59 protein-coding genes, 1 tRNA gene and 1 other RNA gene (1 of these 61 only partly in view) are annotated in these 53,922 nt (G+C 69.4%); 25 read left to right on the top strand and 36 right to left on the bottom strand.

The window, feature by feature from the left end:
* On the bottom strand, positions 1–377 hold a 377-nt coding region (locus OXS27_RS17890), incomplete at its 3' end, for a PRC-barrel domain-containing protein (RefSeq protein WP_267358144.1).
* Positions 378–485: 108 nt separating this feature from the next.
* Between OXS27_RS17890 and mepA the strand changes: the two genes are divergently transcribed.
* Both mepA and OXS27_RS17900 read left to right on the top strand, forming a co-directional pair.
* Positions 486–1,418: a penicillin-insensitive murein endopeptidase gene (gene mepA, locus OXS27_RS17895; protein ID WP_243922098.1), complete on the top strand. Its 933-nt coding sequence runs from the start codon at positions 486–488 to the stop codon at positions 1,416–1,418.
* Positions 1,419–1,467: 49 nt separating this feature from the next.
* Positions 1,468–1,632, top strand: coding sequence for a hypothetical protein (locus tag OXS27_RS17900; protein WP_243922096.1), 165 nt, complete (start codon positions 1,468–1,470; stop codon positions 1,630–1,632).
* A 30-nt stretch (positions 1,633–1,662) separates the two neighbouring features.
* On the opposite strand, the gene msrA is transcribed toward OXS27_RS17900, so the two are convergent.
* Both msrA and OXS27_RS17910 read right to left on the bottom strand, forming a co-directional pair.
* Positions 1,663–2,319, bottom strand: coding sequence for a peptide-methionine (S)-S-oxide reductase MsrA (gene msrA, locus OXS27_RS17905; RefSeq protein ID WP_243922094.1), 657 nt, complete (start codon positions 2,317–2,319; stop codon positions 1,663–1,665).
* 263 nt (positions 2,320–2,582) lie between these two features.
* Positions 2,583–2,903, bottom strand: coding sequence for a PetM family of cytochrome b6f complex subunit 7 (locus OXS27_RS17910; protein ID WP_161392694.1), 321 nt, complete (start codon positions 2,901–2,903; stop codon positions 2,583–2,585).
* Positions 2,904–3,060: 157 nt separating this feature from the next.
* On the opposite strand from OXS27_RS17910, the gene OXS27_RS17915 reads away from it, so the two are divergent.
* Together OXS27_RS17915 and OXS27_RS17920 are read left to right on the top strand one after the other, a co-directional pair.
* On the top strand, positions 3,061–3,744 hold the full coding sequence (locus OXS27_RS17915; protein WP_267357985.1) for an HAD family hydrolase: 684 nt from the start codon (positions 3,061–3,063) through the stop codon (positions 3,742–3,744).
* A 395-nt stretch (positions 3,745–4,139) separates the two neighbouring features.
* A complete protein-coding gene (locus OXS27_RS17920) occupies positions 4,140–4,442 on the top strand; it encodes a hypothetical protein (RefSeq protein WP_267357987.1) in 303 nt (100 codons plus the stop codon).
* Positions 4,443–4,518: 76 nt separating this feature from the next.
* On the opposite strand, the gene OXS27_RS17925 is transcribed toward OXS27_RS17920, so the two are convergent.
* Together OXS27_RS17925 and OXS27_RS17930 are read right to left on the bottom strand one after the other, a co-directional pair.
* Positions 4,519–5,244, bottom strand: coding sequence for an invasion associated locus b family protein (locus OXS27_RS17925; protein ID WP_243922088.1), 726 nt, complete (start codon positions 5,242–5,244; stop codon positions 4,519–4,521).
* Between the two features lie 106 nt (positions 5,245–5,350).
* A complete protein-coding gene (locus OXS27_RS17930; protein WP_267357990.1) occupies positions 5,351–5,632 on the bottom strand; it encodes a hypothetical protein in 282 nt (93 codons plus the stop codon).
* A gap of 456 nt (positions 5,633–6,088) precedes the next feature.
* Between OXS27_RS17930 and OXS27_RS17935 the strand changes: the two genes are divergently transcribed.
* Complete coding sequence (locus OXS27_RS17935; RefSeq protein WP_267357992.1) at positions 6,089–6,913, top strand: hypothetical protein; 825 nt, start codon at positions 6,089–6,091, stop codon at positions 6,911–6,913.
* On the opposite strand, the gene OXS27_RS17940 is transcribed toward OXS27_RS17935, so the two are convergent.
* A complete protein-coding gene (locus tag OXS27_RS17940; RefSeq protein WP_267357994.1) occupies positions 6,901–7,392 on the bottom strand; it encodes an ATP-binding protein in 492 nt (163 codons plus the stop codon). The two genes, OXS27_RS17935 and OXS27_RS17940, sit on opposite strands and share 13 nt — an antisense overlap.
* 201 nt (positions 7,393–7,593) lie before the next feature.
* Positions 7,594–8,973 (bottom strand): argininosuccinate lyase, encoded by a 1,380-nt coding sequence (gene argH / locus OXS27_RS17945; protein WP_267357995.1) that lies wholly within the window; start codon positions 8,971–8,973, stop codon positions 7,594–7,596.
* 42 nt (positions 8,974–9,015) lie between these two features.
* Here argH and OXS27_RS17950 point away from each other — a divergent pair, with 42 nt between their 5' ends.
* Genes OXS27_RS17950 through OXS27_RS17960 form a run of 3 tightly spaced genes read left to right on the top strand, consistent with a single transcriptional unit; the run spans position 9,016 to position 12,734 of the window.
* Positions 9,016–9,657 (top strand): TlpA disulfide reductase family protein, encoded by a 642-nt coding sequence (locus tag OXS27_RS17950; RefSeq protein ID WP_267357997.1) that lies wholly within the window; start codon positions 9,016–9,018, stop codon positions 9,655–9,657.
* 57 nt (positions 9,658–9,714) lie between these two features.
* Positions 9,715–10,917 carry a Na+/H+ antiporter NhaA gene (gene nhaA / locus OXS27_RS17955; RefSeq protein ID WP_267357998.1) on the top strand — a complete coding sequence of 401 codons (1,203 nt, stop codon included), beginning with the start codon at positions 9,715–9,717 and terminating at the stop codon, positions 10,915–10,917.
* Positions 10,918–10,976: 59 nt separating this feature from the next.
* Complete coding sequence (locus OXS27_RS17960; protein ID WP_267358000.1) at positions 10,977–12,734, top strand: carbamoyltransferase C-terminal domain-containing protein; 1,758 nt, start codon at positions 10,977–10,979, stop codon at positions 12,732–12,734.
* Positions 12,735–13,233: 499 nt separating this feature from the next.
* Here OXS27_RS17960 and OXS27_RS17965 read toward each other — a convergent pair whose 3' ends face one another.
* On the bottom strand, positions 13,234–13,392 hold the full coding sequence (locus OXS27_RS17965; RefSeq protein WP_243922076.1) for a hypothetical protein: 159 nt from the start codon (positions 13,390–13,392) through the stop codon (positions 13,234–13,236).
* Positions 13,393–13,645: 253 nt separating this feature from the next.
* On the opposite strand from OXS27_RS17965, the gene OXS27_RS17970 reads away from it, so the two are divergent.
* Positions 13,646–13,897, top strand: a complete 252-nt coding sequence (locus tag OXS27_RS17970; protein WP_267358002.1) for a hypothetical protein — start codon at positions 13,646–13,648, stop codon at positions 13,895–13,897.
* Between the two features lie 117 nt (positions 13,898–14,014).
* Here the strand turns inward: OXS27_RS17970 and OXS27_RS17975 are convergent, their stop codons facing one another.
* Positions 14,015–14,176: a YqaE/Pmp3 family membrane protein gene (locus OXS27_RS17975; RefSeq protein WP_243922072.1), complete on the bottom strand. Its 162-nt coding sequence runs from the start codon at positions 14,174–14,176 to the stop codon at positions 14,015–14,017.
* A 253-nt stretch (positions 14,177–14,429) separates the two neighbouring features.
* Between OXS27_RS17975 and OXS27_RS17980 the strand changes: the two genes are divergently transcribed.
* Positions 14,430–14,906 (top strand): hypothetical protein, encoded by a 477-nt coding sequence (locus OXS27_RS17980; protein WP_267358006.1) that lies wholly within the window; start codon positions 14,430–14,432, stop codon positions 14,904–14,906.
* A 114-nt stretch (positions 14,907–15,020) separates the two neighbouring features.
* Positions 15,021–15,740, top strand: coding sequence for a hypothetical protein (locus OXS27_RS17985; RefSeq protein ID WP_267358008.1), 720 nt, complete (start codon positions 15,021–15,023; stop codon positions 15,738–15,740).
* A gap of 37 nt (positions 15,741–15,777) precedes the next feature.
* On the opposite strand, the gene OXS27_RS17990 is transcribed toward OXS27_RS17985, so the two are convergent.
* The 5 genes from OXS27_RS17990 to tsaE all read right to left on the bottom strand — a co-directional run bounded on the left by OXS27_RS17990 (position 15,778) and on the right by tsaE (position 19,762).
* Positions 15,778–16,332: a PAS domain-containing protein gene (locus OXS27_RS17990; RefSeq protein ID WP_267358010.1), complete on the bottom strand. Its 555-nt coding sequence runs from the start codon at positions 16,330–16,332 to the stop codon at positions 15,778–15,780.
* Positions 16,329–16,526, bottom strand: coding sequence for a hypothetical protein (locus OXS27_RS17995; protein ID WP_267358012.1), 198 nt, complete (start codon positions 16,524–16,526; stop codon positions 16,329–16,331). The genes OXS27_RS17990 and OXS27_RS17995 overlap by 4 nt, the downstream gene beginning before the upstream one ends.
* Before the next feature lie 658 nt (positions 16,527–17,184).
* A tRNA-Arg gene (locus OXS27_RS18000) sits at positions 17,185–17,261 on the bottom strand.
* 113 nt (positions 17,262–17,374) lie between these two features.
* A complete protein-coding gene (locus OXS27_RS18005) occupies positions 17,375–18,127 on the bottom strand; it encodes a nucleotidyltransferase family protein (RefSeq protein WP_267358014.1) in 753 nt (250 codons plus the stop codon).
* A gap of 18 nt (positions 18,128–18,145) precedes the next feature.
* Positions 18,146–19,762, bottom strand: coding sequence for a tRNA (adenosine(37)-N6)-threonylcarbamoyltransferase complex ATPase subunit type 1 TsaE (gene tsaE / locus OXS27_RS18010; RefSeq protein ID WP_267358016.1), 1,617 nt, complete (start codon positions 19,760–19,762; stop codon positions 18,146–18,148).
* 193 nt (positions 19,763–19,955) lie between these two features.
* Here tsaE and cynS point away from each other — a divergent pair, with 193 nt between their 5' ends.
* Positions 19,956–20,444, top strand: coding sequence for a cyanase (gene cynS / locus OXS27_RS18015; RefSeq protein ID WP_243922060.1), 489 nt, complete (start codon positions 19,956–19,958; stop codon positions 20,442–20,444).
* A 334-nt stretch (positions 20,445–20,778) separates the two neighbouring features.
* Here the strand turns inward: cynS and OXS27_RS18020 are convergent, their stop codons facing one another.
* The 5 genes from OXS27_RS18020 to OXS27_RS18040 all read right to left on the bottom strand — a co-directional run bounded on the left by OXS27_RS18020 (position 20,779) and on the right by OXS27_RS18040 (position 27,359).
* Positions 20,779–24,048, bottom strand: a complete 3,270-nt coding sequence (locus tag OXS27_RS18020; protein WP_267358019.1) for an efflux RND transporter permease subunit — start codon at positions 24,046–24,048, stop codon at positions 20,779–20,781.
* 233 nt (positions 24,049–24,281) lie between these two features.
* Positions 24,282–24,716 (bottom strand): tellurite resistance TerB family protein, encoded by a 435-nt coding sequence (locus OXS27_RS18025; RefSeq protein ID WP_267358021.1) that lies wholly within the window; start codon positions 24,714–24,716, stop codon positions 24,282–24,284.
* Between the two features lie 83 nt (positions 24,717–24,799).
* On the bottom strand, positions 24,800–25,000 hold the full coding sequence (locus OXS27_RS18030; RefSeq protein ID WP_267358023.1) for a DUF3606 domain-containing protein: 201 nt from the start codon (positions 24,998–25,000) through the stop codon (positions 24,800–24,802).
* 74 nt (positions 25,001–25,074) lie between these two features.
* Positions 25,075–25,293, bottom strand: coding sequence for a YbdD/YjiX family protein (locus OXS27_RS18035; RefSeq protein WP_267358025.1), 219 nt, complete (start codon positions 25,291–25,293; stop codon positions 25,075–25,077).
* Positions 25,294–25,298: 5 nt separating this feature from the next.
* Positions 25,299–27,359 (bottom strand): carbon starvation CstA family protein, encoded by a 2,061-nt coding sequence (locus tag OXS27_RS18040; protein WP_267358027.1) that lies wholly within the window; start codon positions 27,357–27,359, stop codon positions 25,299–25,301.
* A gap of 216 nt (positions 27,360–27,575) precedes the next feature.
* On the opposite strand from OXS27_RS18040, the gene OXS27_RS18045 reads away from it, so the two are divergent.
* From OXS27_RS18045 to OXS27_RS18055, 3 genes are read left to right on the top strand one after another with little or no spacing between them, the layout of a single operon-like run.
* Complete coding sequence (locus OXS27_RS18045) at positions 27,576–27,773, top strand: DUF3311 domain-containing protein (RefSeq protein ID WP_267358029.1); 198 nt, start codon at positions 27,576–27,578, stop codon at positions 27,771–27,773.
* Positions 27,763–29,253, top strand: coding sequence for a sodium:solute symporter (locus OXS27_RS18050; protein WP_243922023.1), 1,491 nt, complete (start codon positions 27,763–27,765; stop codon positions 29,251–29,253). The genes OXS27_RS18045 and OXS27_RS18050 overlap by 11 nt, the downstream gene beginning before the upstream one ends.
* Positions 29,254–29,266: 13 nt before the next feature.
* Positions 29,267–30,154: an NAD(P)-dependent oxidoreductase gene (locus tag OXS27_RS18055; protein WP_267358146.1), complete on the top strand. Its 888-nt coding sequence runs from the start codon at positions 29,267–29,269 to the stop codon at positions 30,152–30,154.
* Positions 30,155–30,562: 408 nt separating this feature from the next.
* Here the strand turns inward: OXS27_RS18055 and miaA are convergent, their stop codons facing one another.
* Positions 30,563–31,477: a tRNA (adenosine(37)-N6)-dimethylallyltransferase MiaA gene (gene miaA / locus OXS27_RS18060; protein WP_267358031.1), complete on the bottom strand. Its 915-nt coding sequence runs from the start codon at positions 31,475–31,477 to the stop codon at positions 30,563–30,565.
* 14 nt (positions 31,478–31,491) lie between these two features.
* Here miaA and serB point away from each other — a divergent pair, with 14 nt between their 5' ends.
* A complete protein-coding gene (serB, locus tag OXS27_RS18065) occupies positions 31,492–32,385 on the top strand; it encodes a phosphoserine phosphatase SerB (RefSeq protein ID WP_267358033.1) in 894 nt (297 codons plus the stop codon).
* A 4-nt stretch (positions 32,386–32,389) separates the two neighbouring features.
* Here the strand turns inward: serB and OXS27_RS18070 are convergent, their stop codons facing one another.
* From OXS27_RS18070 to OXS27_RS18100, 7 genes are all read right to left on the bottom strand, one after another.
* Positions 32,390–32,764: a hypothetical protein gene (locus tag OXS27_RS18070; protein ID WP_267358035.1), complete on the bottom strand. Its 375-nt coding sequence runs from the start codon at positions 32,762–32,764 to the stop codon at positions 32,390–32,392.
* A 139-nt stretch (positions 32,765–32,903) separates the two neighbouring features.
* Positions 32,904–34,466 carry a DegQ family serine endoprotease gene (locus tag OXS27_RS18075; RefSeq protein WP_267358037.1) on the bottom strand — a complete coding sequence of 521 codons (1,563 nt, stop codon included), beginning with the start codon at positions 34,464–34,466 and terminating at the stop codon, positions 32,904–32,906.
* A 108-nt stretch (positions 34,467–34,574) separates the two neighbouring features.
* Positions 34,575–35,531: a protease modulator HflC gene (gene hflC, locus OXS27_RS18080; RefSeq protein WP_243922011.1), complete on the bottom strand. Its 957-nt coding sequence runs from the start codon at positions 35,529–35,531 to the stop codon at positions 34,575–34,577.
* Positions 35,528–36,712 carry an FtsH protease activity modulator HflK gene (gene hflK, locus OXS27_RS18085; protein ID WP_243922009.1) on the bottom strand — a complete coding sequence of 395 codons (1,185 nt, stop codon included), beginning with the start codon at positions 36,710–36,712 and terminating at the stop codon, positions 35,528–35,530. Before hflK ends, hflC begins: the two co-directional genes overlap by 4 nt.
* Positions 36,713–36,995: 283 nt before the next feature.
* A complete protein-coding gene (locus OXS27_RS18090; protein WP_267358040.1) occupies positions 36,996–37,487 on the bottom strand; it encodes a dihydrofolate reductase in 492 nt (163 codons plus the stop codon).
* Entirely contained in the window at positions 37,484–38,278 is a 795-nt protein-coding gene (locus OXS27_RS18095; RefSeq protein ID WP_243922005.1) for a thymidylate synthase, read from the bottom strand. Before OXS27_RS18095 ends, OXS27_RS18090 begins: the two co-directional genes overlap by 4 nt.
* Positions 38,279–38,357: 79 nt before the next feature.
* A complete protein-coding gene (locus tag OXS27_RS18100; RefSeq protein ID WP_267358043.1) occupies positions 38,358–39,215 on the bottom strand; it encodes a CPBP family intramembrane glutamic endopeptidase in 858 nt (285 codons plus the stop codon).
* Between OXS27_RS18100 and ssrA the strand changes: the two genes are divergently transcribed.
* The 4 genes from ssrA to OXS27_RS18120 all read left to right on the top strand — a co-directional run bounded on the left by ssrA (position 39,207) and on the right by OXS27_RS18120 (position 40,718).
* Positions 39,207–39,589, top strand: a transfer-messenger RNA (tmRNA) gene (ssrA, locus tag OXS27_RS18105). The genes OXS27_RS18100 and ssrA overlap by 9 nt on opposite strands.
* A gap of 65 nt (positions 39,590–39,654) precedes the next feature.
* Complete coding sequence (locus OXS27_RS18110; protein ID WP_243922001.1) at positions 39,655–40,281, top strand: ClpXP protease specificity-enhancing factor SspB; 627 nt, start codon at positions 39,655–39,657, stop codon at positions 40,279–40,281.
* 37 nt (positions 40,282–40,318) lie between these two features.
* Positions 40,319–40,531, top strand: a complete 213-nt coding sequence (locus OXS27_RS18115; protein WP_243921998.1) for a hypothetical protein — start codon at positions 40,319–40,321, stop codon at positions 40,529–40,531.
* Positions 40,532–40,583: 52 nt separating this feature from the next.
* Positions 40,584–40,718 carry a hypothetical protein gene (locus tag OXS27_RS18120; protein ID WP_267358045.1) on the top strand — a complete coding sequence of 45 codons (135 nt, stop codon included), beginning with the start codon at positions 40,584–40,586 and terminating at the stop codon, positions 40,716–40,718.
* Here the strand turns inward: OXS27_RS18120 and OXS27_RS18125 are convergent.
* Positions 40,715–42,103, bottom strand: a complete 1,389-nt coding sequence (locus OXS27_RS18125) for a cytochrome P450 (protein ID WP_267358047.1) — start codon at positions 42,101–42,103, stop codon at positions 40,715–40,717. The two genes, OXS27_RS18120 and OXS27_RS18125, sit on opposite strands and share 4 nt — an antisense overlap.
* Positions 42,104–42,223: 120 nt before the next feature.
* Between OXS27_RS18125 and fumC the strand changes: the two genes are divergently transcribed.
* The 4 genes from fumC to OXS27_RS18145 all read left to right on the top strand — a co-directional run bounded on the left by fumC (position 42,224) and on the right by OXS27_RS18145 (position 44,851).
* The gene (gene fumC, locus OXS27_RS18130; protein ID WP_267358049.1) at positions 42,224–43,633 is read left to right on the top strand and encodes a class II fumarate hydratase; all 1,410 of its coding nucleotides are present in this window, start codon (positions 42,224–42,226) and stop codon (positions 43,631–43,633) included.
* Positions 43,634–43,692: 59 nt separating this feature from the next.
* A complete protein-coding gene (locus OXS27_RS18135) occupies positions 43,693–43,890 on the top strand; it encodes a DUF4169 family protein (RefSeq protein ID WP_267358051.1) in 198 nt (65 codons plus the stop codon).
* Positions 43,891–43,924: 34 nt separating this feature from the next.
* Positions 43,925–44,155 (top strand): ribbon-helix-helix domain-containing protein, encoded by a 231-nt coding sequence (locus OXS27_RS18140; protein WP_243921990.1) that lies wholly within the window; start codon positions 43,925–43,927, stop codon positions 44,153–44,155.
* Positions 44,156–44,233: 78 nt separating this feature from the next.
* Positions 44,234–44,851, top strand: coding sequence for a ParB-like protein (locus OXS27_RS18145; RefSeq protein WP_267358054.1), 618 nt, complete (start codon positions 44,234–44,236; stop codon positions 44,849–44,851).
* Between the two features lie 49 nt (positions 44,852–44,900).
* Here the strand turns inward: OXS27_RS18145 and OXS27_RS18150 are convergent, their stop codons facing one another.
* The 4 genes from OXS27_RS18150 to OXS27_RS18165 form a co-directional block, all read right to left on the bottom strand.
* A complete protein-coding gene (locus tag OXS27_RS18150; protein ID WP_243922211.1) occupies positions 44,901–45,227 on the bottom strand; it encodes a hypothetical protein in 327 nt (108 codons plus the stop codon).
* A gap of 136 nt (positions 45,228–45,363) precedes the next feature.
* Positions 45,364–46,041 carry a haloacid dehalogenase type II gene (locus OXS27_RS18155; RefSeq protein ID WP_267358056.1) on the bottom strand — a complete coding sequence of 226 codons (678 nt, stop codon included), beginning with the start codon at positions 46,039–46,041 and terminating at the stop codon, positions 45,364–45,366.
* Positions 46,042–46,111: 70 nt separating this feature from the next.
* The gene (murJ, locus tag OXS27_RS18160) at positions 46,112–47,638 is read right to left on the bottom strand and encodes a murein biosynthesis integral membrane protein MurJ (protein ID WP_267358058.1); all 1,527 of its coding nucleotides are present in this window, start codon (positions 47,636–47,638) and stop codon (positions 46,112–46,114) included.
* 203 nt (positions 47,639–47,841) lie between these two features.
* On the bottom strand, positions 47,842–48,441 hold the full coding sequence (locus OXS27_RS18165) for a superoxide dismutase (protein WP_243921982.1): 600 nt from the start codon (positions 48,439–48,441) through the stop codon (positions 47,842–47,844).
* Between the two features lie 286 nt (positions 48,442–48,727).
* Here OXS27_RS18165 and OXS27_RS18170 point away from each other — a divergent pair, with 286 nt between their 5' ends.
* Positions 48,728–49,615, top strand: coding sequence for a hypothetical protein (locus OXS27_RS18170; protein ID WP_346732997.1), 888 nt, complete (start codon positions 48,728–48,730; stop codon positions 49,613–49,615).
* A gap of 18 nt (positions 49,616–49,633) precedes the next feature.
* On the opposite strand, the gene OXS27_RS18175 is transcribed toward OXS27_RS18170, so the two are convergent.
* The 4 genes from OXS27_RS18175 to OXS27_RS18190 all read right to left on the bottom strand — a co-directional run.
* On the bottom strand, positions 49,634–51,361 hold the full coding sequence (locus tag OXS27_RS18175; RefSeq protein WP_243921981.1) for an HWE histidine kinase domain-containing protein: 1,728 nt from the start codon (positions 51,359–51,361) through the stop codon (positions 49,634–49,636).
* A 177-nt stretch (positions 51,362–51,538) separates the two neighbouring features.
* Entirely contained in the window at positions 51,539–52,282 is a 744-nt protein-coding gene (locus OXS27_RS18180; protein ID WP_267358061.1) for a tRNA (guanosine(46)-N(7))-methyltransferase TrmB, read from the bottom strand.
* A gap of 172 nt (positions 52,283–52,454) precedes the next feature.
* A complete protein-coding gene (metK, locus tag OXS27_RS18185; RefSeq protein ID WP_243921977.1) occupies positions 52,455–53,633 on the bottom strand; it encodes a methionine adenosyltransferase in 1,179 nt (392 codons plus the stop codon).
* 259 nt (positions 53,634–53,892) lie between these two features.
* Positions 53,893–53,922, bottom strand: partial view of a helix-turn-helix transcriptional regulator gene (locus tag OXS27_RS18190; protein WP_267358064.1) — the end only. Its footprint extends 378 nt past the window's final position; 30 of the gene's 408 nt are visible here — the last part of the coding sequence; its start codon lies off the right edge, out of view; its stop codon occupies positions 53,893–53,895.

Genomic DNA, 53,922 nt, shown 5'->3' on the forward strand with positions numbered 1-53,922 from the left:
ATCCCCCAGCAGGGTACCGCGTCGTAGTAGCGGTGGATCTGCTCCTCCCAGGCGCCGTCCTCGGCCGGATCGGTGCCCTCGGGGGAGCGAGCCGGGGCGGCGCGCCACTGCTCTTCCGTGAGGTCGAGCACGTAGGCGTCCTGCAGGAGCTCGAACCGGAGCACCGACCAGGGCAACGTGTAAAAATCTTCGCCAAGCCCCAGGAAGCCGCCGAAGCTCATCACCGCGTAGGCGACCCGGCCGGACATCTTGTCGAGCATCAGCCGCTCGATCCGGCCGACCCGGCTCCCGTCGGGCCGGCGCACATCGGTGCCGATGACCCGGTCGCTGGCGATCAGGCGGCGGGGTTCCCGCGGGGCAAGCGGACCGGTCGCCAGCGTGGGCGCCTCCCGCTAGGTCGCGCGTTGCCCGAAAAACGCCCTGGGCGTGGGCCACGTTCCGGCACGCACCCGCACCCGCGCTCCCAGACGGACGACCATCACCGCATGCCAATGCCGCGCCTCGCCTCGTCCTTCGCCCCGAGCCTCGCGCTCGCCGCCCTGCTCCTGCCGGCCACCGCACAGGCCCAGGATCGCGGCAGCGTCGCCCCGAGACCCCTGCCGCCGCTGGAACATCCGGACGCGCCCTCGACGCCCGCCAAGGCGCTGTTCGGGCGTGTGACGAAGGCCACCGCGGGACCAGCCCACATCTATGGGTTCTACGCGAAGGGCTGCTTCGCGGGCGGCGAGGCGCTGCCGCTCGACGGGTCGAACTGGCAGGTCATGCGCCCGTCCCGCAACCGGATGTGGGGCACGCCGCATCTCGTCGATTTCGTCGAGCGCCTGTCGCAGAAGGCCGCCCGGGTCGGCTGGCCGGGGCTGCTCGTCGGCGACATGGCCCAGCCCCGGGGCGGTCCGATGATCACCGGCCACGCCTCGCACCAGATCGGCATCGACGCCGACGTCTGGCTGACGCCCATGCCCGATCACCGCATGAGCCGGGCGGAGCGCGAGGAGACCTCCGCCACCGACATGGTCCGGCCCGACCGGCTCGACATCGACCCGCGCGTCTGGACGCCGACGCACCTGCAATTGATCAAGCTCACCGCCGAGCAGCCGGAGGTGGAGCGCATCTTCGTCAACGCGGCGATCAAGAAGGCCCTGTGCCGTGACGCCGCGGGCAGCCGCTGGATGTCCAAGGTACGCCCGATGTACGGGCACAATTACCACTACCATATCCGGCTCGCCTGCCCGGCCGACCAGGAGGATTGCCAGCCGCAGGGCGCCCCCTCGAGCGGCGACGGCTGCGAAGACCTCGGCTACTGGTTCTCGGACGCGGTGTTGCACCCGAAGCCCCCGAAGGTGCCGCCGAAGCCCAAGCCCGCCATGACCATGGCGGCGCTCCCGAACGCGTGCCGGGCGGTGTTGAAGGCACCGTGAGACGATCGGGGGGAGTTCACGATCCGGCGCGATGTGCTAACGCCCCGGAATGCCCCGCTGGCTCTTCCTCATCTTCGCCACCGCCATCGCCCTCTCGGTCCTGGGCAGCGTGCTGATCGTGCTGCGCAGCCCGAACAGCACGCCTCCGCTCGTGGGCAACGCTCCCGCCCCCGCCTCGCCGGGCATGCCGCCCAAGCCCGGCGGGAGCCCGTAAGGAGCACCCGGCGGCACGTCCTGAAAAGAATCAGGCGGCGACGCCGGTCCCCACCGGGCAGCTGACGCCGGTGCCGCCGAGGCCGCAATAGCCGCCCGGGTTCTTGGCGAGGTACTGCTGGTGGTAGCCTTCTGCGAAGTAGAAGTGTTCCAGCGGCTTGATCTCGGTGGTCACGTCCGGGAAGCCGCGCTGCCGCAGCGCCTCGGCATAGGCTGCGCGCACCGCCCGGGCGGTCGCCTCCTGGGCGGGGCCGTTCGTGTAGATGCCTGAACGGTACTGGGTGCCGACATCGTTGCCCTGGCGCAGACCCTGGGTCGGATCGTGGCTCTCGAAGAAGATCCGCAGCACCGATTCCAGCGGCAGCAAAGCCGGGTCGAAGGCGACCAGCACGACCTCGTTGTGGCCGGTCTGGCCGGTGCAGACCTCCTCGTAAGTCGGGTTCGGGGTATAGCCGCCGACGTAGCCCACGGCCGTCGCGAACACCCCCTCGGGCAATTGCCAGAACCGACGCTCGGCGCCCCAGAAGCAGCCGAGCCCGAGGACGATCGTCTCGATGCCCGGGGGATAAGGCCCTTTGAGCGGGTTGCCGTTGACGAAGTGGGTCTCGGCCGTCCGCAACGGTGTCGGGCGCCCCGGCAGGGCCTCGGCGGGGTTCGGCATCTCGGGGCGCTTGCGGAACAGGAACATCGGGTTGCCTTCCGGTCTCTGGTTCCGCTCGATATGGGGAGGTATCCGCTTCGGAGAAAGCATCCGGCAGCCGGAGGACATCCGGCTCGACCTGCTACGACTCCCGCGTCGTCGAGCCGGTGCGGGATGCCGGCGGCACGGTCGTCAGCTTCTTCGCCGCGCGGGTCAACGCGCTGACCGCCGGGATCGCACGGCTGGAAGGTGAATGAGGCCAGGGCGCGACACCCCCGCTGATCGAGCCCAGCGGGATCCGGCGTCGCGGCTCAGGGCTTCGTGAGGAAGCCGATCGGCTCGCGGCCCGGCTGGCCGAGCCAGAGCAGGACCGCGCCGAGACCAAGCCCGATCAGCGAGGCCGGCGCCAGGGTGAGCGGCAGGCCCAGCACGTGCCAGAGCCAGGGCGCCGCCCCCTCGACGCTGCCCTGCAGGGCGCCGGCCCGGTCCTTGAACAGGGCGGCGATCACCTCGGAGAGCGGCGTCACCCGCAGGCCGTTATTGGCGATGGAGCGGGCGCCGTCATAGACCAGCGCGACGAAGCCGCCGGCCATCAGCAGGAAGCCCAGGACGCGGACCAGGAAGCGGAACATCGCGGACGTCTTCGAAGCCTTGCGCGCCCGGCTGGCGCCCGTCCCGGGAGTATGAGGCCGGGCCGCCGGTTGCAACCACCGGCGCGTCCGGTTGCCGGTCCGGGGCGCCCGTGTCACAGGCAGCGGGCGGCGGCGGGCCGTGCGGGAACGGTCGGCCTTGGACGCACGCGCGACGTCACTCTCCCTCGGCCTCGTGATCTTCGATTGCGACGGCGTCCTGGTCGATAGCGAGCCCCTCAGCCTCGCCTGCCTCACGGCCGGACTCAACCGGATCGGCGTGCCGATCGACCTCGCCACCGTGCGGGCGCGCTTCACCGGCACCTCCATGCCCTCGATCATGGCGCATATCGCCCGGGACTATGGGGTCACGGCGCCCGAGGGCTTCGTCGACGCGGTCAAGGCCGAGACCCTCGCGCTGTTCGATTCCGAATTGCGGGCGATGCGCGGCGTTGCCGGAGCGGTGGCGGCCCTCGGCCTGCCGCGCTGCGTGGCCTCCAGCAGCGATCCGGTCCGGCTGCGCCATTCCCTGACGCTGACCGGGCTGCTGCCGTTGTTCGGCGCGCACGTGTTCTCCTCGGCGCAGGTGCCGCGGGGCAAGCCCTTCCCGGACCTGTTCCTGTTCGCTGCCGACCGGATGGAGGTCCCGCCCGAGGCGTGTCTGGTCATCGAGGACAGCGTGCCCGGCGTCACGGCCGCCCGGAGCGCCGGCATGCGGGTCGCCGGCTTCACCGGCGGCGGCCATTGGGTCCACGACCCCGCCGGAGCGGACCTCGTGCAGGCCGGCGCCACCCGGATCTTCTCAGATTTTTCCGATCTTGCCGCGGTGATCGCGGAGGCCTGAAGGGTCTCGTCTCCAGGGAGCGGAACCGGGGCCGCTTCCCTCCCAGGCGCAGCTCCCAAAACGGAAATCGATTCCGTTGACGGTCCGTCGCGGCATCGCCATCTTGGGTGGTGCCGATGCGGATTCGCTCCCGCGTCGGTCGCGGTGATTTGAGAAGCGTAGCTTGCGCCGCGTCATCAAACGCTAAAGCACTGCGACGGCCTGTGTGCCGCGCGGTCCTTCAGTCTGGAGGACATCCGATGTCGAAGAGACCCCCGGTCGACCACCCTACGCTCCCGAACGTGCCTTGCTGCCGCGCCCGACACCGGCGCTGTCGACGCTAGCGCGCCGACCATCATCCAGCAGTCATCGCGATCCGGCATGGCTTCACGCCGGCCCAGGGAGTTCCAAGTGCCATGCACAGTCTCTTTGCAGAACACACGCCCGGAGAGGGCCTGAAGGCGGCCGATCCGGCCACCATTCCGTTGCCCGGTCCGGCCGGGCCGCCGCGGGTGATCGAGATCGGTGAGATCACCGCCGGGATCGCCGTGCCTGAAGGGCGCGGGGTCCGGTTCTTCTCATCCGCCCGTGATTTCGATGGGCTCGACGGCGCCCTCTTCCGGACCGCCGAGCAGGCGACCCGCGCGGCCCGGGAGCGCGTGCGCCCCCGGGCTCACCCCGGCGCCGGGCAGAAGCGGGCCCAACTCCGCCGCGCTTGATCGGTGCATCGCAACACCCCTCCGCCGAAGCAGCCGACACGCTTCGGCGGAGGGTGGATCGTCCGGTCGGAGCGCGCTACCGCCCGCATTCCTCGCGGGTACGCTTCATGGCTTCGGCGAAGCCGCCGAGCGCGTACTCGTCGCTCGTGGGATTACCGCGCATCGACGTGGTCTTGATGATGAGCTTCGGGTTGCGGGTGCTCATCTCGGAGACGACCCGGGCCTCCTCGGCCGGGTTTTGCAGCCATGCGTTCCCGTCCTTCACCACGAGGCCGTAGCGGCTGCTGCCGAGGTTGAGGCTCGGGTCCGTGGGGGTGGCGGCCGAGCCGGGTTTGACCTGGGAGGCCGCGGGCTTCGACGGGAAGCCCAGCATCACCGCCACCTCGTTCTGGACGTTCTCGCCCTTGCGCACGCTGACGAACAGGTAGGCGGTATCGCGCTTCAGGGTCCTGGGCGAGCGGGCCTGCGGCTGCGCGATCGCGTAGCAGAGCTTGGTGCGGCCGTCGCCGTTCACGAACACGTTCCAGTCGCCGAAGATCGCAACCGGTGTGGCCTGCTGCATGCCGGGGGGGGTCACCGCCCTCCTCTCGGCCCGGGCCGCCGGCCGCTGGCGGCCGCGCCGACGCCCACGCTGGGCCGGGGCCGCATCGTCGCCACTGGTATCGACCGCGGCGTCCTGCGCCCACGCGACCGTGGCAGACAAGCCCGGGGCGCCGAGCAGACCTCCGAAGACACCGGTGACGAGACCGGATGAGAGCAGGACGAGAGCTCCGAGAGGGAGCAGACGTGGAGCGCGGACCATCTTCACTTCCTGACGGCGGGCGGCCCTTTCGAGGGCCGAACCGGGGTTCAGGATTAGTGAAGCTTGCGTAAAACGTCTGCAAGATGGCGAGACAGCACCATCCGCATCAGATCGCGCGTGCCTCCACGGCCTGCGCGGCGATCACCACCGCTGCGGCCGCAACCGGTTCGACCGGCTCACCGATGGCCATCGGAACGGCGTTCGGTTGCGCCGGGACGGCCTGCTTGCGGGGCGGATCGTTGTAGGGGGTGTTGTAGCCCTTGCGCACGGCGGCCCAATAGACCTCCCGGGTCAGGCCGGAACCGGTCAGGGCGGCATCGATCATCGCCGTCGCCCGTGCCGCCAGATCCGACACCTCTTCCGGCTGCAGCCAACTCTCGACAGGCATCCTGCGCACTCCGTTCCACACGGCAAAGCTTGTAGCGGGTCGGACTTAGCCAGATGGTGAACGCACGGCCTGGCTGATGGTTGCGCCGCACAAATTTCTTCGCCGCCTGTGGGTAAGCGGGATGGCGCTCACGCCGCCCCGGGCGTGAGCCGGGGCCAGTCCTCCGCAGCGGTTTTTTGTCATCATGAATTTGCGGACCACGTGAAAAGACTTCCGGATATCTCAGAGATCTAGCTTTCACCTGGAACTATAAACCACCCTAGATGGAACCTTATGGGTCCAGAGACTCAGAACCTCGCCAAAAAACACGTATCCTATTTCCAAATGACGCAAACTTATCTCGCCATCCGGATTATTTAACTTGCAAATCCGGCGTCGATGCGGGACCATTTCTTTGCCGCATCGTATGAGTCCGTCATTCAACACAGGGCCGCTCCCACGGGCGGTGGAGCCGTCATGGTCGGAGCCGTGAACAGAGTGCTGCCGGTCCTGCGTTCCGCGACGGCGGTGAGGGACCCGGCTCCCGTCGAGCGCCGGGCGCGGGACGACGCCCGCACCGACCCTACCCTGGAAGCCCTGCGCCGCGCGCGGCGGGCCGAGATGGAGAGCCTGCTCGCATCCATGGCCCCGGCTCCGCCAGGAGCGCACGCCATGGCGGCCCATACGCTACAGGAGGCGGAGCGGAAGCTCGCGCGGCTCAAGGCGGAGGCCAGGGCGGCAGCGGCCTCCGGCGACCGGAAGGCGGCCCGCCAGATTGCCCGGGATCTGGCCGTGCTTGCCCGCGTGATCGCCGAGGCCGCCCAGGATTACGCCGTCGCGGAGGCGCAGCCGGATGTCGTATCGCCCGCCCTGGCCAAGGCCGCCGCCCGGATGAACGCCCCATCCCGGGCCGGAGACGCGATCGACGCGGGATCCCTGGTCGGAATGGCGGCCTCGGCCGCCGCCGAGGTGACGCAGGACGCATCGGAAACCGGGGCACCGGACACGGCAGCGCCGCAGAAGGCCGACGGCGAGATCCGGCAGCCGGTGGATTCCGGAACCGCACCCGACAGCGCTTCTCCGCGTGGATCGGGCAGCCCGAGCGATGAGGACATGCTGGTCAAGGCTCATAGGCTGTTTGAAGAAGCCGTGGAATGGCTGCACGCGATGGCGGCGTTGATCAGCAGGCGGCCGAGCCGGGCAAGCCAGGCGGAGCCGGACGCGCCGATTCCGGTCTGGCCTTTGGGACTGTCCCTGCATTCCGCAAGCGCCACTGTACCGGTCGCCTCTCACGGCCGGTGAATGACGAGATCGAAGCCTTCCTCCGGCGCGGGTGGGACGAAATAGCGGCTGAACAGATCGAAATCCGCCTCCGTCACCGCGAAGTCGTGCGTGCCCTCGGCGTTCCGCCGGCGCAGGCGGGCTTTGCAGACCGCATCGGGTACGTCCAGCACGTGGAGCTGGTGCGCGACACCGGCCGCCTCGAACAGGGTCCGCATCCACGCCCGGCTGGCGACGGTGTTGGCCGGAAAGTCCAGCACGACCGAGATTCCAAGGCGCAGCAGGGACACGATATGCGGCCCCATGGCGTCGCGCAGCCGCGCCGCGCTGCGGGCGTAGTCGGCGAGACAGGTCTGCGCGTCGGGATAGAGCCGGGCAAGCCAGTGATCTTCTGCGATCACGACGGTGTCGGGTTCCTGCCCCAGGCGGGCGGTGAGCGTCGATTTTCCAGCGGCGATCTTGCCGCACACGAGGTGCAGCGTCGCGTGCTTCACGGACATGGCGAGGGACCTTGGGAGCGCGGACCGAGGCCGCGGAGGCGTTCACGTGCGGGATCGCCCGGCCTGACGAATCAGACCGGGTACCGAATTCGACCCCGAATCGCGGTCCCCGCGCTGTGAACACACAAGGTCATGGGCGAACCGTGCCATCGACCGGCCGCCGTGGCCAGAGGGCGTCCTACACAGGGCGCCCGGATCCGATCAGCCGAGCCGCTCGATCCAGCCCTGGGCCTGCCTGCGCACGTTGTCGGGCGCGGTGCCGCCGTAGCTGGTGCGGCTCGCCACGGAATTCCCGACACCCAGCACCGCGTAAACCGCCTCGGTGATGCGCGGCTCGGCCTCCTGCATCTCGAGCAGCGAGAGTTCCTCCAGCCCGACGCCCTTGGCCGAGGCGACGCCGACGAGGCGGCCGGTGACGTGGTGGGCCTGCCGGAACGGCAGGCCGAGTTCGCGCACCAGCCAGTCGGCGAGGTCGGTGGCAGTGGCGTAGCCCGAGCCGGCGGCTTGGCTGAGCACCGCGGCGTTGGGTTCGAGGTCCTTCACCATGCCGGTCATAGCGGCGAGGCACAGGGACAGCGCCTGGAGCGCGTCGAACGTGCCCTCCTTGTCCTCCTGCATGTCCTTCGAATAGGCGAGCGGCAGCCCCTTCATGACGACGAGCAGGCCGGTCAGCGCGCCGATGATCCGGCCGGACTTGGCCCGCACCAACTCGGCGGCGTCGGGGTTGCGCTTCTGCGGCATGATCGACGAGCCGGTCGTGTAGCCGTCCGACAGCCGCACGAAATTGAACTGCGCCGAAGTCCAGACCACCAGCTCCTCGGCAAAGCGCGACAGGTGCACGGCGCAGATCGAGGCGGCGGCGAGCGATTCCAGGGCAAAGTCGCGGTCGGCCACCGAATCGAGGGAGTTGGCGGTCGGCCAGTCGAAGCCGAGCGCCGACGCGGTGGCGTGCCGGTCGATCGGGAAGGAGGTGCCGGCGAGCGCGGCGGCACCGAGCGGGCACTCGTTGAGCCGTGCCCGGGCGTCGCGGAACCGCCCCCGGTCGCGGGCCAGCATCTCGACATAGGCGAGGCAATGGTGGCCGAAGGTCACCGGCTGGGCCGATTGCAGATGGGTGAAGCCCGGCATCACGGTCTCGGCGTGCGTCAGCGCCTTCTCGGCCAGGGCGCGCTGCAGGTCGGCGGCCTGCTGGTCGAGGGAATCGAGGGTGTCGCGCACCCAGAGCTTCATATCGGTGGCGACCTGATCGTTGCGCGAGCGCGCCGTATGCAGGCGCCCGGCAGCCATGCCGACGATCTCGGTCAACCGGCTCTCCACCGACATGTGGATGTCTTCGAGCTCGCGCTTGAACACGAAGGTCCCGGCCTCGATCTCGTCGCGCACGGACTTGAGCCCGGCCTCGATCGCGGCCACATCGTCGGCGGGAAGGATGCCGGCCTGGCCCAGCATCGCCACATGCGCCAGCGAGCCGCGGATATCCTGGGGCGCGAGGCGCTTGTCGAATCCGATGGAGGCGTTGATCTCCTCCATGATCTCCGCCGGGCCGCTCGCGAAGCGGCCGCCCCACATCCGGTTGCTCATGTCGATCCTTCCGCGCCCTGAACGTCCCGGCAGGCAAAGCTGATGCCCAGCCGCACACCCATCCTGGCCGGCGCAGGCGTCGCCGCGCTCGCCGTCCTCGGGATCGCCCTATACGGGAGCGGTCTCCTGCCCGGCAACACGGGCGGGGCGCTCCAGCCCTGCGCCGCCGCCAAGCCGGCACTCGCCCGGGTCGACGCCGCCGCGAAGGGCGAGGTCGCCGCCATGCAGGCCCTGCCGCAGGCCCGGCCCGCCCCCGAGATCCGGTTCAAGGGGCCGGACGGCACCGAGACCGGGCTCGCCGACCTGAAGGGCCGGCTGCTGCTGGTCAATCTCTGGGCGACCTGGTGCGCCCCCTGCAAGGCCGAGATGCCGGCGCTCGACCGGCTCCAGGCGCAACTCGGCGGGCCGGATTTCCAGGTCGTCGCCATCAACGTCGACACCCGCAACCTGGAGAAGCCGCCGGAATGGCTGAAGCAGGCCGGCATCCACGACCTCGCCTTCTATGCCGATCCCGGCGGTCGCGTCCTGCCGGCGATCCAGCGCGACACCCAATCCCCCGGCCTGCCGACCACGATGCTGATCGACGCGCAGGGCTGCACCCTCGGGGTGATGAAGGGGCCGGCGGCGTGGTCGAGTCCGGATGGGCTGGCGCTGATCCGCGCGGCTCTGGGGCGGACGTCGTAGAGACTCTGAGCCCCGGTCCCTTGCCCGCGCCCCCGATGCGCGGCAAGCCCTGTCGCGATGACATCGCCCGCACCCCACCGTGCCCCGCCGAGGCGCGGCCCGCGCCCCCTCTCGGCCATCCGTGCGCTGCTGGCCAGCGAGGCGGCGGGTGGGCTGATCCTGATGGGCGCGGCGGCGCTCGCCCTCGTCGTCGCCAACGGGCCCTTCGCCGAGACCTACGCACACGCACTCCACACCGCCCTCGGGCCGATGAGCGTCCAGCACTGGATCAACGACGGGCTGATGGCCGGGTTCTTCCTGCTGGTCGGCTTGGAGATCAAGCGCGAGGCGCTGGACGGACGGCTGCGCACCTGGCCGGACCGGATGCTGCCCGGCTTCGCGGCACTCGGCGGCATGGCGGTGCCGGCCGGATTCTACGCGCTCGCCAACCTCGGCAGTGACACCCTGCGGGGCTGGGCGATCCCAGCGGCCACCGACATCGCCTTCGCGCTCGGTGTCCTGGCACTCCTCGGGTCGCGGGCGCCGGTCTCCCTGAAGATCTTCCTCAGCGCAGTGGCGATCATCGACGATCTCGGCGCCGTGCTGGTGATCGCACTGTTCTACAGTTCCGGCCTCGACCTCACGATGCTGGGACTGGCCGCCCTCGTGGTCGCCGGCCTCTACGGACTCAACCGAGCCGGCGTATCGTGGCTTCCCGCCTATCTGCTGCTCGGCCTCCTGCTCTGGGTCCTCGTGCTGCGCTCCGGGATCCACGCGACGATCGCGGGCGTGCTCCTGGCGCTCACCATCCCGATCCGGGTCAGCCCGGGTCGCCCCGAGGATGCGGGGTCGCCGCTGCACCGGCTGGAGCACGCGCTGGCGCCCTGGATCACCTATCTCGTGGTGCCGATCTTCGGCTTCGCCAATGCGGGCGTGAACCTGACCGGCCTGACCGGCGACGCGCTGCTCCAGCCCGTGACGCTCGGCATTGCGGCCGGCCTGTTCCTGGGCAAGCAGGCCGGCGTGTTCGCGAGCCTGCGGCTCGCCGTCGCGCTCGGGCTCGGGCAGCGCCCGGCCGGCGCGGGGTGGGGGCAGGTCTACGGCGTCGCCGTGCTGTGCGGCATCGGCTTCACCATGAGCCTGTTCATCGGCGGCCTCGCCTTCGCGGACCCGCAGCACGAGACCGCCGTGAAGCTCGGCGTGCTCGCGGGCTCCGCGCTGTCGGGGCTCATGGGCGCGGCGATCCTCCTCCTCGCCCGGCCCCGCGCCGCCGCGGCCTGAACCCGTCCGCGCGACCCCGGCTTCGCGGCCCGGGCAGAAATGCGCTACCCCCTGCTGGCATGCGCTTCTATCTCGGCCTCGCCACCACCTTTCACGATCCCGCACTCGCGCTGGTCGGGCCCGACGGCACCCTGCTCTTCGCCGAGGCCGCGGAGCGCTTCCTCCAGTACAAGCGCGCGCCGAACTGCGAGCCGGACGCCCCGGCCCGGATGGCCTCACTGCTCAAGGAGCACGTGCCGCCGGGCTCGGAACTCGTGATCGCCTCCACGTGGGGCACGCAATTCAGCGACTTCCTGCGGGGCCAAGCCGGCGCCGGCGCCTTCGACCTGATGGCGCTCGCCGCCCACACCACCGCGCTCAACCGCTCCTTCGTCCCCGAGCAGGCCGAGCGGGTGTTCATCGCCGATCTCCACGGCGCGCAGGAGCGGGCCGGCCACGGCACCCTGCTGGCGCTGAACCAGGAGGCGCGGGTCACCGGCGCGGCGCCCCGGGCAACCATCGCCGGGCAGCGGCGCTACCCGCACCACCTCTGCCACGCCGCCTACGGTCTCTGGAGCAGTCCGTTCACTGAAGCCACCGCCCTGGTGGTCGACGGCATGGGCGAAACCGGCGCAGCCGCGATCTACCGGATGGAGGAGGGCCGGATCACCGAGTTGCGCCGCCATCGCGGGCGCGGGTCGCTGGGCTTCCTCTACGGGCTGATCACCGATCTCGCCGGCTTCGATCAAGTGAAGGGCGAGGAGTGGAAGATCATGGGGCTCGCCCCCTACGGCCAGCGTGATTCGGAGCTGGCCGCCCTGCTCGCCCGCCTCTGCACGGTCGAGGACGGTCGCCTGCGCTATGCCGCCGCCGAGACGATCCGGGCCGTCGCCGAGGAGGTCCGCGCGCGTCGCCCGGCGGATGCCCTGGAGAACGGCTGGGCCGATCTCGCCCGCTGCGGCCAGGATCTGTTTGGCACGCTCATGGACGCGCTGGTGGCCGAGGCCCAGGCACTGGCACCGTCCGAAAACCTCGTGATCGCCGGCGGCTGCGGGCTGAACTCGTCCTACAACGGCCGTGTGCTCGGCCGGTCCGGGTTCCGGCGGCTGCACGTTCCCTCGGCGCCGGCCGACGACGGCAACGCGGTCGGGGCCGCGTGGCTCGCCTACGCGGAGGATCATCCGGACTGGGCCGGGCCGCCGCGCGAGCAGCGCCCGCTCACTCCATACCTCGGCTGCTCCGTCTCCACCGCCCCGATGGAGCGCCTGGCCGAGCAGGAGCCCCGCGCCCGGCGCGTCGGCCACGCGGCGGCGACGCAGGCCGCGGCCCGGATCCTGGCGGAGGGCGGCCTCGTCGGCTGGGTACAGGGCCGGGCCGAGTTCGGGCCCCGGTCGCTCGGCAACCGCTCGATCCTCGCGGATCCGCGGCCGGAGGGCGCCAAGGACGCGCTCAACGCCAAGGTGAAGTACCGCGAAGCGTTCCGGCCCTTCGCCCCCTCGATCCTGGCCGAGGCCGGGCCGGACTGGTTCGAGGATTACGCCGACAGCCCCTATATGGAGCGCACCCTGGTCTGGCGGGAGGCGGTCCGCGCCCGCGTGCCGGCGGTGGTGCACGCAGACGGCACCGGCCGGCTCCAGAGCGTCACGGCCGCGCGCAACCCGGCCTACGCCGCGCTGATCACGGCCTTCGCCGCAATCACGGACGTGCCGATCCTGCTCAACACCAGCTTCAACATCATGGGCAAGCCGATCCTCCACAGCGCGGAGGACGCGATCCTGATGTTCTACACCACCGGCCTCGACGCCCTCGTGGTCGAGGATTGGCTGGTGGTGAAATGAGACGCGCCGCGCCCCGCGCCGGTCTCCCTCCCCCGTGCGAGCTACGGGCTACACCGATCCGATTCGATCGGTTCGGGTTGTCGGCCTTTGCCCTGTGCGGGAGGCTTTGGCATGGATCGGCTTGGGGCGGCGACATCCGCACCGAGGCGCGGGGCGCTTGGCTGTTTGATCGGATTGTGACCACTGGCGGCGTGGCCCTGTTCAGGCAAGGGCCAACCTCCTCCGCAGAGGGGGAGGGTAATGCGCGTTGCCGACCAGCCCTATCCGACGACGTTCTGAAAATCCGCAAGCTCGCACGGGAGTAGGATCGGTCGCGCTTTCAACCCCGTCCGCAAGCGACGGTCGTTGACCCTGTCCAAGGACAATCGAACCCGGCTCGCCATCTCTGTTTCTGGCCAGGTCTTTGTGCCGGCGCACCCTGCGGGTCGGTTGGGAGCCACGTCAGGGCAAGCCACACCGACCCATCCTTCGGACGGGACGCGCTGTCGGCGCCCGGTTGCTATCGGAACAGGGGTAGCCCCGCGCCGATGATGACGAGGCCGAGCATGATCAGGCCGCCGCCTGCGCCTTCGAACGTCGCCTGTCGGACCGAGCGTTGCGGCGCCATGCCGGCCAATGTCACGCCTGAGAGCAAACAGATCGCACTGAGCAGGGCCATGGCGTCGAAGGCTCCGGCGCCCGAGGGACGCTCATGACAACATCGAGCCGCCAAGCATGCGGACGGACCGTTAAGAAATCCCTTTGCGGATCGGTCGCGGACCGTCCCCCGCCGGCGGGCGGTTCTCGACCCTCACGCCCGCGGACATCGACCTGAGCCGAGGCCCGTATCGTCACGCGATCCTGGGCCCGGGTTAACGCGCTGTTAACCACGTCCCCGTTCCCTGGCCTGAGCACTTCAGGTGGATGAATCCATGGCCGACTTCGATCTTCGTACCGCCTTCGCCCAATTGTGTGCCGACATGCCTGCGGGCGATACGGACGAGGCCGCCTACGAAGAGACCCTCAGTATTGCGGTTCAGCGCCTCGGCCGCCGGACCGGCGGTCATCGCGTCGATCTCACGACGCGTCCCTTGTCGAACATCGGATCGACGGAGCCGGACTGTCCCTTCCTGATCTCGGTCGCGGCCCTGCCGATCGGCCGTCCGCACCACAGCCCCTACTGAATCAGGCCGTCCGCGACGGCGCCGTGGCGCCTCCGACAGGGCCGGACCGAAGCGCGCGGCCCCACATCTTCGGTTCACCGCGATGCCGAGGCGACGCACGCCTCGGCGGAGCGCGTGTCAGGCAGTTTCCCGCCGCGTGACGACGAGCGCCCAGATCGTCGCCGGGATCCACCCGATGATCGTCACGTGTAGGATGATGCAGAGAATGCCCTGAAGCACCTTCCCGCGCAGGAACATCGCAAGCCACGGCGCGAGGAAGCAGATGATGATCATGATCATGGGTCGAAACGCTCCTTTGTCAGCGACATAGGCGCCCGGCTCACGTCCGGTAGCCCCTCCCGTTCAACCGCGAGTGGGTACGGCTCCGGAGGACCTTCTTCGGACATCAGCGCGCCAGCAGGCCCCTGGCGTGCCTCCGTGCGAGACCCGCAGCCGGCAGATCGGACCGCCACGCGCCGTGATGTCGGCGGGGACGGCCGCGACGGCGTATCTCGGCAGGAACCATAAGATCGGGCCGGCCGTTGCTGGCGCCATGACCCATCACGTTGCCCTTGCCGGTTCCGTCCTTGCCGGCGTGGCGCTCTGGGCAGGGGTCTATGTCGCCCTCCTGCCGACGCGCGGGTCCGATCCAGCCGAGCCCCGTACCGTCAGCGCGGTCACGCGCGTATCATCCGCAGTATCCGCTGCCGATCGCGATGAGCTGTCGCCCGGTCCGCGGCGTTGGGCCGATCTGCCCCGCGAGACGGCCAAGCGCTCGAACGTCCTGCCGGTCGATATCGATGCGCCGTCCGCGGCCAGTCTGCCGGATGTCGGCGCCCAGCAGGCGGATCTGCCGACACGTCAGCGCGGCCGCGCGCGGATCCGAGCGGCCGCCCTTCGCGACAGCCCCCTCGCACGGCACCTCACCCGGCCACATGCCTCCCGATCCGCCCGCGCATTCGTGCGGCCCCGCTTCCGGCGCGTCAGGGAGCCGATCCAGTTCAGCCTGGCCACGCGATCGTCCTCCTGACTCCCCGACCGGAGGTTTTGGGCGGCCACGCGGCGTGGAACCATATCGCGCGCTGCGCCGTAACAGCCCCGCTGCGTTCCTGCGACCTCTGTGCAACCTGTAAAGCGAGGGTGGATGCGTCGTCTCGTACGCGCGATCATGGCCATCAGTCTGATCGCGGGCGACGCCGCTCAGGCCGCGTCCCTGACCGAGATGCCCGGCGACACACGAGGCGGGAGCCGGCCGGTGGTGAGCGACCAAGCCCGGCTCAGGGACCTCGTCGATCGGGACGCGCAGACGTGGCGGCGCATCTCCGCCTCCATCTGCCGGGGATGCGGCGCGCCGCCACCGGCGCTGGACATCGTCCGGTCCAACCCGTTGCCCGTGCGGGCGCCGCGTGAGGCGGTCGCGGCGGCCTCCGTCCCGGAGGCCGCGCCCGCACGCCCCACCCTGCGGCCGGTTTCACTCCACAGCGCCGACCTGCCGACGCATGACGCGACCCGCGGGCGTAGCGTGCGCTCGGACCCCACTCCTGTACGCCTGACCGCACGGGCGCGGCGCTACGCCCGGACCGCGCGCTTGCGCGTCCTACGCCATCACAGACGCCTGGCGCTCCTCCGGGCCCAGCGGAGACACGATGCCCGGCTTGCGGCCGAGAGGCGTGAGGCCGCCGCGTATCGGTTGAAGCGCGCGGGTCCGGGGGCTGGCTTCCTCAGGCTGGCGGAGAATCAGACCGGCGGCGACCGTCGCCGGGTGCCGCTGCCGCCTCAACGACCCGATACGCTGTGTGCCGATGACCGCGCGCTGGCCACGGCCCGGATACGGCCGGTTTCGACCTGCACCCACACTCCGTAACGATCCGGGTTACGCGGCCTCGGCTCGCTCCGTCGCGTCAGTGAAAGGCGGCCTGGGCCGGCCCCGCCAGCTCGGCACGCGCGAGCTCGATTCCGACCTCGTGCAGCAACCGCTCGATGAGGGGGCGCAGACGCCCCGCGGATGCGGGCTCGACGAGGGTGTGAGCCATGAGGAGATGATCCGCCATGGCCTCCAGCATGGAACTCGGCGGCGGCGCCGGATGCACCGGAGGCGGCACGAAACTCCCGAGCGAACCGGAGGCCATCATCTCCGCGGCGGGATCTTCGGCCATCGGTGTGATCGATCCGAGGAAGCCCAGGAAGGTCCGGTTCGGCGGGCCGAAGGACGGTACCGCCCCGGCGGCGACCCACATGGCCCGGCCATCGGGCGCAAGCATCCGGTAGCGCAGGTTGAAGGCGCTCTGCGCCTGAATGGCGGACTCGACGGTTCTGCGGGCGATGTCGCGATCCTCCGGATGCACGACCCGAGCCCAGCCGAACCCCACGGCGTCCTCCAGGGACTGGCTGGTAAAGTCGGTCCATTCCGGGCTGATAAAGGTCGCCCGTCCCTGCGCATTCGTCACGAAGATCATGGGCGGATCACGCCGGAGCGCTCCGACGCCACCCCGCGCGCAAAGGCCAGGATCCTCTGGCGGTCCGCGTGGTCGGTCAGACTCTCCCAGATCCGCAACAGCTCACCCTGATCGGCGAACTCGGATCCCGATGCGCCCTCACAGCGGAACACGGTCTCCGGCCGGCCCAGCGCTTCGGCGATGCGTCTGATCATGCGCTCACGCGGCGGCGGATAGGGGGCGATCCGTTCAGGCGCAGTCTCCGGCAAGGAATGCCCCTCCACGATCCATGGCGCATGCGATCCCACCCAGACGCACTACCCAAAGGTGTATTGAACCGTTGGCCCGACTTCAATGTAGAAGGATATACAATCCATAATCGACATCATGCGACGCAGGCGCGTCATCGCAAGCATGGCCGCGCCACCGGCTGGTCCACAACGGCGGCTCGGATGCGTCGCACCAGTGCGGGCGGGGCTTGCGTGGCCAGGGTCGAGACAGGCAGCGGTCGCCCGCGCGCCGGCAGCATCCACGGATTCGCAGGTGCTCCCGCCCAGGGATGAGGGCCCGGAATGTTCGTCCTGCGAGCCTAGCCTTGGCCGTGTACAGCCGTCGCGCACCCCGTGACCGACGCGGCCGACCGACACTACGCTGACGGTGACGCGACCACCGCTGGCACCCGGTCCAGCGTGTTCTCGTGCTGGATGCAAGCTCTGAACGATGAGGTCGAACACGACGCGAGTCACATCAGAGAACGTCGATGCCGACCCGCATACCGGCCCTGTCAGCCGCGCCGGCAGCGTTCTGCTTGAACACCACGGGCGCCGATTGCGGTGCCTTGCACGAACAGGTTCAAGTTGAGAAATGTAGAAATGGCGCGCCCGAAAGGATTCGAACCTCTGACCCCCAGATTCGTAGTCTGGTGCTCTATCCAGCTGAGCTACGGGCGCCTGACACGGCGGCGGGGTCTTGGTCCGCCGGTGTGAAGGGGCTTCTAGAGGCTCCAATCGGGCTTGGCAAGACGGTCCGGACGACGAGTTTGCAACAACGGGTCCTGCGGTCCTCAAAGAACCCGGGCGCTCGCCTTCACCCGCTCCTCCGCGGCCCGGATCGCGTCCGGCGTGCCGACATGCAACCACTGGCCGTCGAGGCGCATGCCGAACAGCCGCCCCGCCGCGATCGCCCGGTCGAACAGCAGGTTCAGCGAGAACGCGCCCTCGGGCGTGTCGACGAACAGCCCCGGCCTCAGGATCGCCACCCCCGCGTAGATGAAGGGCGCCACGACGCGCTCGCCGCGGCGCTCCAGGCGCCCGTCCGCGGCCATCACGAAGTCGCCCGCACCCTCGTAGCCGAGGCTGGTGGTGGTGGGGGCGACCAGAAGCAGCCCGTCCATGCGCTGCGCGTCCCAGGTCTCGATCAGTCGGCGCAGGTTGGAGGCCGGCCCCTCCAGCCAGAACGAATCCGAGTTCAGAACCGCGAACGGCGCCTCCCCGAGGAGCGGCAGCGCCTTGCGGATGCCCCCGCCGGTCTCCAGGAGCGCCGCGCGCTCGTCCGAGACGATCGTGGCCGGGCCTGCGCTCGGTCCCTCGGCCCGGCGGGCGAGATGGCCCTCGATCAGGTCGGCGAGATAGTGGACGTTCACCACGGCCGTGCCGATCCCGGCCTCCGCGACCCGGTCGAGGGCGTGGTCGAGGAGCGCCCTGCCGGCCACCTCCACCAGGGGTTTGGGCACCGTGGCGGTCACCGGCCGCATGCGCTTGCCCAGGCCCGCGGCCAGGACGAAGGCGCGGCTGACGGCTGGCTCGAGCTCGCTCATGCGGAAGGGATCCGATGGTCAGGGTTCGGGGGCGGGGGCGACGAGGCCCGGAAGGTGCTCCGCGTGCCACGCCCGCAGTCCGGCGAGCGCCGGATGGGCGAGGTTGCGGGTGAGATAGCCCTCGATCCGCGGCAGGTGGGCGAGATAGCCGGGCTTGCCGTCGCGCCGGTCGAGGCGCGCGAAGATGCCGAGGATCTTGGTGGCGCGCTGCGCGGCGAGCAGCGCGTAGGCAGTCGCGAAGGCGCCGACATCGAAGGCCGGGTCCCGGCCGCGCCGCTCCCGCGCGTAGAGGCCGAGCAGCCGCAGCTCGAACTCGGCGCTGGCATCGACCCGGGCATCCTGCAGCAGCGAGGCGACGTCGTAGGCCGGGTGGCCCATCACGGCGTCCTGGAAGTCGATCAGCCCGACCCGCTCCAGCCCGTCGCGCTCCGGCAGCCAGATCAGGTTGGGCGAGTGATAGTCGCGCAAAGTCCAGGTCGGCCGGTCGGGGATCGCCCCCTGGAGCGCGGCCCGCCACAGATCCACGAAGTCCGCGCGTGCCTGCGCCGACAGGGTGACGTCCCGGATCGCCGGGGCGTACCAGTCGGGCATCAGCTCCGTTTCGAACAGCAGCGCGTCGGTATCGTAGGGCGGCAGGACGTGGTCGATCCCCTCCACCACCGGCAGGGCCGCGGGCAGCGGGGTGGCGTGGAGCCTGGCCAGCAGCCGCACCGCCTCGGCGTAGCGCTCGGGCCGCGGCGTGCCGGCCTCGACCACCGGCTCGCTGCCGAGATCCTCCAGGATCAGCAGGCCCTCGGCGAGATCCTCGCCGTAGATCTTCGGCGCCGAGAAGCCCAGCGCCCGCAGGCCCCGGTCGAGGGCCACGAAGGCGTGGACGCTCTCGGCCAGATGCACGATCGCGCTGTAGGGCTTGCCGTCGCGCACCGGCGGACCGTCGGGCCGGGGCGGCGCGATCATCAGCACCGCGCTGGTGCCGTCGGGCTTGGTCAGGCGCTCGTAGGTACGGGACGAGGCGTCGCCCTGCATCAGCACGCGCTCGGCGATGTCCCAGCCGCTGCGGTCGAGGAGGCGCCGCACCGCCCGGGCCCGGTCGAGGCGGGCGCGCATGCCCCCCGAGCCGTCGATCCGGGCGAGCCGCGCCCCGGGGCCGAATTCCGCCCGCAGGGACAGGTCGATGGTGAGCACCGGCCCGTCGCGGGGCGGCATCCGCTCGGGCCACTCGACCAGGGTGATGGCCTCGTCGGCCATCTCGTCGAAGCCGAGTTCCACCAGCTCGTCGGCGTCGCGCAGGCGGTAGAGGTCGGCGTGGATGATCGGTCGCCCGTCCCGGGCGGTGTAGGGCTGGATCAGCGTGAAGGTCGGGCTCGGCACCTCCAGGCGCGGATCGCCGGTGAGTTCCCGGATGATCGCCCGCGCCAGCGTGGTCTTGCCGCCGCCCAGGCCCCCGGAGAGCGCCACGACGTCCCCCGGGAGCAGGAGCTCCGACAGGAACAGGCCGAGATCCTCGGTGGCGGGCTCCTCCGGCAGCACGAATTCCCACGGTGCCGGCAGCGCGGATGCGCCCTCCGGCCCGCCGGTCCCCTGCCCGTCCCGATCGTCTCCGCCCAAAGCCGCCTCCGAGACCCGAAGACGCATGGTCCGAAAACACGCTCCGGATGCAAGGGTTTCCGGCCGGGGTTGTGCGCTTCCCGTCCATCCGGTGCACCGAAAGCACGCTCCGGCGCCTTCCGCCGCCCCGATTGGCATACGGCTTGCCGAGGGGGCGCGGCCGCACCGCCGGCCGGCCCTCATGCCGGAACCGGCCGAACCATCAGTCAAGGAGGAAACGATGAAGCGTCAGGACCTGACCGAGAAGCTTCTCGACATCAAGCGCGAGAAAGGCTGGAGCTGGAAGCACATCCACGAGGAGATCGGCGGCCTGTCGCCGTTCCTGATCACGGCGGCCTGCATGGGCCAGATGAAGCTGCCCAAGGCCCAGGCCAAGCGGGCGGCCGAGCTGTTCGGCCTCACCGCGGCCGAGGAGCGGATGCTGAACGAGGCGCCCTACCGCGGCTCGATCGCGTCGATGCCGCCCACCGACCCGCTGATCTACCGGTTCTACGAGCTGGTGATGGTCTACGGCACGACCTTCAAGGAGCTGATCCAGGAGGAGTTCGGCGACGGCATCATGTCGGCGATCGACTTCAACATGGAGATGGCCCGGGAGGCCAACAACAAGGGCGACCGGGTGAAGCTCACCATGTCGGGCAAGTTCCTGCCGTACAAGTATTACGGCAACGACGACGACACGCCGGAATATGGGTTCAAGGAGGGCTGAGCAGTTCAGGGGGGGGGGCTGTACCTCCCCCTTCTGCGGGCTTGCGGATCACACAACGCGTTCAGCCACGGGGTTTCCGTATGGAACGCGGGTCCTCTCTCCCGAAGGGAGAGGGACAGGGTGAGGGGTAGGACGTGTCCGGATCAGGCGCTCCCTGGGACACGCCGCGAGGGTGCGCTCAATCCTGAGCGTTCCCGTCCCTCACCCCAACCCTCTCCCTCTCCCGCTCGGGAGAGGGAGCCCGTCGCGCTCTGCGGTCGGAGGCGGTCTCCACCAGAAATCTGTCACCATCGTACCTCTGGGGAAGAGAGAGACGCGTGGACGCCGCGGCGCCTCACATGGCCGGCCGCCCCTCCCCCTCCAGATAATCCTGCACCGGCTGCGCCGGCCCGCTCCGCATCAGCACGTAGAGGAACGGCACCAGCAGCAGCGTCGCGGGGGTCGCGAAGGCGATGCCGCCCATCACGGCCCGCGCGAGCGCCGCGTTCTGCTCGCCGCCCTCGCCCGTGCCGAGCGCCATCGGGATCAGCCCGAAGAACATCGCCGAGGCGGTCATCAGCACCGGCCGCAGCCGGGTCTCGCCCGCGGTGATCGCCGCCTCCTGGGCGCTGCAGTTCGTCGCCTCCCGGTGCTCCTTGGCGAAGGTGACGAGCAGGATCGAGTTCGCCGAGGCGATGCCGACCGACATGATCGCCCCGAAGATCGACGGGATCGAGAAGGCCGTGCCGGTGATGAACAGCGCGAAGGTGATGCCGCAGAACGCCATGGGCAGCGCCGCGATCACCACGAAGGGGTCGCCCCAGCTCTGGTAGTTCACGGCCATCAGCAGGTAGACGGCGATCAGCGCGATGCCGAGGCCGATCTCCAGGCGGAAGAAGGCCGAACGCATGTTCTCGATCTGGCCGCGGACCGCGATCTTATCGGGCGCTTCCAGGTTCTTCTGCTCGTCCTGCACGATCGCGTCGATGTCGCGCGCCACCGAGCCGAGGTCCCGGTCCTGCACCGAGGCGAAGATGTCGAAGGTCGGCTGGATGTTGACGTGGCTGATCATGGTCTGCGTCGGCATCCGGCGCAGATCCGCGAGGCTGGAGAGCAGCGTCAGCACGCCGGGGCCGGAGCCCGAGGTCGCCGCCGCGCGGACGAACATCGGCGTGTTGCGCAGGTCGGTGAGCGAGCTGTTGCGGTACTCGGGCGTCTGCACCCAGAGCTGATAGGGGATGCCGGTCTTCGGATCGGGCCAGAAGTTCGGCGTCACCTGATAGCTGCCCGACAGCGAGATGTTCATGTTCTGCGCCACCTGCTGCTCGGTGAGCCCGAGTTCGGAGGCGAGGCGCCGGTCGACATCGACGTAGAATTGCGGCTCGTTGACGATCTGCTGCAGGTGGACGTCGACGAGGCCCTTGGTGTGCTTCAGCCGCTGGACGATGCGCTGGGCGACCTCCAGATCCTTCTCCTTGTGCCGGCCGGAGACCTGCACGTCGATCGGCGTGATGACGCCGAAATTCAGGATCTGGGTGATCATGTCGGCGGGCTGGAAATACGCGATCACGTCGGGGAAGCGCTTCATCAGCACCGCCCGCAGGCGCTTCGTGTAGCCCGCCACCGAGCCGTGGCCCTCCTTGAGGCTGATCAGCATCTGCCCGTCGTTGTAGGAGACGAACGAGCCGTCCGAGAACGCGAAATTGTAGTTGATCGACGGCAGGCCGATATTGTCGAGGATCTGCTCGATCTCGCCCGCCGGGATCACCTCGCGGACCGTGTCCTCGATCTGCGCGAAGACCTGCTGCGTGGTCTCGATGCGCATGCCGGTGCGGGTGCGCAGATGCAGGGTCATCTGGCTCGCCTCGATCTGCGGGAAGTAATCCTCGCCCACGAAGGCGAACAGCACGCCGGTCATCCCGAGTACGCCGCCGACGACGCCCACGGTGACGATCCGGTGGCGCAGCACCGCGTGCAGCAGGCCGACATAGCCCCGGTGGAACCGCGTGAAGCCGCGCTCGAAGCCGGCATGGATGCGGCCGGCCAGCCGCATCACGGGGGCGCCGATCAGGCCCGCGGCGCGCGCGACCCGGCCCCGGCGGGGCGGCTCGTGCTGGTCCCGATCCTTGGCGTGCTTCTGCCGATATTCGGGCGCCACGATCACGTCGATCAGCAGCGGCACCAGGGTCCGTGACAGCAGGTAGGAGGTCAGCATCGCGAACACGACCGCGAGCGCCTGGGGCGTGAACAGGTACTTCGGCGTGTCGGTGAGCGCGAACACCGCCGTGAAGGCGGCGCAGATCGACAGGGTCGAGATCAGGGCGGGCTTGGCGATGCCGGCCGCCCCGTGGACCACGCTCTCGCGGAACTCCTCGCCCTCCTCGAACAGCCGGTAGGTGTTCTCGATCGCCACGGTGGCGTCGTCCACCAGGATGCCCACCGCGAGCGCCAGCCCGCCCAGCGTCATGACGTTGATGGTCTCGCCGAGCGCCGCCAGCACGGCGAGCGAGGTCATCACGCAGAGCGGGATCGAGATCAGCACGATGACGGTCGAGCGCCATGAGCCGAGGAACAGCAGGATCGCGAGGCCGGTCAGCGCCGCCGCGGTCAGCGCCTCGTGCAGCACGCCTTCGATGGCGTTCGAGACGAAGACCGACTGATCGAACAGCTGCTGGATCGACAGGCCCTCGGGTGCCGCGGCCCGGATCGTCGGCATCGCCGCCTTGACGTTGTTGACGACGTTCAGCGTCGAGGCGGTGCCGTTCTTGATGACCTGCATCAGCACGGCCTGCTTGCCGTCCGCGCTCACCACGTTGATCTGCGGGGGCCCGCCGTCGCGGACATAGGCGACGTCGCGCACCAGCACGGGCTGTCCGGCCACGATCTTGATCGGCGCGAGGTTGAGGGTCTCGATCGAGGGCGGGGTGGCGTTGAGCTGGACCGGATACTGCTGCTCGCCGATCTTGGTGAGCCCGGACGGCACCGTCAGGTTCTGGGCCGTCATGGCGTTGGTGACGTCGAGCGGCGTCAGGCCGAGTGCCTGGAGGGCGTTGAGGTCGAGATCGACCATGATCTGCCGGGGCGCACCGCCGAACGGGGCCGGCAGGGTCGAGCCCGGAACCTGCGCCAGCGTCTGGCGGATCCGGTACTGGGCGTAATCGTAGACCTCGTTGAGGCTCTGCTTGGCCGAGGTCAGGGCGAGCTGAATCACCGGCACCGAGGAGGCGGAGTAGCGCACGATCACGGGCGGCTGCGTGCCGGTGGGCATCACGGCGCGGATCGAATTGGTCGACGACACCACCTGGGCGATGGCAAGGTCGATACTGACGGTCGGGTCGAAGTAGATGCGCTGCACCGCCGTGCCCTGGAGCGTGGTCGACTCCATGCGGCGGATGTTGTTGACGTTGTTGGAGATGCCGTATTCGGCGTAGGTGGTGATCCGCTGTTCCATCTCCGGCGCCGACAGGCCGGTATAGGTCCAGACCACCACGACGACCGGGATGTCGACGACCGGCAGCACGTCCTTGGGGGTGACCACGATGGCGCCGATGCCGCCGAGCATCATCAGCACCGCGAGCACGTAAGTCGTGATCCGGAACTTGAGGGCGTAGAGGACGAGGCCCATGCGGTCTCCGCCGGCCGGCGCGGGGCCGGCAACTCCGCGTTGTGTACCGGTGAGCCGTTACACCCGGACTGTTTCGCTATCACGTCCGGGTAGGCAAGGAGCGGGCCGCGTCGCCGCAGGGGACGCGGCCTTATGGCAACGCGTCAACCCACCCACGTCAAATGAGGGCGTGTCCGGGTCGGAGAAATCTCAGCGTGCGGTCGCCGTGATAGCCGGGACGGCGTACCGCCAGATCAGCGCAGCAAGGCCGACTTATCGACTTGCAGAGCCCCGGCGATTTCATCGAGTGCCTTGTGCTCGACCGCGCTGATGCCGTCGATGTCGGCCACGTCGGCGCCGATCAGGAACACGTCCTGGCGCTGTTCGATCGGCCGCTGCGCGATGGCGCCGATGAGGCGCAGGTTCTCCAGCCGGCCGGCCCGGGTCTTGGCCCGGGCGATCGCCTCGTAGAGTTCCTGCTCGACCCGCAGGGTGTCGTAGGATTTCTCGAGGATCGGGTTCGCGCGGATCCCGGTGATCGCCGATTCGATCTCCTCCTCGGCGACATCGCCATCCGCCACGATGACGTTGGCGGCCGACGAGACCGCCGCCAGCAGAAAGACGGCATCGCCCGCGTACGACATGATCGTGCGGCCGAACCGAAGGATGGCGTCTTGAAAAATGCTCATGCCGATTCCCGTCCGGTCGGAGATGGCGGATATTGTGGCCGCCGAGTCAAGATGCGGCCGAGCTTGCCCGGGGGATGCCGGGGTCAGGTGGCGGGTTCATGCCCCGGCCAGTCCCGTCCGAGATGGGCCGCCACCCGGGCCGGATCGTCGCCGACCTCCGCCACGGCCGCCTCGACCTGCTCCACGGGCACCATGAACCGGCGCGCCCAGTAGGCCCGCTCCCAGGCATGGCCGACGTTCACGGCCCGGGGCTCGGTCGGATCCTGCTCGCTCTCGTCGGCCATCGGCCCTCCGCCTCGCACGCGGGCCGTGCGGCCCCCGGCGTGACAAACGCCGGCCGGGGCCGATCGGGTCCCGCTCAGCAGCAGCGGAAACCCGATGTGTTGCCGACCCCGAAGCGGGCGTTCTCGCGATTGCGAAAGAACTCCACCTCGGTCATCGGCGCCCGGTCGGGATGGGTGCGGCGGATGTGGTCGGCATAGACCGCGTAATCCCCCTGCCCCACCATCAGCCGGGCGCCGTCGCAGACGCATTTGGACAGCGTCCGGAGCCGGTCGCGCAGGTTCGGCTGCTGCATGAGCCCTACTCCGCCGGGACCAGGCGCGGCTCGGTCTCCAGCGCGGTCCAGCGATCGGCCCGCCACGCCTTGAGGCAGGCCGCGATGCCGAAGCCCGCGATGGCCACGACGAGGCCGATGAACAGCGCCGCCAGCGCCGCGTCGATCCGGTCGTTGAGGATGATCTGGCTCATCTGGTCGGCATTCTTGGCCGGCGCCAGGATCTTGCCCTCGGCGGCGGCCCCGGCATAGCGCTCGGCATGGGCCAGGAACCCGATCTTCGGATCGGCGGAGAAGATCTTCTGCCAGCCGGCCGTCAGGGTGCACAGGCACAGCCACGCGGTCGGGATGATGGTCACGAACGCGTAGCGCTCGCGCTTCATCTTGAAGATCACCACCGTGCACAAAGTCAGCGCCACCGCGGCCAGCATCTGGTTCGAGATGCCGAACAGCGGCCACAGGGTGTTGATGCCGCCCAGCGGGTCGGTCACGCCTTGGTACAGGAAGTAGCCCCAGGCGCCGACCGAGATCGCGGTCGCCGCGATGCTCGGCCCCCACGAGGTGGTGTTCTTGAACGATGGCACCGCCAGCGCCACGAGATCCTGCACCATGAACCGGCAGGCGCGGGTGCCCGCATCCACCGCGGTGAGGATGAACAGGGCCTCGAACAGGATGGCGAAATGGTACCAGAAGGCCATCATCGCCTTGCCGCCGATGGCCGACGAGATGATGTGGGCCATGCCGACCGCCAGCGTCGGCGCGCCGCCGGCGCGGGAGATGATCGTGTGCTCGCCGACGTCTGCGGCAGTCTGCGCGATCACCTCCGGCGTCGTGGCGAAGCCGAGCTTGGTCACGGCGGCGGCGGCCGTTTCCGGCGTGGTGCCGATGAGCGCCGCGGGCGAGTTCATGGTGAAGTACACGCCCGGGTCGATCACGCAGGCTGAGACCAGCGCCATGATCGCCACGAAGGATTCCATCAGCATGCCGCCGTAGCCGATGAAGCGGGCATCGGCCTCGCTGGCGATCAGCTTCGGGGTGGTGCCCGACGAGATCAGGGCGTGGAAGCCCGAGACCGCGCCGCACGCGATGGTGATGAACAGGAACGGGAACAGGCTGCCCGCCCAGACCGGGCCGGTGCCATCCACGAACTTGGTGACAGCCGGCATCTGCATGTGCGGCGCGACGACCGCGATGCCGAGGGCCAGCCCGACGATGGTGCCGATCTTGAGGAAGGTCGAGAGGTAGTCGCGCGGAGCGAGCAGCAGCCAGACCGGCAGGATCGACGCCACGAAGCCGTAGCCGATCAGCATCCAGCAGAGCTGCGGGCCCGTGAAGGTGAAGGCCGGGCCCCAGACCGGGCTCGCCGCCACCGAGCCGCCGGCCATGATCGCCAGCATCAGCAGGACGAAGCCGAGGATCGAGACCTCGCCGATCTTGCCCGGGCGGATGGTGCGCGAATAGACGCCCATCAGCATGGCGATCGGGATCGTCGACATCACCGTGAAGGTGCCCCAGGGGCTCTCGGCCAGCGCCTTGACGACGATCAGCGCCAGCACGGCGAGCAGGATCACCATGATCAGGAAGGTGCCGAACAGGGCGATGATCCCGGGAATCGTGCCGAGTTCGGCCCGGATCAGCTCGCCGAGCGACCGGCCGTCCCGGCGCATCGACACGAACAGGACCATGAAGTCCTGCACGGCGCCGGCCAGGACCACGCCGGCCAGGATCCACAGCATGCCCGGCAGGTAGCCCATCTGGGCGGCCAGAACCGGGCCGACCAGCGGGCCGGCCCCGGCGATCGCCGCGAAATGGTGGCCAAACAGGACGCCGCGGTTGGTGGGGACGTAGTCGAGCCCGTCATTGTGGCGCACGGCGGGCGTGACCCGTTTCGGATCGAGCCGCATCACCTTGTCGGCGATGAATTGGGAGTAATACCGGTAGGCGATCAGGTAGACGCAGACTGCCGCAACCACGATCCAGAGGGCGTTAATCGTCTCGCCCCGCTGGGTCGCCACGATCGCTAGCGCGGCGGCGCCGAGCGCCCCTATCAGGGCCCAGGGCCCATGCCTGCCGAGCGCCGTACCCATGATGTCCCTCCCGGAGGCCGCATCGAGCTCGGCTGGCTCCCCCGAGCCCCCCGGCCGGGATTCGTGGATCCCGTGCGACAGGACTGGTTTATCCTCTCCACATCCCGTTGACGCAAGCGATCCGAGCTGTGATGCAGCGCATCAGACCGCACGATAAACGCACCGTGTAACAGCGTACATTCGATGCGGACCCGACTTTCTCATCCGAGCCGGACCATGGAAACCAGACGCCGCTCGCCGCTGATGTGGCTCCTGCTGCTGCCCTTCCTGGGGCTCCTCTGGGTGCCGTTCTACAACCAGCGCGATCCGATGCTGTTCGGCTTCCCGTTCTTCTACTGGTACCAGCTGGCCTGGGTGCCGCTGACCTCTATCATTCTCTACGTCGTCTACCGGGCCGTGCGCGATGACCGCTGATCTCGATATCCCGGCGCTGTCGGTCTTCGTCTTCTTCTTCCTGCTCGTGACCGTGATGGGTTTCGTGGCCGCGCGCTGGCGCCGGCCCGAGACCCTCGCCCATCTCGACGAATGGGGCCTGGGTGGGCGCAAGTTCGGCACGTGGATCACGTGGTTCCTGATCGGCGGCGACTTCTACACCGCCTATACGGTCATCGCAGTGCCGGCGCTGGTCTACGCGGTGGGTGCCTACGGCTTCTTCGCCCTGCCCTACACGATCATCGTCTACCCGTTCGTGTTCGCGGTGATGCCGGTCCTGTGGCAGGCCGCCAAGGACAAGGGCTACGTCACGGCGGGCGACGTCGTGTACGGCACCTACGGCTCGCGGGCGCTGGAACTCGCGGTCGCCGTCACCGGCGTGATCGCCACCATGCCCTACATCGCGCTCCAGCTGATCGGCATGGAGGTGGCGATCAAGGCCCTGGGGCTGCACGGCGAGCTGCCGCTGATCGTCGCCTTCCTGGTGCTGGCCTTCTACACCTACTCGTCGGGTCTGCGGGCGCCGGCGCTGATCGCCTTCGTCAAGGACATCATGATCTACATCGTGGTGCTGGTGGCGGTGGCGATCGTGCCCTCGAAGCTCGGCGGCTACGCTGCGGTGTTCGACGCAGCCGACGCCGCCTTCAAGGCCAAGGGCTCGGGCGGCATCCTGCTCAGCCCGGCGCAGATCCTGCCCTACGCCTCGCTGGCGCTCGGCTCGGCGCTCGCGGCCTTCATGTATCCGCACACGCTGACCGGCATCTTCGCCTCCTCGGGCGGCAACACGATCCGCAAGAACGCGGTGCTGCTGCCGGCCTACACGCTGCTCCTCGGGCTGCTCGCCATGCTGGGCTACATGGGCCACGCAGCCGGCCTGAAGGTGACGAGCAACAACGACATCGTGCCCGCCCTGTTCAAGACCCTGTTCCCGGGCTGGTTCGCGGGCTTCGCCTTCGCGGCGATCGCCATCGGCGCCCTGGTGCCGGCGGCGGTGATGTCGATCGGTGCCGCCAACCTGTTCTCGCGCAACGTCTGGAAGGCCTACGTCAACCCGAACGTGACGTCGGCCGGCGAGGCACAGGTCGCCAAGATCACCTCCATGCTGGTCAAGCTCGGCGCGCTGGTGGCGATCCTTGTGCTGCCGACGCAGTTCGCGCTCGATCTCCAGCTGCTCGGCGGCCTGTGGATCCTGCAGACCCTGCCGGCCCTGGTGTTCGGCCTCTACGTCTCGTGGTTCCGGGCACCGGCGCTGCTGGCCGGCTGGGCGGTGGGTTTCGTGGCCGGCAGCCTGATCGCGTGGTCGGACGGCCTGAAGCCCCTGCACAGCCTGACCTTCGGCGACACGAAGCTCACGCTCTATACCGGGCTCCTGGCGCTCGCCGTGAACATCGTCGTGGCGGTGCTGGTGAACGCGGTGCTGACCCTGGGCGGCCGGAATACGGCCGTCGCGGCGGGCCGCTGAGCCCGTCGGAATCCTGTTTGAGGAGAGCACAATGGCGAAGGTCGCATTCCTGGGTCTCGGCGTGATGGGCGGCCCGATGGCGGGCCACCTCGCCAAGAAGGGTGGCCACGACGTCACCGTCTACAACCGCACCACCCCGAAGGCGGAAGCCTGGGTGAAGACCTATGGCGGCGCCTTCGCGCCGACGCCCCGGCAGGCCGTCGAGGGCGCCGAGATCGTGTTCGCCTGCGTGGGCAACGACGACGACCTGCGCAGCGTCGTGCTGGGCGATGACGGGGCGCTCGCCGGCATGAAGTCCGGTGCGATCTTCGTGGACCACACCACGGCCTCGGCCGAGGTCGCGCGGGAACTTGCCGCCGCGGCCGAGGCGAAGGGCGTCGGCTTCATTGACGCCCCGGTCTCCGGCGGCCAGGCGGGCGCCGAGAACGGCGTGCTCACCGTGATGTGCGGCGGCGAGGCCGCGACCTACGCCAAGGTCGAGGGCGCGATCGGATCCTTCGCCCGGGCCTGCCGGCTGATGGGCCCGGTGGGCTCCGGGCAGCTCACCAAGATGGTCAATCAGATCTGCATCGCCGGTCTGGTCCAGGGCCTGTCGGAGGGGGTTCACTTCGCCAAGCGGGCCGGCCTCGACGTCGAGGCGGTGCTCGACGTGATCTCCAAGGGGGCCGCCGGCTCCTGGCAGATGGAGAATCGCGGCAAGACCATGAACCAGGGCAAGTTCAACTTCGGCTTCGCGGTCGACTGGATGCGCAAGGACCTCGGGATCCTGCTGGACGAGGCCCGCCGCAACGGGGCGAAGCTCCCGGTCTCGGCGCTGGTCGACCAGTTCTACGCCGAGGTGCAGGCCATGGGCGGCAACCGCTGGGACACGTCGAGCCTCGTGGCGCGGCTGGAGCGCTGAGTTTTTTCGCACTTCAGAAGGCCGGGGAACCCGCACGGCAATCCAGACCCTGCCACAGCCCCTCCCTCCCCCTCTGCGGGCTACGGTCTTCACACATCTCAGGCTAAGGCGCGGGTTGCCCTCTCCCCGCGGGCGGGGAGAGGGCCGCACGGACCTCGTCGTCCGTGCGGGAAGCGGAGGCGAAGCCGCAGCGGCGGTGAGGGGCGGCTCCGGAAAAGACTCCTCCGTTCGTGCCCCCCTCACCTTCGGCTGCCGCCTCGCTCCGGCGACGCCAAGGTCGCCGGAGCCCTCTCCCCGCAAGCGGGGCGAGGGGATCACCCGGCTGGAACGTTGCAGCCGAATCCAGAGCGGCAGAGCGCTGTGTGAATCCGGTAGCCCCTGTCCGGAGGCGGGCGTTTCACGGCACGTTCACAGCTCAACCTGGGCCGCCCCCGGATCCATCCAGCGCCAGCCCTCCCCCATCTGGTGGCGGAACCACGTGAACTGGCGCTTTGCGTAGGCGCGCGTATCCGCCTGCCCCCGAAGAATCGCGTCTTCGAGGCTCACCGCCCCGTCGAGATGGGCGATCAGGCCCGGCACCCCGTGGGCGCGCATCACCGGCAGCATCGGGTCCAGGCTTCGCGACCGCAAGCGGGCGACCTCATCCAGCGCGCCCTCCGCGATCATGGTTCGGAACCGGGCATCGATTCGGGCGCGCAGCACCGCGCGATCGGGCGCCAGGAAGATCTTTTCGAGGTTCCATCCGGCCAGCGGACCGGGAACGGGATCGCCGTAGAAGCTCGCGATCGGGCGTCCGGTGGCGAAGAAGATCTCTAGGGCGCGCATCACGCGCATCCGGTCGCTTGGGCGTAGGCGTGCCGCCCCCTCGGGATCGTGCCGGGCGAGGTCGGCGTGCAGCGCCTCGGTCGGGCGCCCCTCCGCCGCGCCCCGCACCTGGGCGCGCACCGCTTCGGGCACGGGCGGCAGCTCCGAAAACCCCTGCTCCAGCGCCCGGAAATACAGGCCCGTTCCGCCCACGAAGACCGGCAACCGTCCGTCCAGGGTCAGGAGCAGCGCCGTCGCAGCCCGGGAGAAATGCCCCACGGAATAATTCACGGCGCCGTCGACATGGCCATAGAGCCGGTGGGGCACCCGCGCTTCCTCGTCGGGATCGGGCCGGGCGGTCAGACGCCGGAGGTCGGCGTAGACCTGCATGGAATCGGTGTTGATCACCACGCCGCCGTGACGCTCCGCCAGCCGGGCGGCGAGCGCCGACTTGCCCGAGGCGGTGGGCCCTGCGATGAGGATCGCCGCCGGGCGCCCCCCGGCCTCTCGGTCTGGCAAGGCGAACCTCCACGATGCTGGTCGCGGTCCTGATAGCAAACCCGGATCGGCCGTCCATCACCGACGCGGTGCTGGCCGAGACACGCACGGTGCTGCGGACGGAGCACCAGCCCCGGATCCTGCACGGTGAGGTCGCGGCCGAGTTGCTGGTGCCCGGGGAGCAAGCGGCTGCAGCGGCCCTGACCGACGCACTGCGGACGGCGCTGGCCGGGGAGCCGATCGACCTTGCGGTGCTGCCGGCCGATGCGCATCGGCGCAAGCGCCTGTTTCTGGCCGACATGGATTCCACCATGATCGAACAGGAATGCATCGACGAGCTCGCCGGGACCCTCGGCCTTAAGGACCACGTGGCGGCGATCACCGAGCGGGCGATGCGGGGCGAGATCGCCTTCGAGCCCGCGCTCCGGGAGCGCGTCGCGCTCCTGAAGGACATTCCGGTCGATGCGGTCGACGGGCTGATCGCCGAGCAATTGAGCCTCACGCCGGGCGGTCCCGCGCTGGTGCGGACCCTGCGGGCACACGGCGCCCGGACCTGTCTCGTCTCCGGCGGCTTCACCCTGTTCACCGGCCCGATCGCCGCGATGATCGGCTTCCACGAGCATCGCTCCAATGTGCTGGGTGTGGCGGACGGCCGCCTGACCGGCACGGTCGAGGATCCGATCGTCGGCAAGGCGGAGAAGCGTGCGACGCTGATCGAACTGCGCGGCGCCCTCGGCCTCGACGCTGCCGACACGCTCGCGGTCGGTGACGGCGCCAACGACCTCGATATGCTGGCCGAGGCTGGCCTCGGCGTGGCGTTCCGGGCCAAGCCCGCGGTGGCCGCCGCGGCACAGGTCCGCGTCGAGCACGGCGACCTCACCGCGCTCCTGTACCTGCAGGGCTACGCGGCGGCGGAATTCGTGGGGTGAACGCTCAGTGGATGGTCGGGGTCAGGGCGACCACGGCGCCCAGCACGGCCAGCGTCTGAAAGCCGATCGCGCCGACGAGCCAGCGCACCGTCTCGACCTTGGCGGCGGCGATGGCGCCCTTCACGGCTTCGATGTCGGCTTTGGTTGTAAGCCGCAGCGCCTCGATGTCAGCTCGGGTCTGGACCTTCAGGGTCTCAACCTCACTTCGAACGCGTTGGATATCCGCCTGCACGTCGTGGATGTCGGCCTTCGTGGCGAGATTTCCGTCGAAGACATCGACCAGTGCGTCGGCCAAGCCCTCGGCCTGCTCCGGCGACAGCTTCGCCTTATCGCGCAAGGCGCGGGCGAACTTCAGGGTATCGAAGGCGACGGCTGACATAGGCCCAGGACCATCCGAGCCGCACCGACTCGCCGGATCAGTGTGCCGCCCCGCAGCGCCCCGTCAATGCGGCGCCCCGAATGCAAAAGGCCGCCGCTTCTCGCGAAGCGACGGCCTTTGATCCTGCGTGAGAGCCCGCTCAGTCCAGCCCGACCGCCACGAAGCGCACGTCGCCCGTCGCGCTCGCCACCAGCAGCAGCACCGACTTGCGCCCGTCCTTCTTCAGGGCATCGATCCGCTTGGTCACGTCGGCGGGTGTGCTCACCGCCTCCTGGCCGACTTCGACGATCACCTCGCCCGGCTGGATCCGCTTGTCGGCCGCCGTCGAGTTCGGATCGACCCGGGTGACGACCACGCCCTTCACGGTGTCCTTGATGGAGTACTTCTTGCGCAGATCGTCGGTCATGCCGGACAGGTTGAGGCCCAGCGCCTGACGCGTGGCGCTCTCAGGCTCGGGCTGGCGCAGGTTGGCAGGCTGCGGCTTGTCGCTGTCCTCCAGACGGCCGAGGGTGACGGGCTTGGTCACCTCCTCGCCCTTGCGCATGACGATCACATCGACCTTCTGCCCCACCGGGGTGGAGGCCACGATCCGCGGCAGGTCACCGGAGGCCTTCACGGGCGTGCCGTTGAACTTCAGGATCACGTCGCCGACCTCGATCCCGGCGGTCTTGGCCGGGCCCTTTTCGTCGACGCCGGCGACCAGGGCGCCCCGGGCCCCACCCTTGAGGTTCAGCGCCTCGGCAGTGGCATCGTCGACGTTCTGGATGCGCACGCCGAGCCAGCCGCGGCGAACCTCGCCGAACTCGCGGAGCTGGTCGATCACCGGCTTGGCGGTATCCGAGGGGACGGCGAAGCCGATGCCGACCGAGCCGCCGGTGGGCGACAGGATCGCCGTGTTGATGCCGATCACCTCGCCGTCCATATTGAACAGCGGACCGCCGGAATTGCCCTTGTTGATGGCCGCGTCGGTCTGGATGTAGTTGTCATACGGGCCGGACTCGATGTTCCGGCCCCGGGCCGAGACGATGCCGGCCGAGACCGAGCCGCCCAGCCCGAACGGGTTGCCGATGGCGATCACCCAGTCGCCCGGCCGCATCTTGTCCGAGTCGCCGAACGGCACCGCTTTCAGCGGCCGGTCGGCTGTGGGCTTCACGCGAAGTACCGCGAGATCAATCTTCGAATCCTTGCCGACGATCTCGGCCTTCAGCTTGGTGCCGTCGTGCAGGATCACCTGGATGTCGTTGGCATCGCCGATGACGTGGTTGTTGGTCACCACGAGCCCGGAGGCGTCGATGATGAAGCCGGAGCCCAGCGAGTTCGACTTGCGCTGCTGGCGCGGCGTGTCGTTGTCGCCCCGCTCGCCGCCGCCGCCTCCCCGACCGCCGCGGCGATTGAAGAATTCCTCGAACAGATCCTCGAACGGCGTGCCCGGGGGCACCTGAGGTCCGGCGCGGCTGCCGCCGCGTGCTTCGACCGTCGTGGAGGCGGAGATATTCACCACCGCATCGGTCACTTGATCGGCAAGGTCGGCGAGCGAGGCCGGCCCCTTGGCGAAGGCCGGGATCGGCAGCCCCGCCGTCACCACGGAGGCGCCCACGAGGACCGCCGCCATCAGGCTGCGGGCGCGGGAACGGGCCAGGATACGGGGCTGCGCCTTGGCGCGGCCGAAGGGCACCACGGGGGGGCGCGCGACGGGGTGCATAATCGACCTCTTCAAAACCGCGTTTCCGGCTCCGCGGATCCCTGACCGGAGATCAGGGTCCGCGTGTTGTCGCACTCAGTAATCCCGGGGGCCGGGACGCCGACACGCTCAGCGTGCGGCGCCCGCGGTGGATCCGGTGGTCGCGTTCGGATCGGCAGGGCGCGGGGGACGCGTTGCCGCGGCGCGGCCCTGCGGATCGCTGAAGTAGCGGAAGAAGTCCGTGTTCGGACTGATCACGAGGCGCGTGTCCGATCCCTTCAACCCAACCTCGTAGGCCTGCATCGACCGGTAGAAGCTGAAGAAGTCCGGGTCCTTTCCGAACGCCTCGGCGAGGATCCGGTTCTTGTCTGCGTCACCCTGACCGCGCAGCTGCTCGGATTTCTGGGTCGCCTCGGCGAGGATCACCGTGACCTCGCGGTCGGCCTTGGCACGGATCGTGGCGGCGATCTGATCGCCATTGGCGCGGATGTCGGCGGCCTCGCGCTCGCGCTCGGTCTTCATCCGCTTGTAGACCGCGGCCGAGTTCTGCGCTGGCAGATCGACGCGGGTCATGCGCAGATCGACGATCTCGATGCCGAGCGCCTTGGCCTGCCGATTCACGTCCTCCTGGATCTGGTGCATCAGCTGGCCGCGATCGGTCTTCACGATGGCGTCGCGGGTCGAGCGGGCCAGCACGTTGCGCAGACCGGAATTCGTGAAGCTCGCGAGCCGCTGGTTGGCCAGCCCGATATTGCCCACCGCTTGGTAGAAGCGCAGCGGATCGAGAATCCGGTAGCGGGCGAAGGCGTCCACCTCCAGGTTCTGCCGGTCGGCGGTGAGCACCGTCTGCACCGGCAGGTCGAGGTCGAGCACGCGCTTGTCGAAGATCACGACGTTCTCGACGAACGGCACCTTGAAGTAGAGCCCGGGCTTCTCCTCGCCGGTGGCGTTGAGCACGGCGCGGACCCGGCCGAATTGCAGGACGAGCGCCTGCTGCATCTGGCCGACAGTGAAGATCGAGGCGTAGAGCCCGATCGCGACGATCGCGGCGACCGCGATCAGGCCGGTGCGGAGAGCCTGCTTCATCGGGCAGCTCCCGTCTGGGTCTGGGCCCGGGCGCCGAACTCCGAGAGCGGCAGCACCGGCAGCACGCCGGCCGCCGTCGCGGCACCCGGCTGTGTCCCGTTCTGGTCGATGATCACCTTGTTCACGGAGCCCAGAACCTTCTCCATCGTCTCCAGGAAGATCCGCTCGCGGCTGATCGCCGGGGCGGCCTTGTAGGAGGCGTAGACCTCGCTGAAGCGCGCCGCCTGGCCGGTGGCATCGGCGGTCGCCTTGGTCCGGTAGGCCTCAGCCTGCTGGACGATCTGCGACGCCTTTCCGCGCGCCTGCGGGACCTCACGGCTGGCGTAGGTCTTGGCCTCGTTCTGCGCCGTATCGGCGTCCTGCTGGGCGGCGTTCACGTCGATGAAGGCCGGGCGCACCTCGGGCGGCGGGTTCACCGAAACGAGCTGCACCACCTCGATGCGCACGCCGGCGCCGTACTCGTCCAGCGCCTTCTGGACCATCTCCTTGACCTCCTGGGCGATGCTCGACTGCTCGTTGGTCAGGATCGCCTGGATGTTGCGGCGGCCGATCACCTCACGCATCGCGCTCTCGGAGATCGCCTTGATGGTGCCCTCGGGGTTCTGAAGGTTGAACACGAAGTCGGACGCCTTCAGCGGGTTGACCCGCCACTGCACTTCGAAGTCGAGATCGACGATGTTCTCGTCGCCGGTGAGCATCAGGCTCTCGTCCGGCACGTCGCGATTGCGGCCCTGGCCGCCGGGCCCGGCGCGGAAGCCGATCTGGATCGAATTCTGCGATCCGACGTCAGGCTTGACCACGCCGCCGATCGGATAGGGGAAGTTGTAGCGCAGGCCTTCGCCCTTGGTGCCGACATAGCGGCCGAAGATCGTCTCGATGCCGACCTGACGCGGGTAGACCGTGTAGAAGCCGGTCGCGAGCCAGACCGCGACGGCGAGCGCCGCGATCACCGCCGCGCTACGACCGCCGCCGAGGCCAGTCGAGCCGCCGCCGCCATAGCCGCTGGAGCCGCCACCGCCCGGGATCAGGCCGCGCAGCCGGTCCTGCCCGCGCCGGAGCAGATCCTCAAGGTTCGGCGGGGTCTTACCGCCGTTGCCCCACGGGCCGCCACCGCCGTTGCCGCCGTTCCCGCCGGGCCGGCCCCAGGGGCCTCCGCCGCCGCTCTGATTGCTCCAAGGCATCCTAGCCGTCGTCTCCCGCCTGTCCGCGCCCGACTTTCATGCCAGCCGGCGCCCCTTGCCTAAACGGCCACGCTCGCCCGCCTAGTCCCGCCGATCCGGGTCGATAGCCGGGCGACCTGGGCCTGTCGGAGGCCTAAGAGCCTGCACGCGCGCATCTTCCTGTAAGATGTGCAAGCCCGACGTGAGCACGCGCACCTGACAGGCACCTGCGGGCGCACGCCCCGTGCTGTCAAGGCTGGCAGGTGGGCATCCCGGCCCCCAAAGGCAAATGCGGCCGCGCGCCTCAGCGCACGCGTTCCCAATCCACGAACGCGAACGCGTGCTCGTCGCGTGGGCCGGCGGGGTGCGCCTCGCGAAACGTCTCACGGAACCGGGCTCGGTCGAAGGACGGGAATCGCACGTCGCCTTGGGGCTCAGCCGCAACCTCGGTCAGATAAAGCCGATCGGCCTGCGGCAGGGTCAGGGTGTAGATCTCCGCGCCGCCCACCACCATCAGCTCCGAGCCGGACGCGGCCGCCAGTGCGGATTCCCAGTCGTGAACGACTTCGACGCCCTCGGCCCAGAAGGCGCGGTCGCGGGTCAGGACGAGCGTACGGCGGCCCGGCAGCGGTCGGCCGATCGAGTCCCAGGTCCGGCGGCCCATCAGCATCGGCTTGCCCATGGTGAGCGCCTTGAACCGCTTCAGGTCGCTAGATAGGTGCCAGGCGAGGCCGTTGTCGCGGCCGATCACGCCGTTGCGGGCGACGGCAGCGACCAGGGAGACGATCGGTCTCATACCGCCACCGGCGCCGCGATGGCCGGGTGCGGGTCGTAGTTCTCGATGGCAATGTCCTCGTACCGGAATGCTAACAGGTCCCGCACCGCCGGATTCAGCCGCAGCTGCGGCAGCGGACGCGGCTCCCGGGCCAGCAGGGTGCGGGTCTGCTCCAGGTGGTTCCGGTAGAGATGCGCATCGCCGAAGGTGTGAACGAAGTCGCCGACCCCGAGGCCTGTCACCTGCGCGATCATGTGGGTTAGGAGCGCGTAGCTCGCGATGTTGAACGGCACACCCAGGAAGGCGTCGGCCGAGCGCTGGTAGAGCTGGCAGGAGAGCCGCCCCTCGCTCACGTAGAATTGGAACAGGCAGTGGCAGGGGGCGAGCGCCATCCGGTCGAGATCGGCGGGGTTCCAGGCCGAGACGATCAGGCGGCGTGAATCCGGGTTGCGCCGGATCTCGTCGAGCACCCAGGCGATCTGATCGACCGTGCCGCCGTCGGGCTTCTGCCAGGAGCGCCACTGCTTGCCGTAAACCGGGCCAAGGTCGCCGTGCGCGTCGGCCCACTCGTCCCAGATCGTCACGCCGTTCGCCCTAAGCGCGGCCACATTGGTGTCGCCGGCCAGGAACCACAGCAGCTCGTGGATGATCGAGCGCAGGTGGAGGCGCTTCGTGGTGACCAGGGGGAAGCCGGCCGACAGGTCGAAGCGCATCTGGTGGCCGAACACCGAGAGCGTGCCGGTGCCGGTGCGGTCCTCCTTGGCGGCGCCCGAGTCGAGGATGCGCCGGAGCAGGTCGTGATAAGCGTCCATCCGCCATTCCTGCGCGCGACCGGGCCGCCGGGCAAGCGCGCCGGCAGCATCTATGCACCGCCGTCGCGCACCCGGGTGATCAGCTCGGCCAGAGCAGATAGGTCACGAGCGCGAGGTTCGACCAGCCGTGCAGGGCGATGCCGGGCCAGAGGCGCCCGGTCCGCCAGCGCAGCCAGCCGAGGGCCAGGGCCAGCGGCAGCAGCGAGACCGGCCGGGCGAGCCCCCAAGACGACACGTGGGCGGCGGCGAAGATCAGAGCGGTGACCAAGATCGCCGCCACGGGCCCGACGGCGGCCTGGGCGCGGGCGAAGGCCTCGCCGCGCAGCAGCAGCTCCTCGGCCACCGGAGCCAGGATCGTGAGATAGGCGAGCCACGCCGCCACCGCGGCCTGGCTCATGAAGGGCGACAGCCGCACGTGCTGGCCGAAACTCGCGCCGAACAGCTCGGCCGTTCCGGTCACCCACACGATGTGCAGCACCGGCCAGACCAGCAGGATCCCCAGAAGGAGGACGGGTCGCATACCGTTCGGGCGCTCGCGGTCGAGAGCGAGGCGGCGGCGCCACCCGGCCCGGTCCCGCAACCACGCCCCGCCGATGACCAGAAGGGCGAGGAAGACCTGCCGCAGGGCGTCGACCGCGAACGCCCGGTGAGCGAGTTCCACCGCGCCGAGGAACGGGCGCCGCTCCGGCGGCAAGAACGGGTCGATCCCGTTCCACAGATCGAACCCGACGCGCACGGCGGCGAGCGAGAGCAGGCTCGCCGCGCCGAGATAGAGGACCACGAGGCCGATCAGCGCCCCGAGGCGCCAAGTCGCGGACCAGATCCGGTCGAGACGGCCGCGCCGATCTGGCCCGCGAGCGCGGGACTGCGCACTTCCGGCAACAGCCTCGCCCGGAGGCGCGATAAGAGGCGGTGGCGCGACACGATCGGGCTTCAAAACCGGACCGATCCCCTCTATATCTCGGGAGCCGGTCGCGAGGCCGGCTATGGCGATAAACGTTCTTCGCAATAAACCTATCGGACCCGGGGGCGGTACCCGGCGCCTCCACCTGAACCCAGGACATGCTGCCGCAAGGCGCGTCGTCAGAAGCCTGGGCTCCGGCGGGGGCGACATAGGATCGACGAGGGCGTAAAGGGTGGACTTTCGCTCGGCATGGTTCCGCCGTTATCGGGCCTTTGCAAGAGTTGCCAACGACAACTTTGCTCCGGTGGCGGTGGCCGCGTAAGCGGTTCCCAATACCGACTTGAAGACCTAGCGGGTAGCACCGCATAGGCGGGGTTCGGAGGCACCTGGCACCAGAAGCTTCCACTCCAAGTCCTCGGTCCGGCCATCTGCGGCGGGGCGCCGGGCAGACCGGGCGAGAGCGCAACCGCTGATGGCAGACGACCTGATCCGCTACGATCTCCTGGTACAGGACGCCCTGCGTGGCGTCGTGCGCAAGGTGCTGACCGACGCGGCCCGCGAGGGGCTGATGGGCGAGCACCATTTCTACGTCTCGTTCCGGACGGAGGCGCCCGGCGTGCGGATGTCGCAGGCTCTGCGCGAGAAGTACCCGCAGGACATGACGATCGTCCTGCAGCACCAGTTCTGGGACCTCAACGTCACCGAGCACGCCTTCGAGGTCGGCCTGTCCTTCTCGGGCGTGCCGGAGCGGCTGCTGGTTCCGTTCGACGCCCTGTCGGGCTTCTTCGACCCCTCCGTGCAGTTCGGGCTGAAGTTCGATCTGAGCGAGGCCGGCGAGGCGCCCGAGGAGGCGAACGCCACTCCGGCCAAGACGGGCCCGCGCGGGGCTGGTTCCGAGCCCGGCGAGGTTCGCCCCAAGAGTCCTGGGCTCGCCACGATCGGCGCGGCGGCTCCGAAGGGCCTGCCGGCCCCCGCGGCGGCGAGCGACAAGGGCTCACCCAAGCCGGACGAGAAAGCGCCCCGCCCCGCCGCCAAGAAGGAGGGCGAGGAAGCCGGCGCCGAGGTCGTGAGCCTGGACGCGTTCCGCAAGAAGAGCTGAACCGGCCGGGCCGAATCACCGGCCCGGGGATTCAGGGGTGAACGAGGGTAGTGCGCAGCCGGGTTTGTGGGTGAACAAGTGGAAGCACCGCGCCACGTGCTTCAACGAGGGGCGGAAGCTGGCCGCGACCCTGTTTAATTCTTCGGCCATCGCCACGATCGGCATCGCGGTCATCACCCCCCTAGCGCAACGGCATCTGGATCTACTCTCAGATGGTGGTTGGACTTTGCTGATCGCCGCAATCGTCTAACATTTGATAGGTCAAATCATGATCAGGTTCCTGCGGCAGGAGGAATGATCGCATGACCCAAGCTTATGCCAACCAGATTCTTGCGCTGGCCCTTGGGATGTCCGCCCTCGGCCTCGGCGGTGTCTTCATTGCATCGCGGCTTTACGACCGTAAAACCCGTCAGCTTGAGGCACGGCGGGGCGATTAGCCCCGTCCCTCGGCCTCCATGCGCAGCCCATGCTCCGGCCGCAGCGTCACCCGATGGAGCGGCGTAACCGGCGGGTGATCGGCCGGGAGGTGGAACCGCACCGCCCGCACGATGTGCGCCAGCAGGATCACCGCCTCCTGAACGGAAAAACTCTGCCCGATGCAGACCCGCGGCCCTGCCCCGAACGGCAGGTAGGTGAAGCGTGCGATGCTGTCGCGATTCTCAGGGAGGAACCGCTCCGGCACGAAGGCCTCCGGGTCGTTCCAGAGCAACTGGTGGCGGTGAAGCACCCAAGGGGCAACCATCACCAGCGAGCCCCGCGGCACCTTGATCCGGCCGAACCGGTCGTCCCGCACCGCCTGCCGGCTGAGGAACGGCACCGGCGGGAACAGGCGCATCGCCTCCTCGATCACCGCCCGCGTGTAGGGCAGCCGCTCCACCGAGAAGTCCCCCGGCCCGGCAGCGTCGACCTCGGCCTCGATCCGCGCCTGGGCGTCTGGATCCTGCGACAGGCAGTAGAGCGTCCAGGTCAGGGAGTTGGCGGTGGTCTCGTGGCCGGCGGCGATGAAGGTGACGATGTTGGCCTTCACCGCGAGATCCGAGAGGCCGTTGCCGGTCTCGGGATCCTGCGCGGCCAGCAGCAGCGTCAGCAGATCCCGTGGCGCCTCATCCTGCGCCATCAGCGCCTTGCGCCGGGCGATCAGCTCGTCGACCACCTCGGCGAAGAAGCGCCCCGCCGGGCGCGCCCGCAGCCGGCCGATCCGCGGCACGAAATCGGGCACGCCGAATACGTCGAGCGGGTCGATCGGCCCCACCGCTTCCAGAAAGCGCGTGATGGCACGGCCCAGCGCGTCCGGATCGCTCGGCAGGCCATGCGTGAAGATCGTCCGCTCCAGCACGTCCAACGTGACGCGGGTCATCTCCAGGGCGACGTCGACCGGCTTACCGGCCCGGCGGGCGAGGCGCCGGCCGAGGCGCGCGCCGGCTGCGTTCATCGCGTCAGAAAAGCCCTGGACGGTGCGGGCGTTGAAGATCGGCGCCAGCGTCCGGCGCTGAAGCCGCCACTCGTCGCCCTCGGCGCTGAGCAGGCCGTTGCCGAGCCCGGGGGCGAGAACCCGGCGCTGGAGATCGTCCTTGCGGTAATTCTCGGCGTTCTCGATCAGCACGTACCGAATCAGCGCCGGGTCGCTCACCAGGGTGATCCGGCCCATCGCACCCTCGGCCGCCACCACCGGCAGCTTGAAATGCGCGTCCATCCAAGTGGTGATCGGGTTCTTCCGCGCCGCCCGCAGGAACGCGAACAGGCCGAGCGGCTCCTTGAGCGGAGGCGGCACGGTGGGACGGAACCGGGTGGCGGGTTCGGGCAGGTCGATCGTTGCGCTCATCGGCTCCTTCCGGCGGGTACAGAGCCCCGCCCTTGTCGGTGCGCCGGCACAAACCGGCATCGCGATTCAGCCGCGCCTCCTTTAAGTAGGCACCGCACTGCACCAGACGTAGAGGCCACGATGTCGCCCACCGAGACCGCCACCCGCACCGAGTCGGATACGTTCGGTCCGATCGAGGTCCCGGCGCATCGCTACTGGGGCGCGCAGACCCAGCGCTCGATCCAGAACTTCAAGATCGGTACCGACCGGATGCCGGCGCCGCTGGTGCACGCGCTCGGCCTCGTGAAGCAGGCCGCCGCCCTGGTGAACAAGGATCTCGGCGCCCTCGACCCGAGGCTCGCCGACGCCATCGCGGCCTCGGCCGCCGAGGTGGTGGAGGGCCGCTACGACGACGAATTCCCGCTCGTCATCTACCAGACCGGCTCGGGCACCCAGTCCAACATGAACGCCAACGAGGTGATCGCCAGCCTCGCCAACGAGCGCCTGGGCGGCCAGCGCGGCGGCAAGTCGCCGGTCCACCCGAACGATCATTGCAACCGCGGCCAGTCCTCGAACGACACCTTCCCGACCGCCATGCACATCGCCGTGGCCCGCGAGATCCAGGGCCGCCTGCTGCCGGCGCTCTCGCACTTGCACGGGGCGCTCGACGCCAAGGCGAAGGCGTTCGAATCGATCGTCAAGATCGGCCGCACGCACCTGCAGGACGCGACCCCGGTCTCCCTCGGCCAGGAATTCTCGGGCTACGCCGCCCAGGTCGCGCTGGGCGGCTCGCGGGTCGCCGCGACCCTTCCGGGGGTTCTGGCGCTCGCCCAGGGCGGCACCGCGGTCGGCACCGGGCTCAACGCCCATCCGGAATTCGCCGAGCGCTTCGCCGCCAAGGTCGCGGAGCTGACCGGCCTGCCCTTCACCTCGGCCGACAACAAGTTCGAGGCGCTGGCCACCCACGACGCCCTCGTGTTCACGCAGGGCGCGCTGGCCGCGCTGGCCGCCGGCCTGTTCAAGATCGCCCAGGACATCCGCTTCCTCGGCTCAGGGCCGCGCTCGGGCCTCGGCGAGCTGTCGCTGCCGGAGAACGAGCCCGGCTCCTCGATCATGCCCGGCAAGGTCAACCCGACCCAGTGCGAGGCGCTGACCATGGTCTGCGCCCAGGTGATCGGCAACGGCACCACGGTGAGCTTCGCCGGCTCCCAGGGCAATTTCGAGCTCAACGTATTCAAGCCGGTGATCGCCAACGCGGTGCTGCAGTCGATCCGCCTGCTCGCCGACGCGGCGATCAGCTTCACCGACAATTGCGTGGTCGGCATCAAGGCCAACGAGGACAAGATCGCCGACCTGATGAGTCGCTCGCTCATGCTGGTGACGGCGCTCGCCCCCTCGATCGGCTACGACAAGGCCGCCGAGATCGCCAAGACCGCACACAAGAACGGCACCACCCTCAAGCAGGAAGCGCTGCGCCTCGGGTACGTGACGGAGGAAGAGTTCGAGCGCGTGGTCCGGCCGGAGACCATGCTGGCCCCCAGCGCCGACTAAATTTGCGACTCGGCCGGCGCGGATGTCACGCGCCGGTCGCCACCATCGGGAGGCGATGCATGGCCGAGATCATCAACCTGCGTCAGGTCCGTAAGGTGAAGGCCCGCGCGGCCGACGATGCCAAGGCCGAATCGAACCGGATCGCGTTCGGGCAGCCGAAGAAGGCCAAGACCCTGCAGCAGCGGCGCAAGGCCCTGGAGACCGAGCGCCACGAGGGCCATCGCCTCGAACGGGGCGGGTCCGATCCGGCGGAATGAGGGTCCGGTCCTATACCTGCGCGGCCGCCTCTGCGTGAGCGCGGGCCTCACCAAGCACTCCGTGATGATCGCGGGTCACCGCACCAGCGTGTCCCTGGAGGATCCGTTCTGGGTAGCCTTGCGCGAGGTCGCGGAGGCGCGGGGCCAGTCGGTCCAGGCGTTGATCGGCACCATCGATGCCGGGCGTGGCGGCCAGAACCTGTCCTCGGCGATCCGGGTGTTCGTGCTGGAGGCCGTGCGCCGGCCCACGATCCTGCAAACGTGACCGCCCACCGGATTGACCTTCCGGCCTGCCGTGCGTTGTGACATCCGCGCGACAGAACCACGCAGGACTTGCGACCCAATGACCATACGCGAACCGCTGCTCAAGCCCGTCCCGATCGCGGAGCTGCGGCCGACCCAGATGACCGTGGGCTACCGGGAGGTGGCGGAGAAGCGCCGCCGATGGCGCGCCTATGACGGCGAGAAGAAGCGTGAATTCCTTGGCGCGCATCAGATCCCGACGGTGCTGGGCCCCAAGAAGCGCCACTATGTCGTCGATCATCACCACCTCTCCCGCGCCCTGCTCGAAGAGGGCGTCAAGGACGTGCTGGTGACGGTGATCGCCGATCTGCACCACCTTGAGAAAGATGCGTTCTGGACGGTGTGCGACCACAAGTCGTGGGTCTACACGTACGACGCCGAGGGCGTGCGCCGGGATTTCAACGATCTTCCAAAGGCGATCGCCGCTCTGGCGGACGATCCGTTCCGCAGCCTCGCGGGCGAATTACGCCGCGCCGGCGGCTTCGCCAAGGACACGACACCGTTCAGCGAGTTCCTATGGGCGGACTTCCTCCGGCGCAGCATCAAGGAGAAGCGCGTAGAGAACGACTTCTCCGACGCCCTGGAGAAGGCCATGGCGTTGGCCAAGTCCAAGGAGGCCGGATACCTCCCCGGCTGGTGCGGCCCGTCCAAGGGGTGAAGCGTTAGAGGGCCCTTCGCCGAACTGGACACCAGCTCGGCGAAAAGAATTACTCGCAAACCTCGACGCGGCGGTAGGTGAACTCGCCGTCGCCGAGCCACTCCTTGCGGCGCTCATAGTGGCAGATCGGGCCGCGGCGCTCGCGGATCACGACGGGCTCGGGCTCCTCGACCAGGACACGGCGCGGACGGTACTCCGGCGGCGGGGGCGGAGGCGGGTTGTTGGCACCGTTGATGAGGGCGCTGCCCACGACGCCGCCGACCACGCCAGCCGCAAGGCCGCCGACGATGGCGCCGGTCTGGTCGCGGGCGGTGGCCGGGGCGACGGCCCCGAGCACCAGGGTCGTCGCAAGGGCGGCGGCCCCGGCGCGAATCATCGTGAAGGAACCGTTGAAGGACACGCGCAACATCTCCCGTTCGTGTTGGGGATGATCCAACACCGGGAGGATTAAAAATCCCCGAAGCCGCGCGATCGGATTGCGTGCCAGATAACCCGGCACGCCGCCGGCGGGGTCAGAGTAGTCCGTCGAGGCTCTCCACCACCGTCATCGGGGCGAGGTCGGCGTATTCCTCCGGCAGCCCCTTGCGGTTCACCCAGGCGGTGCGGAACCCGAAGGCGGTCGCCCCCGCCACATCCCACCGGTTCGAGGAGCAGAACAGCACATCCCCCGCCCCGACTGCGAGCCGGGTCAGGGCGCTCCGGTAGGCGTCGGGGTGGGTTTTGAACACCTGCGCGTCGTCCACCGACAGTACGGCGTCGAGGTGATCGGCCAACCCCGCCGAGGCTACGGCGCGGTCGACCATAGCGGCGTTGCCGTTGGTCAGGATCGCGGTGCGGATGCCACGCTTGCGCAGGGCCGCCAGCACGCCCGGCACCTCCGGATAGGCCTCGAGGTCGCGGTAGGCGTCGAGCAGCCGCTCCCGCAGGCCCGGATCGACGTTCGGGTGGACCGCCAGCGCGTAGTCGAGGGCGCGCACGGTCAGATCCCAAAAGGCGGCGTAGCGGCCCATCAGCGCCAGGGTCCAGCTGTATTCGAGCTGCTTGGTGCGCCAGACCTCGGACAGGTGGTCGGCGTCCGGCCCCACCGCCCCTGCGTAGCGCTGGACCGCGGCGTTGACGTCGAACAGCGTGCCGTAGGCGTCGAAGACAGCGGCCTTCACGCCCGCGAGCGGTCCTGATGCGTCGGTCATGGCGATCCTCTCTGGGTGCTAACGCCCGATCTGGGGCCGGACCCGCGCCGCGGCGAGCCCGACCTTTTTCTCACGCCCGGCGCAGGCGCAGGCCGAACAGGTGCAGCAAACCCGCCAGCAGGCTGCCATAGACCACCGCGCCGGCGAGCCCGAGCAGTGCCAGGATGGCGAGTTCGCGCCCGTGCGTCAGGGCGGGAACCAGCGCCTGGGCGAGGCCCTGGCCGTAGACGGCCACCACCGCGAGGCCGAGGCAGGCGAGCACGACCCCCGCGACGGTGAGCCCGAGGGTGCGCCCCGGTGCCGTCCAGTTCCGGCGTTTGGCCAGGACGAGCAGCAGGATCAGGTTCACCCACTGGGCGACCGCTGTGGCAAGCGCCAGGCCGGTCACACCATAGGGACCGGTGAGCCAGAGCTTGAGGGCGACGTTCACCCCGATCGCCGTGAGCGAGGCCCAGAGCGGGGTCTTGGTGTCCTGGCGGGCATAGAAGCTCGCCGTCGCGCTGCGCACCAGCACCACGGCCGGCAGCGCGAAGCCGTAGGCCGCCAGCACCGAGGCGGCCCGGGCGGCATCTTCCGCGCTGAAGGCGCCGCGTTGGAACAGGGCCGCCATGATCAGGCCCGGGATGGTCAGGAAGGCTACCGTGAACGGCGCCGACAGCGCCAGGGAGAAGCCCGCCGCCCGGTTCTGCGCCGCATGCGCGCCGGCGACGTCCCCTGCGGCGATGCGCCGGCTCATCTCGGGCAGCAGCACCGTGCCGGCTGCGATCGCGATGACCCCGAACGGGAGCTGGTAGAGCCGGTCGGCATAGTAGAGCGCCGAGACCGCGCCGGTCGGCAGCCAGCTCGCGATGATCGTGTCGGCGAAGGCCGCGATCTGGAACCCGGCGGAGCCGATCACCGCCGGCCCCAGCACTGCAAAGAAGCGTTTCAAGGCCGGGTCGGCCCGCGGCACGGCGAGGTCCGGCATCACCCGCACCCGCCGGCAGCCCCACCAGAGCAGGCCGAACTGGAGCACGCCCGAGACGGCCACACCCCAGGCGGCCGCGTAGGCCGCGTTCGGGAACAGGAAGCTGACGGACAGGGCCGCCAGCATGGCGAGGTTGAGCAGGACCGGGGCGCCGGCCGCCACGGCGAAGTGCCGGTGGGCATTGAGGATGCCCGACAGCAGCGTCACCAGCGTCATGAACAGCAGGTACGGGAAGGTGATCCGGGTCAGCGCCACCGCGAGCTGGAAACGCTCGCCATCCTCGGCGAAGCCCGGCGCCAGGGCGTGGACCACCCACGGCATCGCCGGAAGCGCAAGGTTGAGCAGCACGAGCTGCACGATCAGCATCAGCGTGAAGACGCGGTCGGCGAAGCGGTGCGCGTCGCCCGGGGCACCGGCCTCCGCGAGCCCGGCATAGGCCGGCACGAAGGCGGTGTTGAACGCGCCCTCGCCGAAGATCGCGCGGAAATGGTTCGGCAGCCGGAACGCCACCACGAACGCGTCGGCCATGGGCCCGGCGCCCATCACGGCGGCCATCACCACGTCCCGGGCGAAGCCGGTGACGCGCGAGACCAGGGTCCAGCCGCCGACGGAGAGGATGGAGCGGATCATGGGTTCGGGCGCAACGCTGCGCGGCTCCCCTCCCCCCGCAGAAGCGTGAAGGAGCGCTGTTCAATCATCACGGATATTGATTGCAGAGGAATGGCCGGACCCTTCAACACCGGGTCATCCGATGATGCGCGCATCAAGAGCCGGTTTCATCGGCCACCTCAAGGGTGCCGCGGACACAAGGCCCGCGACACCGGCTGGACGCCTCAGGCGGTTGCCTCGGCGTACATCTTCTCGACGTGCTCCCAGTTCACGAGGTTCTCGATGAACGCCTTGAGGTAATCGGGCCGGCGGTTGCGGTAGTCGATGTAGTAGGAGTGCTCCCACACGTCGACGCCGAGGATCGGCTTGGCGCCGTGGACCAGCGGGTTCTCGCCGTTGGGCGTCTTCATGATGGCGAGCTTGCCGTCCTTGACGGCCAGCCACGCCCAGCCCGAGCCGAACTGGCCGATGCCCGCCTGGATGAAGTCCGCCTTGAACTTCTCCGCACCGCCGAGATCCTCATCGATCTTCTTGGCGAGCGTGCCGGGGATCGCCCCGCCGCCGTTCGGCTTCATCCACTGCCAGAAGTGGATGTGGTTGTAGTGCTGGCCGGCGTTGTTGAAGAGCGGCTGATTGGTGTTGTAGGCGGCCTTGACGATCTCCTCGACACTCTTGCCCTGGAGATCGGTGCCCTCGAGCAGCTTGTTGCCCGTATCGACATAGGCCTTGTGGTGCTTGTCGTGGTGAAACTCGAGCGTTTCCTTCGACATGTACGGCCCGAGCGCATCATACGCGTAGGGCAGTTCCGGCAGGGTGAAAGTCATCGCGTCTGTCTCCGCTTGGCAAAGAACATGGGCAAAGGGCAGCCTCGTCCCGGCGGGGGCTCCCGAGTCGAGAGACAGCTAGGTAAGTCGGGCGCCGCAGGACGGCAACGCCGTTCCGGGCCGGCCACGTGGGAACTCCCAGAAACGGAAGCCGCTTGGCCGCTTGGGCCCACCTGCAGCCAACCGGCGGCGTGCGCTATCCCGGGTGATCTCGCCGTCCGGTTTTGCAATATCCCGGCCAGGCCTTACTGTGCGCTACGTCTTTAGGGCCGGCGGGAGCCGGCACGTGCCAGAGAGTCTCATGATCGCTGCGCTGTTCGCGCTCGCCGCCGCCATGATCATCGGGGGCTGCGCCGCCGTGATCCAGGGCTTCCCGTATGTACGGCTGGAGAGCGGGCTCGCGATGGTGATCGCGGGCTCGGTGGCGGCCTCTTCGGGGGCGGTCCTGCTGGGCCTCGGCGTGCTCGCTGTCAGCTTCCGGCGCGTCGCGCGGGCGATCGAACAGGTTCCGACATCGGGGCCGCGGCAAGTCTCGCCCGAAGCTGCGCCCCTTGCCACGACCCTATCCTCGCCCGGCGCGGTGCCGAACACCGCCGACGAGGCCCGGGCTCGGCTGCCGATCCTACCCGCGGCCCCAGCCTTCATCGTGCCGTCGGTGGTCGAGCCGCCCTTCGATCCCGAGCGCCCTCGGATCGAGCCGAACCTGGATCTCCGGCCTGAGGCGGCTTCACCTGTGCCGGCCGATCTACCGAAACCGGTCCGGGCCGAGCCGACCCTGTACACCCCTGTGCCGCCCATCGTCCCGCGGGGGCCGATCCCTCCGTCCCAGCCGGAGACGCCCCGATCCGAGGCGGTGCAGTCCGTGGGGGTGCAGCCGGCAGGCGTGATCGCCCCCGAGGATGATCTGTTCGCCGCGCCCGAATCCTTCCTTGGACCGGGGGCGGGGCCGCCTGCGCATCTGACCCCCGAGCCGGAGCCGCAGCCATCAGCCCCGAAGCCGGACACACGCACCGTGGTTGGGCGCTACGCCTCGGGCGGCAACACCTACGTGATGTTCGAGAACGGCTCGATCGAGGCGGAGACGCCGCAGGGCCGGTTCACCTTCGCGTCCCTCGACGAGTTGAAGGCCTTCGTGGACGGCGGCGGCGAATCCGGCTCACGGGGCGCGGCCTGAGCGCCCGTTTCGGGTGGATCACACCAGCGGGTTGAGGCTGTCGTTGCGCGGCGGGATCGGGGCCCGCATGGTGAGGGCGAAGCCGTCGGGGGCGTAGTCGGTCGTCACCTCAGCCTGGACCTGCGCGATCAGGACCCTCTGGAGCAGCCGCGAGCCAAAACCCTGGCGGCTCGGCGGCGCCACCGGCGGCCCGCCGGTCTCCCGCCACGAGAAGCGCAGGATGCCGGCCGGTCCGCCGGGCTCCAGGGTCCAATCCACCGCGACCCGCCCGGTTCGGTTCGAGAGCGCCCCGTACTTGGCGGCGTTGGTGGTGAGTTCGTGGATCGCCATCCCGATCGGCACCGCGATCTCGGAGGGCAGGTCGATGGCCGGCCCCGACAGGCTGATCCGGCCCTCCGCGCCGCCGTCCGCGGTCACCTCCGCGTAGGGCTTCAGCTCGTTGAGCAGGAGGTTCTCCAGCGAGGCCATCTGCCACGTGTCCTCGGTGAGCACCGAGTGCGTGTGGGCCAACGATTTGATGCGCCCGACGAAGGCCTCGTAGAAGCTCTCGATGCTCGACGCCGTCCGCGCGGTGGAACCCACGATCGCCTGGACGGTGGCGAGCGTGTTCTTCACCCGGTGGTGCAGCTCGCGGATCAGCAGGCTCTGGCGCTCCTCGGCGAGGCGCCGGTCGGTCACGTCCGCGACCACGCCGATCAGGCGGCGCGGCAAGCGGCCGGGGGCATCGCGCTCGAATCGTCCAGCCATGTCGATCGTGCGCCATGCGCCGTCCGATTTGCGCCGGATGCGGCCGCCGATCTGCAGGATCCCATCCTCACGCAGCGCCCGCGAGATCGCCTTGCGCACGGCCGGGCGGTCCTCCGGGTGGAGGATGTCGTTCAGGAACTCGGCCTTGCCGATGGTGCCGTCTTCGGGCGCGTGCCCGAAGATCTCGTACATGTGCTCGTTCTCCCAGATCGCCTGGTCCTCGAGCATGTGCCACTCGAAGATCCCGAGCTTCGCGATCGTGGTCGCGACCCGCAGGCGCTGGTCGCGGGACAGGATCTCGTCCCGGGCCTCGACCCGGGTGGTGATGTCCTGGATCACGCCGACCATGCTGGCGGGCTCGCCGTCGGAGCCAAGCACCGCCTGTCCCCGGACGCGCAGGATCACCGTCCGCCCGGCCACCGTGATGGGCGTGTCGAACTGATAGGGCGAACCGGTCGCGCGCGCCTCGGCGATGAGCGCGCTGAGGCGCGCGAGTTCGGCCTCAGACAGGCTGGTCTTCATGTCCTCCCACGAAACGGAGCGGCCCGGCGGTCGGCCCAGGATCCGTGCCGCGCGCCGAGACAGGGTGAGGAGACCCGTGGCCCGGTCCCAGCGCCATTCGCCGAGGCCCGCGGCGGAAAGCGCCTCGCTGTTCGCCTCGGAATGGGCGGCCACATCCACGTCCACGGCTTCAACCACGAGGGTGCGGCCGGCCCGGCTTACCCGCACGTCGAGGGGGCTGCCATCCGTCCGCCGCCAGACCTGAAGGCCGGCCTGGAGGCCGTTCTGACGGTCTCCTGGGCCTCCGCCGAGCACGTCGGCCACCGCCCGGCCGGGCAGCGTGCCCGGGTCCCATCCGATCAGATCATGCAGGGTCCGGTTGGCGGCGGCGATCACGCTCTCGTCCGCCGCCAGCACGAGGAGGCCGATCGCGGCCTCCTCGAAGCCGGTGCGATACGGGTCGTCCACCGCCGGGCCCTGAGCCACCCGCTCACTCACTTGGACGAATCCTCGAACGCGCCCCAGCGCGCTCCCGCTTGAGCTGGCCCCCCGCCCGTCGCGACCGAATCAGGATGCCGCCCGAGCGTGGCCGTGGCAAGGTGGTCCCCTGGAATTGCGGTGCCCCATCCCTGCGGGCTTAGAGCCCGGGCAGCCGAAGGGGAAGCCGGGCGCGCGTTAGGCTGAGGTTTCGGAGCCGCGCGGGAGACGGGCGAACTCGAGGTAAGTCGGCCGCCGTCCGGCCGCCAGCGCCTTGGCCTCGTAGCGGGTGCCGGGCCAGTCCGGGAAGGCTTTCGTCCAGTCCGACGCCGCCCGCGCCGTCCAAGTCAGCACCGGGCAGCGCGCGGCTCGCACCAGAGTCCAGCCGGCATAGTCGTCGATGTCGCTGGCGAAGCGGAACAGGCCACCATCCTTGAGGACCCGGCCGATCTCCGCGAGCGAGGCGTCCGAGACGAAGCGGCGCTTGCGCTGGCGCCGCTTCGGCCACGGATCGGGATAGAGCAGGTAGACCCGGTCCAGGCAGGCATCCGGCAGGCGCGCCAGCAGAGCGGTCACGTCTTCGTCACGGATGCGGATGTTGCGTAAGGACCGCGCCTCGATCGCGGCGAGCAGCTTCACAACGCCGTTGACGAAGGGCTCGGCCCCGATGAAGCCGATCTCGGGCTGGGCCGCGGCCTGCGCGGCGAGGTGCTCTCCGCCCCCGAAGCCGATCTCGAGCCAAACCGCTTCGGGTGGGGCGGGGAAGAGCGTGCGCGGATCGAGGAGCCGGTCGTCCGGCGGCAGGCTTACGCGCAGCTTGGGCAACAGATCGGCGAGCCGCCGCTCCTGCTCGCCGCGCAGGCGCTTGCCCTTGCGCCGGCCGAAGAAGGCACGCTCCGGCTCCTCGGCCGGCTGGCCGGGTCGCTGGCTCATCTCAGACATGGCAACGACTTGGTTTCGGCCGGTTCAGCGCAAGAGTGAAGGGTTTCCAAAGGGCGCGAGCCCTTTGGCGGGTCGTCAGGGCAGAGCCCGACGTTGGGCGCAGCCCAACAGCAGGGCTTTAGCCCGGCACCCGCAAAAGGTCTCGACCTTTTGAAACCGGACTGCGCGAGGCTCAGGCCAGCGCGGACTTCAGCTTGTCGGCGAGGTCGGTCCGCTCCCAGGAGAAGCCGCCATCGGCCTCCGGCGCGCGGCCGAAATGGCCGTAGGCCGCGGTGCGCGCGTAGATCGGCTTGTTGAGGCCGAGCGCCGTGCGGATACCGCGGGGCGAGAGGTCCAGGGCGTCCATCAGCACGCCTTCGAGCTTGGCCTCGTCCACGTTCCCGGTGCCGTGCAGGTCGACATAGATCGAGAGCGGCTTCGACACGCCGATCGCGTAGGCAAGCTGGATCGTCGCGCGGCGGGCGAGCCCGGCGGCCACGACGTTCTTGGCGAGGTAGCGAGCCGCGTAGGCCGCCGAGCGGTCCACCTTGGTCGGATCCTTGCCCGAGAAGGCACCGCCGCCGTGGGGCGCAGCGCCGCCGTAGGTGTCCACGATGATCTTGCGGCCGGTGAGGCCAGCATCGCCGTCCGGACCGCCGATCACGAACTTGCCGGTCGGGTTCACGTGCCAGGCAGTGCTCTCGTTGACCCAGCCCTCCGGCAGGGCCTTGCGGATGTAGGGCTCCACGATGGCGCGCACGTCCGCCGAGTCCAAGGACTCGTCGAGGTGCTGGGTCGAGAGCACGATCTGGGTCACCTCGACCGGGCGGCCGTTCTCGTAGCGGACCGTGACCTGGCTCTTGGCGTCGGGGCCGAGCTTGGCGGCATCGCCCTGCTTGGCCCGGCGGGCGTCGGCGAGGTCTTTGAGGATCCGGTGGGCGTAGAAGATCGGGGCCGGCATCAGCTCGGGCGTCTCGTCGGCGGCGTAGCCGAACATGATGCCCTGGTCGCCCGCGCCCTCGTCCTTGTTGCCGGCGGCGTCCACGCCCTGGGCGATGTCGGCCGACTGGGCGTGCAGGTGGATGGCGACGTCGTTGTTCTTCCAGTGGAAGCCGGCCTGCTCGTAGCCGATATCCTTCACCGCCTCGCGGGTCAGGGCTTCGAGATCCTTGAAGGTGACCGAGTCCGGCCCACGCACCTCACCGGCGATGACGATGCGGTTGGTGGTGGCCAGCGTCTCAACCCCAAGCCGCGCTTCCGGCATCGCCGTCAGGTAGGCGTCGACCACGGTGTCCGAGATCCTGTCGCAGACCTTGTCCGGATGCCCCTCGGAGACGGACTCACTGGTGAACAGGTAGTTGGAACGCGGCATGGACGGCCTCGGCTGCAGAGCACGCCTGCGCGATCGCGGCGCTTGACCCTAATTTGGGTCCGGGTTCTCGCACCCGACCCGAGTCCGGTCAAGACGGATTGCCGAACGGATCCGCTATAACGGACGATGTGAGTGGAAAAACGGCCGGCGCTGAATACCGAGTTCATCGTGTCGAGAATCGCAATCGGCACGATGCTATCAGTTATCGCTCCGGCTCAGCTTTTCTCCAAAGCCGATGCCGCCTTTTCGGAGCACCGTTCTAGTTGCCGAGCTTGTTCTCCAGGGCCCG

The organism is Methylobacterium sp. GC_Met_3 (genome assembly GCF_026540775.1).
In the GTDB taxonomy this organism is placed as follows: domain Bacteria; phylum Pseudomonadota; class Alphaproteobacteria; order Rhizobiales; family Beijerinckiaceae; genus Methylobacterium.

Coding starts and splice junctions, on each gene's coding strand:
- mepA (WP_243922098.1), top strand. CDS start 486: ATGCCAATGCCGCGCCTCGCCTCGTCCTTCGCCCCGAGCCTCGCGCTC.
- OXS27_RS17900 (WP_243922096.1), top strand. CDS start 1,468: ATGCCCCGCTGGCTCTTCCTCATCTTCGCCACCGCCATCGCCCTCTCG.
- msrA (WP_243922094.1), bottom strand. CDS start 2,319: ATGTTCCTGTTCCGCAAGCGCCCCGAGATGCCGAACCCCGCCGAGGCC.
- OXS27_RS17910 (WP_161392694.1), bottom strand. CDS start 2,903: ATGTTCCGCTTCCTGGTCCGCGTCCTGGGCTTCCTGCTGATGGCCGGC.
- OXS27_RS17920 (WP_267357987.1), top strand. CDS start 4,140: ATGCACAGTCTCTTTGCAGAACACACGCCCGGAGAGGGCCTGAAGGCG.
- OXS27_RS17925 (WP_243922088.1), bottom strand. CDS start 5,244: ATGGTCCGCGCTCCACGTCTGCTCCCTCTCGGAGCTCTCGTCCTGCTC.
- OXS27_RS17930 (WP_267357990.1), bottom strand. CDS start 5,632: ATGCCTGTCGAGAGTTGGCTGCAGCCGGAAGAGGTGTCGGATCTGGCG.
- OXS27_RS17935 (WP_267357992.1), top strand. CDS start 6,089: ATGGTCGGAGCCGTGAACAGAGTGCTGCCGGTCCTGCGTTCCGCGACG.
- OXS27_RS17940 (WP_267357994.1), bottom strand. CDS start 7,392: ATGTCCGTGAAGCACGCGACGCTGCACCTCGTGTGCGGCAAGATCGCC.
- argH (WP_267357995.1), bottom strand. CDS start 8,973: ATGAGCAACCGGATGTGGGGCGGCCGCTTCGCGAGCGGCCCGGCGGAG.
- OXS27_RS17950 (WP_267357997.1), top strand. CDS start 9,016: ATGCCCAGCCGCACACCCATCCTGGCCGGCGCAGGCGTCGCCGCGCTC.
- nhaA (WP_267357998.1), top strand. CDS start 9,715: ATGACATCGCCCGCACCCCACCGTGCCCCGCCGAGGCGCGGCCCGCGC.
- OXS27_RS17960 (WP_267358000.1), top strand. CDS start 10,977: ATGCGCTTCTATCTCGGCCTCGCCACCACCTTTCACGATCCCGCACTC.
- OXS27_RS17965 (WP_243922076.1), bottom strand. CDS start 13,392: ATGGCCCTGCTCAGTGCGATCTGTTTGCTCTCAGGCGTGACATTGGCC.
- OXS27_RS17970 (WP_267358002.1), top strand. CDS start 13,646: ATGGCCGACTTCGATCTTCGTACCGCCTTCGCCCAATTGTGTGCCGAC.
- OXS27_RS17975 (WP_243922072.1), bottom strand. CDS start 14,176: ATGATCATGATCATCATCTGCTTCCTCGCGCCGTGGCTTGCGATGTTC.
- OXS27_RS17980 (WP_267358006.1), top strand. CDS start 14,430: ATGACCCATCACGTTGCCCTTGCCGGTTCCGTCCTTGCCGGCGTGGCG.
- OXS27_RS17985 (WP_267358008.1), top strand. CDS start 15,021: ATGCGTCGTCTCGTACGCGCGATCATGGCCATCAGTCTGATCGCGGGC.
- OXS27_RS17990 (WP_267358010.1), bottom strand. CDS start 16,332: ATGATCTTCGTGACGAATGCGCAGGGACGGGCGACCTTTATCAGCCCG.
- OXS27_RS17995 (WP_267358012.1), bottom strand. CDS start 16,526: ATGATCAGACGCATCGCCGAAGCGCTGGGCCGGCCGGAGACCGTGTTC.
- OXS27_RS18005 (WP_267358014.1), bottom strand. CDS start 18,127: ATGAGCGAGCTCGAGCCAGCCGTCAGCCGCGCCTTCGTCCTGGCCGCG.
- tsaE (WP_267358016.1), bottom strand. CDS start 19,762: ATGCGTCTTCGGGTCTCGGAGGCGGCTTTGGGCGGAGACGATCGGGAC.
- cynS (WP_243922060.1), top strand. CDS start 19,956: ATGAAGCGTCAGGACCTGACCGAGAAGCTTCTCGACATCAAGCGCGAG.
- OXS27_RS18020 (WP_267358019.1), bottom strand. CDS start 24,048: ATGGGCCTCGTCCTCTACGCCCTCAAGTTCCGGATCACGACTTACGTG.
- OXS27_RS18025 (WP_267358021.1), bottom strand. CDS start 24,716: ATGAGCATTTTTCAAGACGCCATCCTTCGGTTCGGCCGCACGATCATG.
- OXS27_RS18030 (WP_267358023.1), bottom strand. CDS start 25,000: ATGGCCGACGAGAGCGAGCAGGATCCGACCGAGCCCCGGGCCGTGAAC.
- OXS27_RS18035 (WP_267358025.1), bottom strand. CDS start 25,293: ATGCAGCAGCCGAACCTGCGCGACCGGCTCCGGACGCTGTCCAAATGC.
- OXS27_RS18040 (WP_267358027.1), bottom strand. CDS start 27,359: ATGGGTACGGCGCTCGGCAGGCATGGGCCCTGGGCCCTGATAGGGGCG.
- OXS27_RS18045 (WP_267358029.1), top strand. CDS start 27,576: ATGGAAACCAGACGCCGCTCGCCGCTGATGTGGCTCCTGCTGCTGCCC.
- OXS27_RS18050 (WP_243922023.1), top strand. CDS start 27,763: ATGACCGCTGATCTCGATATCCCGGCGCTGTCGGTCTTCGTCTTCTTC.
- serB (WP_267358033.1), top strand. CDS start 31,492: ATGCTGGTCGCGGTCCTGATAGCAAACCCGGATCGGCCGTCCATCACC.
- OXS27_RS18070 (WP_267358035.1), bottom strand. CDS start 32,764: ATGTCAGCCGTCGCCTTCGATACCCTGAAGTTCGCCCGCGCCTTGCGC.
- OXS27_RS18075 (WP_267358037.1), bottom strand. CDS start 34,466: ATGCACCCCGTCGCGCGCCCCCCCGTGGTGCCCTTCGGCCGCGCCAAG.
- hflC (WP_243922011.1), bottom strand. CDS start 35,531: ATGAAGCAGGCTCTCCGCACCGGCCTGATCGCGGTCGCCGCGATCGTC.
- hflK (WP_243922009.1), bottom strand. CDS start 36,712: ATGCCTTGGAGCAATCAGAGCGGCGGCGGAGGCCCCTGGGGCCGGCCC.
- OXS27_RS18090 (WP_267358040.1), bottom strand. CDS start 37,487: ATGAGACCGATCGTCTCCCTGGTCGCTGCCGTCGCCCGCAACGGCGTG.
- OXS27_RS18095 (WP_243922005.1), bottom strand. CDS start 38,278: ATGGACGCTTATCACGACCTGCTCCGGCGCATCCTCGACTCGGGCGCC.
- OXS27_RS18110 (WP_243922001.1), top strand. CDS start 39,655: ATGGCAGACGACCTGATCCGCTACGATCTCCTGGTACAGGACGCCCTG.
- OXS27_RS18120 (WP_267358045.1), top strand. CDS start 40,584: ATGACCCAAGCTTATGCCAACCAGATTCTTGCGCTGGCCCTTGGGATG.
- OXS27_RS18125 (WP_267358047.1), bottom strand. CDS start 42,103: ATGAGCGCAACGATCGACCTGCCCGAACCCGCCACCCGGTTCCGTCCC.
- fumC (WP_267358049.1), top strand. CDS start 42,224: ATGTCGCCCACCGAGACCGCCACCCGCACCGAGTCGGATACGTTCGGT.
- OXS27_RS18135 (WP_267358051.1), top strand. CDS start 43,693: ATGGCCGAGATCATCAACCTGCGTCAGGTCCGTAAGGTGAAGGCCCGC.
- OXS27_RS18145 (WP_267358054.1), top strand. CDS start 44,234: ATGACCATACGCGAACCGCTGCTCAAGCCCGTCCCGATCGCGGAGCTG.
- OXS27_RS18150 (WP_243922211.1), bottom strand. CDS start 45,227: ATGATTCGCGCCGGGGCCGCCGCCCTTGCGACGACCCTGGTGCTCGGG.
- OXS27_RS18155 (WP_267358056.1), bottom strand. CDS start 46,041: ATGACCGACGCATCAGGACCGCTCGCGGGCGTGAAGGCCGCTGTCTTC.
- murJ (WP_267358058.1), bottom strand. CDS start 47,638: ATGATCCGCTCCATCCTCTCCGTCGGCGGCTGGACCCTGGTCTCGCGC.
- OXS27_RS18165 (WP_243921982.1), bottom strand. CDS start 48,441: ATGACTTTCACCCTGCCGGAACTGCCCTACGCGTATGATGCGCTCGGG.
- OXS27_RS18180 (WP_267358061.1), bottom strand. CDS start 52,282: ATGTCTGAGATGAGCCAGCGACCCGGCCAGCCGGCCGAGGAGCCGGAG.
- metK (WP_243921977.1), bottom strand. CDS start 53,633: ATGCCGCGTTCCAACTACCTGTTCACCAGTGAGTCCGTCTCCGAGGGG.